This is a genomic window from Pseudomonas sp. 1912-s (assembly GCF_029269205.1).
Lineage (GTDB): Bacteria > Pseudomonadota > Gammaproteobacteria > Pseudomonadales > Pseudomonadaceae > Aquipseudomonas.
This window is the reverse complement of the sequence record NZ_JARIXR010000036.1, coordinates 1-50,562: the sequence shown is the minus strand read 5'-3', so window position 1 is coordinate 50,562 and position 50,562 is coordinate 1. Positions and strand designations below refer to the sequence as shown.

Annotated in this window: 40 protein-coding genes and 2 pseudogenes; 21 read left to right on the top strand and 21 right to left on the bottom strand. The window is 62.0% G+C overall.

The window, feature by feature from the left end:
• Positions 1 to 343: 343 nt before the first annotated feature.
• Entirely contained in the window at positions 344 to 1,210 is an 867-nt protein-coding gene (locus P3C29_RS28900) for a Dyp-type peroxidase (protein WP_010167046.1), read from the bottom strand.
• Positions 1,211 to 1,238: 28 nt separating this feature from the next.
• A complete protein-coding gene (locus tag P3C29_RS28895; RefSeq protein WP_010167044.1) occupies positions 1,239 to 1,466 on the bottom strand; it encodes a hypothetical protein in 228 nt (75 codons plus the stop codon).
• A gap of 2 nt (positions 1,467 to 1,468) precedes the next feature.
• Between P3C29_RS28895 and P3C29_RS28890 the strand changes: the two genes are divergently transcribed.
• The 3 genes from P3C29_RS28890 (at position 1,469) to P3C29_RS28880 (ending at position 4,581) form a co-directional block, all read left to right on the top strand.
• A complete protein-coding gene (locus tag P3C29_RS28890; RefSeq protein ID WP_275966050.1) occupies positions 1,469 to 1,651 on the top strand; it encodes a hypothetical protein in 183 nt (60 codons plus the stop codon).
• Positions 1,652 to 1,729: 78 nt separating this feature from the next.
• The gene (locus tag P3C29_RS28885) at positions 1,730 to 3,355 is read left to right on the top strand and encodes an NADP-dependent glyceraldehyde-3-phosphate dehydrogenase (RefSeq protein ID WP_010167042.1); all 1,626 of its coding nucleotides are present in this window, start codon (positions 1,730 to 1,732) and stop codon (positions 3,353 to 3,355) included.
• Between the two features lie 164 nt (positions 3,356 to 3,519).
• Complete coding sequence (locus P3C29_RS28880) at positions 3,520 to 4,581, top strand: FUSC family protein (RefSeq protein ID WP_169389408.1); 1,062 nt, start codon at positions 3,520 to 3,522, stop codon at positions 4,579 to 4,581.
• Here P3C29_RS28880 and P3C29_RS28875 read toward each other — a convergent pair whose 3' ends face one another.
• Positions 4,582 to 5,445 (bottom strand): LysR family transcriptional regulator, encoded by an 864-nt coding sequence (locus P3C29_RS28875; RefSeq protein ID WP_275966049.1) that lies wholly within the window; start codon positions 5,443 to 5,445, stop codon positions 4,582 to 4,584.
• 105 nt (positions 5,446 to 5,550) lie between these two features.
• Between P3C29_RS28875 and P3C29_RS28870 the strand changes: the two genes are divergently transcribed.
• The gene (locus P3C29_RS28870; protein ID WP_201124794.1) at positions 5,551 to 6,405 is read left to right on the top strand and encodes an alpha/beta hydrolase; all 855 of its coding nucleotides are present in this window, start codon (positions 5,551 to 5,553) and stop codon (positions 6,403 to 6,405) included.
• Positions 6,406 to 6,434: 29 nt separating this feature from the next.
• On the opposite strand, the gene P3C29_RS28865 is transcribed toward P3C29_RS28870, so the two are convergent.
• The gene (locus tag P3C29_RS28865; RefSeq protein ID WP_275966048.1) at positions 6,435 to 10,307 is read right to left on the bottom strand and encodes a hypothetical protein; all 3,873 of its coding nucleotides are present in this window, start codon (positions 10,305 to 10,307) and stop codon (positions 6,435 to 6,437) included.
• Between the two features lie 361 nt (positions 10,308 to 10,668).
• Positions 10,669 to 11,421, bottom strand: coding sequence for a TetR/AcrR family transcriptional regulator (locus P3C29_RS28860; protein ID WP_003211721.1), 753 nt, complete (start codon positions 11,419 to 11,421; stop codon positions 10,669 to 10,671).
• Positions 11,422 to 11,784: 363 nt separating this feature from the next.
• Between P3C29_RS28860 and P3C29_RS28855 the strand changes: the two genes are divergently transcribed.
• From P3C29_RS28855 to P3C29_RS28840, 4 genes are read left to right on the top strand one after another with little or no spacing between them, the layout of a single operon-like run.
• A complete protein-coding gene (locus P3C29_RS28855; protein WP_029615767.1) occupies positions 11,785 to 12,492 on the top strand; it encodes an ABC transporter ATP-binding protein in 708 nt (235 codons plus the stop codon).
• Positions 12,489 to 13,688 (top strand): ABC transporter permease, encoded by a 1,200-nt coding sequence (locus tag P3C29_RS28850; protein ID WP_275966047.1) that lies wholly within the window; start codon positions 12,489 to 12,491, stop codon positions 13,686 to 13,688. Before P3C29_RS28855 ends, P3C29_RS28850 begins: the two co-directional genes overlap by 4 nt.
• A complete protein-coding gene (locus P3C29_RS28845) occupies positions 13,681 to 15,162 on the top strand; it encodes a TolC family protein (RefSeq protein WP_010167030.1) in 1,482 nt (493 codons plus the stop codon). Before P3C29_RS28850 ends, P3C29_RS28845 begins: the two co-directional genes overlap by 8 nt.
• Positions 15,152 to 16,417 carry an HlyD family efflux transporter periplasmic adaptor subunit gene (locus P3C29_RS28840; protein ID WP_201124797.1) on the top strand — a complete coding sequence of 422 codons (1,266 nt, stop codon included), beginning with the start codon at positions 15,152 to 15,154 and terminating at the stop codon, positions 16,415 to 16,417. The genes P3C29_RS28845 and P3C29_RS28840 overlap by 11 nt, the downstream gene beginning before the upstream one ends.
• Positions 16,418 to 16,521: 104 nt before the next feature.
• Here the strand turns inward: P3C29_RS28840 and P3C29_RS28835 are convergent, their stop codons facing one another.
• The 6 genes and pseudogenes from P3C29_RS28835 to P3C29_RS28810 form a co-directional block, all read right to left on the bottom strand.
• Positions 16,522 to 17,940 carry an FAD/NAD(P)-binding protein gene (locus P3C29_RS28835; protein WP_275966046.1) on the bottom strand — a complete coding sequence of 473 codons (1,419 nt, stop codon included), beginning with the start codon at positions 17,938 to 17,940 and terminating at the stop codon, positions 16,522 to 16,524.
• Between the two features lie 120 nt (positions 17,941 to 18,060).
• Positions 18,061 to 18,642: pseudogene (locus P3C29_RS28830) on the bottom strand (AMP-binding protein); the annotation flags it as partial.
• 11 nt (positions 18,643 to 18,653) lie between these two features.
• A pseudogene (locus tag P3C29_RS28825) lies at positions 18,654 to 20,142 on the bottom strand (LLM class flavin-dependent oxidoreductase).
• On the bottom strand, positions 20,142 to 20,468 hold the full coding sequence (locus P3C29_RS28820; protein WP_169389123.1) for an acyl-CoA dehydrogenase: 327 nt from the start codon (positions 20,466 to 20,468) through the stop codon (positions 20,142 to 20,144). The pseudogene P3C29_RS28825 and the gene P3C29_RS28820 overlap by 1 nt, the downstream one beginning before the upstream one ends.
• Positions 20,469 to 20,480: 12 nt before the next feature.
• Positions 20,481 to 21,677 (bottom strand): SfnB family sulfur acquisition oxidoreductase, encoded by a 1,197-nt coding sequence (locus tag P3C29_RS28815; protein WP_275966044.1) that lies wholly within the window; start codon positions 21,675 to 21,677, stop codon positions 20,481 to 20,483.
• A gap of 154 nt (positions 21,678 to 21,831) precedes the next feature.
• The gene (locus tag P3C29_RS28810; RefSeq protein ID WP_201124800.1) at positions 21,832 to 22,395 is read right to left on the bottom strand and encodes an XRE family transcriptional regulator; all 564 of its coding nucleotides are present in this window, start codon (positions 22,393 to 22,395) and stop codon (positions 21,832 to 21,834) included.
• 92 nt (positions 22,396 to 22,487) lie between these two features.
• On the opposite strand from P3C29_RS28810, the gene P3C29_RS28805 reads away from it, so the two are divergent.
• The 9 genes from P3C29_RS28805 to P3C29_RS28765 all read left to right on the top strand — a co-directional run bounded on the left by P3C29_RS28805 (position 22,488) and on the right by P3C29_RS28765 (position 31,660).
• Positions 22,488 to 23,408, top strand: a complete 921-nt coding sequence (locus P3C29_RS28805; RefSeq protein ID WP_201124801.1) for a DMT family transporter — start codon at positions 22,488 to 22,490, stop codon at positions 23,406 to 23,408.
• A 139-nt stretch (positions 23,409 to 23,547) separates the two neighbouring features.
• Positions 23,548 to 26,469 (top strand): monovalent cation/H+ antiporter subunit A, encoded by a 2,922-nt coding sequence (locus tag P3C29_RS28800; RefSeq protein WP_201124802.1) that lies wholly within the window; start codon positions 23,548 to 23,550, stop codon positions 26,467 to 26,469.
• Entirely contained in the window at positions 26,469 to 26,813 is a 345-nt protein-coding gene (locus tag P3C29_RS28795; protein WP_003192163.1) for a Na+/H+ antiporter subunit C, read from the top strand. Before P3C29_RS28800 ends, P3C29_RS28795 begins: the two co-directional genes overlap by 1 nt.
• A complete protein-coding gene (locus P3C29_RS28790) occupies positions 26,810 to 28,492 on the top strand; it encodes a monovalent cation/H+ antiporter subunit D (protein WP_275966043.1) in 1,683 nt (560 codons plus the stop codon). Before P3C29_RS28795 ends, P3C29_RS28790 begins: the two co-directional genes overlap by 4 nt.
• A complete protein-coding gene (locus tag P3C29_RS28785) occupies positions 28,489 to 28,977 on the top strand; it encodes a Na+/H+ antiporter subunit E (protein WP_010167000.1) in 489 nt (162 codons plus the stop codon). Before P3C29_RS28790 ends, P3C29_RS28785 begins: the two co-directional genes overlap by 4 nt.
• A complete protein-coding gene (locus tag P3C29_RS28780) occupies positions 28,974 to 29,252 on the top strand; it encodes a K+/H+ antiporter subunit F (protein ID WP_003211751.1) in 279 nt (92 codons plus the stop codon). The genes P3C29_RS28785 and P3C29_RS28780 overlap by 4 nt, the downstream gene beginning before the upstream one ends.
• Entirely contained in the window at positions 29,249 to 29,617 is a 369-nt protein-coding gene (locus tag P3C29_RS28775) for a Na+/H+ antiporter subunit G (RefSeq protein WP_010166994.1), read from the top strand. The genes P3C29_RS28780 and P3C29_RS28775 overlap by 4 nt, the downstream gene beginning before the upstream one ends.
• A 105-nt stretch (positions 29,618 to 29,722) precedes the next feature.
• Complete coding sequence (locus P3C29_RS28770; RefSeq protein ID WP_275966042.1) at positions 29,723 to 30,661, top strand: alpha/beta hydrolase; 939 nt, start codon at positions 29,723 to 29,725, stop codon at positions 30,659 to 30,661.
• Between the two features lie 75 nt (positions 30,662 to 30,736).
• Positions 30,737 to 31,660 carry a sel1 repeat family protein gene (locus P3C29_RS28765; RefSeq protein WP_201124804.1) on the top strand — a complete coding sequence of 308 codons (924 nt, stop codon included), beginning with the start codon at positions 30,737 to 30,739 and terminating at the stop codon, positions 31,658 to 31,660.
• A 53-nt stretch (positions 31,661 to 31,713) separates the two neighbouring features.
• Here the strand turns inward: P3C29_RS28765 and lepB are convergent, their stop codons facing one another.
• Positions 31,714 to 32,382: a signal peptidase I gene (gene lepB, locus P3C29_RS28760; RefSeq protein WP_201124805.1), complete on the bottom strand. Its 669-nt coding sequence runs from the start codon at positions 32,380 to 32,382 to the stop codon at positions 31,714 to 31,716.
• Between the two features lie 161 nt (positions 32,383 to 32,543).
• On the opposite strand from lepB, the gene P3C29_RS28755 reads away from it, so the two are divergent.
• Entirely contained in the window at positions 32,544 to 33,095 is a 552-nt protein-coding gene (locus P3C29_RS28755) for a dihydrofolate reductase family protein (RefSeq protein ID WP_275966041.1), read from the top strand.
• Positions 33,096 to 33,404: 309 nt separating this feature from the next.
• On the opposite strand, the gene cysS is transcribed toward P3C29_RS28755, so the two are convergent.
• Together cysS and P3C29_RS28745 are read right to left on the bottom strand one after the other, a co-directional pair.
• A complete protein-coding gene (gene cysS, locus P3C29_RS28750; RefSeq protein ID WP_008432427.1) occupies positions 33,405 to 34,793 on the bottom strand; it encodes a cysteine--tRNA ligase in 1,389 nt (462 codons plus the stop codon).
• A gap of 18 nt (positions 34,794 to 34,811) precedes the next feature.
• A complete protein-coding gene (locus tag P3C29_RS28745; RefSeq protein WP_275966040.1) occupies positions 34,812 to 36,512 on the bottom strand; it encodes a glutamine--tRNA ligase/YqeY domain fusion protein in 1,701 nt (566 codons plus the stop codon).
• Between the two features lie 246 nt (positions 36,513 to 36,758).
• Here P3C29_RS28745 and P3C29_RS28740 point away from each other — a divergent pair, with 246 nt between their 5' ends.
• Both P3C29_RS28740 and lpxH read left to right on the top strand, forming a co-directional pair.
• Positions 36,759 to 37,262 (top strand): peptidylprolyl isomerase, encoded by a 504-nt coding sequence (locus P3C29_RS28740; RefSeq protein ID WP_010166979.1) that lies wholly within the window; start codon positions 36,759 to 36,761, stop codon positions 37,260 to 37,262.
• On the top strand, positions 37,259 to 38,008 hold the full coding sequence (gene lpxH / locus P3C29_RS28735; protein WP_201124808.1) for a UDP-2,3-diacylglucosamine diphosphatase: 750 nt from the start codon (positions 37,259 to 37,261) through the stop codon (positions 38,006 to 38,008). Before P3C29_RS28740 ends, lpxH begins: the two co-directional genes overlap by 4 nt.
• Before the next feature lie 133 nt (positions 38,009 to 38,141).
• Here lpxH and P3C29_RS28730 read toward each other — a convergent pair whose 3' ends face one another.
• The 7 genes from P3C29_RS28730 to P3C29_RS28700 form a co-directional block, all read right to left on the bottom strand.
• Positions 38,142 to 39,674, bottom strand: coding sequence for a DHA2 family efflux MFS transporter permease subunit (locus tag P3C29_RS28730; protein WP_010166975.1), 1,533 nt, complete (start codon positions 39,672 to 39,674; stop codon positions 38,142 to 38,144).
• Between the two features lie 64 nt (positions 39,675 to 39,738).
• The gene (locus P3C29_RS28725; RefSeq protein WP_010166973.1) at positions 39,739 to 40,956 is read right to left on the bottom strand and encodes an efflux RND transporter periplasmic adaptor subunit; all 1,218 of its coding nucleotides are present in this window, start codon (positions 40,954 to 40,956) and stop codon (positions 39,739 to 39,741) included.
• A gap of 15 nt (positions 40,957 to 40,971) precedes the next feature.
• The gene (locus tag P3C29_RS28720; RefSeq protein ID WP_010166971.1) at positions 40,972 to 42,435 is read right to left on the bottom strand and encodes an efflux transporter outer membrane subunit; all 1,464 of its coding nucleotides are present in this window, start codon (positions 42,433 to 42,435) and stop codon (positions 40,972 to 40,974) included.
• On the bottom strand, positions 42,432 to 42,905 hold the full coding sequence (locus P3C29_RS28715) for a MarR family transcriptional regulator (RefSeq protein WP_010166969.1): 474 nt from the start codon (positions 42,903 to 42,905) through the stop codon (positions 42,432 to 42,434). The genes P3C29_RS28720 and P3C29_RS28715 overlap by 4 nt, the downstream gene beginning before the upstream one ends.
• A gap of 145 nt (positions 42,906 to 43,050) precedes the next feature.
• Positions 43,051 to 46,734, bottom strand: coding sequence for a translocation/assembly module TamB domain-containing protein (locus P3C29_RS28710; protein ID WP_275966039.1), 3,684 nt, complete (start codon positions 46,732 to 46,734; stop codon positions 43,051 to 43,053).
• Complete coding sequence (locus P3C29_RS28705) at positions 46,734 to 48,461, bottom strand: autotransporter assembly complex family protein (protein ID WP_275966038.1); 1,728 nt, start codon at positions 48,459 to 48,461, stop codon at positions 46,734 to 46,736. Before P3C29_RS28705 ends, P3C29_RS28710 begins: the two co-directional genes overlap by 1 nt.
• 64 nt (positions 48,462 to 48,525) lie before the next feature.
• Positions 48,526 to 49,176 (bottom strand): GNAT family N-acetyltransferase, encoded by a 651-nt coding sequence (locus P3C29_RS28700; RefSeq protein WP_010166963.1) that lies wholly within the window; start codon positions 49,174 to 49,176, stop codon positions 48,526 to 48,528.
• A gap of 179 nt (positions 49,177 to 49,355) precedes the next feature.
• On the opposite strand from P3C29_RS28700, the gene xthA reads away from it, so the two are divergent.
• Entirely contained in the window at positions 49,356 to 50,168 is an 813-nt protein-coding gene (xthA, locus tag P3C29_RS28695; protein ID WP_275966037.1) for an exodeoxyribonuclease III, read from the top strand.
• The last annotated feature ends 394 nt before the right edge of the window (positions 50,169 to 50,562 follow it).

The following is a 50,562-nucleotide window of genomic DNA, read 5'->3' as shown; positions in this document are numbered from 1 at the left end:
TTTCGCTTTGGCTTTTGCTCTGGCTTCTACCACTCAAGCCGGCCTGTAGGCCGCTGTGCTCTTGCTTTTGATCTTGATCTGGCTCTGACTGCCCCAATAAGCCCGAGGCCGAACGCAGGGATTGAGGAGCGGGTAAACCGGCAGGACGCCGGTTTAGCCGCGACGGGGCAGGGACGCCCCGTCGCGGCGGCCCGCGGAGCAATGCCGGAGTGAGGGAACGCCGAGCCATAGCGAGGCGCCGACAGGCGGGGCAGAGCCCTTTGCTTACTTTGGGGCTCTTCCAAAGTGAGTCGCTGTAAGAGCGAAACCATAAGCCGCCGTTACCTAAATAACGGATATGTACTCACCCTGAAAAAACCAAACTCAAATCCAACCGCCCTTCAAGCACCGGCGGACACCAGTAGTACCCCCCAGTCAACGGCGTGCTGATGCGATACAACCCATCAACAATCCCATCCTCAAGCCCACTCATCCGCCGCAACTGCGCTTCAAACGCATCAAACGAATGCCCAAACGCCAGGAACATCAACCCCGCCTGCCCATTCTCGGCCCAAGGCATCGACCGGCGCACCACAAACGCCTCAGGGGTAAAACTCTCCTGAGCCGTACGCTTGGTGTGCGCCGACTCCGGCGCATCCTCCAGCTCCTCGTTATCACCATGGCGGCGACCGATGATGTGATCCCGCTCCAGGGCCGGCAAGGCCGCAAACCCATCCAGGTCATGCTGCCACTGCTGGATCGCCGCAAAGCTCGCCCCACCCTCCGCCACCGCCGCCTCAACCGCCGCATCGTCATGGGGATTCTCAGTGCCATCCTCATAATCGGTCAGATCAAACCCGGTCTTGTAGCGAAAACCCTCGGTCATCTGAACCAAGGCAAACCCCGGCGCCAGGGCCTTCTCAAACGCGCGGCTGCGCAACAGCAACTCACCGCGATCCACACCATGCAGCCAGACCCACAACGCCTGCTGGGTCGACGGATTCTCCGCCCCCGGCCCGCTCACGTGAGGGAACGCCCGCAACCCGTCAACCCGGGCGCCAAGGGCATTGACCAGCGGCTCACCGAAACCGACCACTGCATTCGCGTCTGCCAACTGCACCAGCGCATCCAGTGCGGCAGGTACAGCCTCCAGGGACTCAATGGCAAAAAACAGATGGCGTGCCTGCAACGGCACCGGTGCGGCAAGAATGCCCGGCTGGTACTGACTCATGTGAACTCCTTCAAGAAAGCCGCGCAGTTTAACCGGCCAGTGCCGGGTTGTGCTCAAGGTTTTCCAGGGTTCGCGGGTCGAGGTTCAGTTGCGCCTTGAGTTGCGCCCAGCCTTTGGGTGTGACCAGCACCGCACGGGAGTTTTTCGAGCGGCGCAGCCAGTCGGCCTCGCACAGGGCATTCAGCAGGTGTACGCCCAACGGCCCGGCCAGGTGATGGGTGCGCTCGGTCCAGTCCAGGCACTGTTGCGCCGCCACTGGTGAGCCTGGGCAGCCTGGCCGCCGGGGTGATCACCCACGCCGCCACCAGCGCCTTGATGGGCGCCGTGGACAAGCACCGCGCCGGCATCGCCGCCGGAACCCTCAACGCCGCCCGACAGGTGGGCGCGGCGCTGGGGGTGGCGCTGTTCGGCGGCCTGTTGGCGGGCCATATCTGGACGTAATGCGTCTAGCCCTTGCCACACGGGCGGTTGATGGGTGAATCTCTAGTCACGTTTTGCAACCACTCCAGGGGTAGCGACATGACCACCGACAACCTGCTCGCCCAGCTGTTTCCCACTGCCGCCGAGATTCCCGAGCAATTCCGGCTCGCAGCGCCCATTGAACAACGTGATTACCTGGTAGGCGGCCAGTTGCATGTGTGGCACGGCCCCTTGGCCGAGGTACGCAGCCCGGTGCAATTGCGCGGCGCCGACGGTGACACGCCGGTAATCATCGGCAGCACCCCGCTGCTGGACGCCGACACTGCCCTGACGGCCCTCGACGCCGCCGTGGCCGCTTACGACCGTGGCCAGGGCGCCTGGCCGACCATGCGCGTGGTAGATCGCATCCAGCACGTCGAGGCCTTTTTGCGGCGCATGCGTGAACAGCGCGACGCGGTGGTGAAGCTGTTGATGTGGGAGATCGGCAAGAACCTCAAGGACTCGCAGAAAGAATTCGACCGCACCTGCGACTACATCACCGACACCATCAACGCCCTCAAGGAACTCGATCGCCGCTCCAGCCGCTTCGAGCTGGAACAGGACACCCTCGGGCAAATCCGCCGCGTACCGCTGGGCGTTGCGTTGTGCATGGGCCCTTACAACTACCCGCTGAACGAGACCTTCACCACGCTGATCCCGGCGCTAATCATGGGCAACACCGTGGTATTCAAGCCGGCCAAGCTCGGCGTATTGCTGATTCGCCCGTTGCTGGAGGCGTTCCGCGACAGCTTCCCCGCCGGCGTAATCAACGTGATCTACGGCAGCGGCCGCGAGACCGTCAGCGCGCTGATGGCCAGCGGCAAGATCGATATCTTTGCGTTTATCGGCACCAACAAGGCCGCCAGCGATTTGAAGAAGCTGCACCCAAAACCGCACCGTCTACGCGCGGCGCTGGGCCTGGACGCGAAGAACCCCGGGATCGTGCTGCCACAGGTCGACCTGGACAATGCGGTCAGCGAAGCGGTGACCGGCTCCCTGTCGTTCAACGGCCAGCGTTGTACCGCACTGAAGATCCTGTTTGTGCACGAGGATGTGGTCGACAGTTTTATCGAGAAATTCAACCACAAGCTGGCCACCCTCAAGCCCGGCATGCCGTGGGAAGACGGTGTGTCGCTGACGCCGCTGCCCGAGCAAGGCAAGGTCGACTACCTCGGCGGCCTGGTGACCGACGCGCTGGCTCACGGCGCCAAGGTGGTGAACGAGAATGGCGGCGCCAGCCGTGGCTCGTTCTTCTACCCGGCGGTGCTGTACCCGGTGAACCCGCAGATGCGCGTGTACCACGAAGAGCAATTCGGCCCGGTGGTGCCGATCGTGCCTTACCGCGACCTGGAGACGGTGATCGACTACGTGCTGGAATCGGACTTCGGCCAGCAACTGAGCATCTTCGGCACCAGCCCGGGTGAAGTCGGGCGGCTGGTGGATGCGTTCGCCAACCAGGTGGGCCGGATCAATATCAACGCCCAGTGCCAGCGCGGGCCGGACAGCTTCCCGTTCAACGGGCGCAAGAACTCGGCCGAGGGCACGCTGTCGGTACATGACGCGTTGCGGGTGTTTTCGATCCGTACCCTGGTGGCGACCAAGTTCCAGGCGAGCAACAAGGAACTGGTGAGCGACATTTTGCAGGAGCGGACGTCGAGCTTTTTGACCACTGACTATATTTTCTAAACCCTGAAATAGGTCGCCGAACGCCTGTGGGAGCTGGCTTGCCTGCGATGACGGACTCACCTCCAACAGTGATGTTGGCTGTGACACCGCTATCGCAGGCAAGCCAGCTCCCACCCTGAGTCGACGGCGCCTGTTCGACCGAGGCCACCTTGAGACCGTTTTCATTGCACTTGCCCCTCTTCGCCCGCCGCTTGCTGCGTCCGCTATTGGACCCGTACCGGCGCTACCGTCATGCCAAGTTGATCCACGCGGTACGCGTTTCCATTGGGTTGCTCGCCACGATCCTGCTCACCACCGGCATCAACCTGCCCCACGGTGAATGGGCCTCGGTGACGATGCTGATCGTGATCGGCGGTTTGCAGCACCATGGCAATATCGGCAAGAAAGCCGTCGAGCGTGCCTACGGTACGTTGATCGGGGCCAGCGTCGGCTTGCTGCTGGTGGTGCAGGAGACGTACCTGGGCCAGCCGCTGCTGACCTATCTGCTGATGTCGGTGGTGTGCGGGTTCTTTTCCTATCACGCCATCGGCAAGGGCGGGTACATCGCACTGCTGTCGGCGATCACCGTGTTTATCGTCGCCGGCCATGGTGACAACCCGCTGTCGGATGGGTTGTGGCGCACGGTGGACATCCTGATCGGCATCGTCCTGGCCCTGGCGTTTTCCTTCGCCCTGCCGTTGTATGCGGTGTATTCCTGGCGCTACAACCTGGCCAGTGCCTTGCGCGATTGCGCGGCGATTTACAGCCGGATCATCAGCGGCCAGTCGGTGACCGATGATGAACACCTCAAGCTGCTCAATCGGCTTAACGCCGCCATGCTGCAACTGCGTTCGCTGATGCCGTCGGTGTCCAAGGAAGTGCGGATTTCCATGACCGAGCTGGACATCATCCAGCGGCACCTGCGCATGTGCATCAGCACCCTGGAGATCCTCGGCAACACCCGGCCCGATCCACGGGACAAGGAGGCTCTGGCACGGATGCAGGTGGCGTTGAAGAGCGAGCATCGACAGATACGGGTGCAGTTGATCGGCATGGCGCGGGCCTTGAAGTCTGGAGTGACCGAACGGCTGGAGCGGCCGAGCAACACGACGCCCCACGAGCAGACCTTTGAAGTGCCGGTGGTCAACGCGCTGGACGGTTACCGTTTGTTGACCCTGCAACTGGCCGCCAACATTGATGACATGCGCCAGCGCCTGGCCAAGACTGCCAGCCACTGGAAAATCTGATCAGCCCCGGTGCAGCGCCTGCACCAGCAGTTGCTGCAACGCCTGTAGCCGGGGCTCGGGGCTGTCCTCGGCGAAGCGCAATACATTGGCCACTTCAGGCAGCGCCATCTGCTGCTCGAAAGGCCGATGCACCACCACCCGCTTGTCGAGGTGGTCGCTGCTGAGCAGGCCGACGCCCAGCCCGGCAGCGATGGCCGAGACCACACCCTCCACCGAACCACACTCCACCGCCACCTGCCAGGGAATGCCCAAGGCACTCAGGCGTTCCTGGGCCAGTTGCCGGTAAAAACAGCCAGGCCCGAACGTGATCAGCCGCACGCAATCATCCGGTGCGTGTTGCCAGCCGGGCCGGGTGCACCAATGCACGTTCTCGCTCCACAACAACTGGTCACGCGCTTCGACGCGATGGGTGAAATCCTGGTGCAGCGCCAGGTCCAGCTCGCGGTCGACCAGGGCCTGGCGCAGTACGTGACTCTGTTCCACCACGATCCGCACATCCAGCTGGCGATGCTGTCGTGAGAACTGGCCCAGCAGGTTCGACAGCTCGGCCATCGGCACCTGCTCGGTGGCGCCCAGGCGGATGGTGCCGTGCAGTTGCACCGGGTTGAAATGCGCCAGTGCGGCATCGTGGGCCTCAAGGATGCGCCGGGCGTGGATGAGCAATTGCGCGCCATCGTCGCTGGCCACCAGGCGCTGGCCGTCGCGCTGGATCAACGGTCGCTCCAGCTGTTTCTCCAGGCGCTTGATCTTCCAGCTGACCGCCGACTGGCTGAGGTTAAGGCGCTCGGCCGCCCGGGTGACACTCCCGGTTTCCACTACGGTTTGCAGGGCGCGCAGCACATCGATGGGCAGTCGCTGGTTCATGATCGAGACCTATGACAAAAACTGGATTCTCAGAGAGTAAGTTGTCATTGGTGTCATGACCAGCAGCGCTTTAGGGTAAAGCCTTCATCACCGCGAGGATTTGACATGACTGCCCTGCTGAACGAAGTCGCCTTGATCAACGGTTGGCGCATTGCCACAGGCCGGCATGGCGATGGGCTGCCGGTGCTGTTGCTGCACGGCACACCCGCCCACTCCATCATCTGGCGTAATGTGGTGCCGCGCCTGACGGCCGCCGGAATGCAGGTGCACCTGTTTGACCTGTTGGGTTTTGGCGCTTCGGAGCGCCCGCACCACGCGGACACTTCCGTCGCGGCGCAAAGCCAGCTGATCGGTGAATTACTCGATCACTGGGAGCTTGAGGGCGTGCACCTGGTCGGCCATGACATTGGTGGCGTCATCGCGTTGCTGTTTGCCCTGGAGCATCCACAACGGGTGCGCTCATTGACGATCGCCGACGCGCCCAGCTACGACTCGTGGCCATCGCCCACCTGGCGCGGGATTCACCAGCGGTTCAGCGACCATGCGCGCATGGCACCCGACGAACACCGGGCACTGATGATCCGCCAACTGGCCATGGCCGTGTACGACAAACGCGTGATGCAAGGTGAGTTGCTGGAGGCGTACCTGGCGCCGATCAGCGGCGTGGTCGGCCAGCCGGCGTTCTACCAGCATCAGGTGGCGCATTACGATTCACGGTACACCGCTGATTTTTCCGAGCGCCTGCCGGGCATGGATTTGCCGGTGCAGATTCTGTGGGGCGCCGAAGATGAGTGGCAGCCGCTGGCTTATGCACATCGGCTACAAGCGGATATTCCGGGAGCGGTGCTGCAGGTGGTGGAAAATGCCGGGCACTTTTTGATGGAGGATGCGCCGGCACCGGTGAGTGAACATCTATTGGCCTTTATCAGCCGGAAACAAAAAGGGGCAGCCTGCGGTTAAACAGGCTGCCCCGACAGGGCCGGGAAAGGCTATCCGTAGACGATCCCTAAGCCATAGAGGGCAGGTGTACCCCAGAAGTCTTTGACAGTCTGCTCATTGCCGTTGGCGATGTTCTTTGTATAAGCGTAGAAACCTGTAATGATATTGCCTCCTGCACCTGTGCTGGACCAATATTGTCCATTGCCTGTTGGCCAGCGACTTCCGTAAGCCGCATTGACCTCCCGCAACTCACCAATATCAGCAAAGCGCTGGCCCCGACTCGCTGCCCGGTTGAGCAGTTCAGCCGGGTTGCCCGATCCCAATTCATAAACCCGTACCACACCGGTGAACTGGATCGTATAACTGCGTGTCTGCGCAGGTACGGACGAATCACGCACCGTGATAGTCACCGTTCCGTTATTCCGCACGGTGGCAAGCCCAGTGGAGTCGACGACGGCAATTGCTGTGTTGCTGGAAGTGTAAAAGTAGGGTGGTGTACCGCCTGTCGGCACCCGTCGATACGAGTTATGGGCACCAAAGGTGGGCAAGAGGTTTGGGTAACCCGGCGCAATGACAGTACGCCCACGCCCAGCCAGACTGACACCGCTCTGGTCGAAAACCAGCGGGCTGGTCAGGCTGATCGTGTATTCGGTGGTGGGGAACTCCACCGCATCAAACTCATCTTCACTGCGATTGAACGTCACGCTCCATTGCACCTTGATTCGTGCATTGTTGGGCTGTCTCAACAGCCAGTCACGACTGATCTGAATGTTCGCCAAACCGTTGGCTGCTTGCTGCGCGTTGATCGGTTCGTTCGTGCGGACCACCAGCGGTTCAACGCCGGGACTGTTGGTGGTGAGTCTCAGCCAATATCGCTGCCCTGGCAGACTCAGGCGCCATCTCGGGCTGGTAGCGACAGCATTGCCGGTCAGCCCGGGAGGGTTCAGGCTGCCGCCATTGGCCACGCCATTGATCAGTACACGGACCAGATTGGCTGGCAGGATGGTTCCCACGTTGACCGTCTGCTCCTCGGAAACACGAGTGGTACCGTCCCTGCCCAGGACCACCGAGTACTGCAGGTGAATCGTGCTGTTGACACTGGCGGCGAGGACATCGTTGCTGATGTTGTACGTCACCGTGCCACCGTCCAGCCCGTCCTGCGTCCCGATATCCTCGACGGTCCCGTGCGAATAGATCCAGTGCAGAGTGATCTTGTCGGGGCCGCCCTGGTTCATGTTCGGGTAACTCACCAGCACCTGGCACTTGTTTTCCACTACCACCGGGTCGATGGAAACCTCCTGCACATCCGCAGGATCCGAATCCTTGATTTGCGGGTACGGGAAGGTGGCGGCCTGCACCTCGATGACATGGTGCCTGATCTCAAACGGTACCGCGTCGTTGACGTCACCACTGTGGTTGAACGTGACCAGGAAGGGGATCGTCAATGCCGTCCACTCCTCCAGGTTGCGCAACGCCAGCACGGGCGTTTCGCTGCTGACACCGTTGAGGGCCTCTGCGGCACTGACCGGCCGTGCCCGGAAGACCTCGTTTTCATAAGGCACCCCCGTATTGCGGGTACCGTGATAGCGTTTCCACATTCGCTGCCCTTCCCTTCCATAGGGCCAGGCAGGTACACGGGTTTCGTCGAAGTCGTCAAGCAGGGGTATCGGAAGCACTGCGGCGTCGCCAATGCTGTCGATCTGCGCGCCCGGCACACCGTGCAAGGTAAGCAGATGTAGCGTCAGCACAGGCGAGTCGGTAGAGAAGCCGTTCCGAGTCACCACAAAGGACACCCTGATATCCCGCCCATGGGGGTGGAGGTTGTAGCCGATCGGATCGGTAGGGATCGTGAAGTCGATGTAATCCCCACTCTGGTTATCCTTGACCTCGTAGTGGGAGCCTTCGCCGGGCAACCCCTCCCATCTGACCTCGATGTCGTCGCGGGGCTTAATTTCGTCATACCGCACCCGCACGGTTGCACCACCCGGCCAGACTACCAGCGGATCAAGCTCATCAGGCCCAGTGGTTGCCTCCAACACCTCGGGCAGAAACAACTCACCCAACGCGGTGCCGACGGTCACCACCAGCTCTTCGGAATACCGATAAACCCCGAAACGATCAATCAGGTAACTGACGGTGAGGGTGCCGTCGATATTGTCGAGGAACAGCTGCCTAGGTATATCCAAATACAACGGGTTGGCATCCAGGAACAACGTATATTCCTCCTGCACAACACCACTGGACGAGCCGGTGTAGCGGATGATAACGATATCGCCTTGTCTGAATGGCGCACGCAACTCAAGGGTACCGACACTGCCGAGCGTACTGGGGTCGACGTTGCCATCAAGCGCCTCCCAGATCACCGGTGCAGGCAGATCCCGAGGCGGACGGCCGACTTGCACCCACCGGCGCTCCGACTCACGGGTCCCCACTACCCCGGGGCTGATCAGCCCGGTGACAATGTAGTGCACGTTGGCGTCTCTCAACCCTTCCAGGCGCATGTAGTCGGCCGTCGGGAAATCACGGGTGCGTGGCGGGTTGCCGGCCAGCCGCGAGGAGGACACCCGCTCGGAGCTGTTATCCACACGTAAGCCCTGGAGGACAACCTCCAGGTTATCCCCCGTGGTGCCGGGTGGCTGGTAATCGGGCATCTCCACGGTAATGCGTGGCAGGTCCGGCTCAATGAAGGGACCGTGGGCCTCCCTGACGTTGGGCCTGGGCAAATCGTAACGACGACCGACAACGGCGACCGCCACCCTTCTGGAGGGCGCATCGTCGAGCCCTGCCCTTTGTCTCACGTAAGAGACCGTCATAGAGCTCAGCAAAAGGGATCTGACCAGCTCGTTGCGGATGGGAAATTCGAGAAATTCAGGAACCCGGGTCACGTCCAGCGACAGCGACTCATAGACAAATACACCATCAGGCGTCGTACCCTGCACCGTCAGCAAAACGGTATCGCCCACCAGAAACGGGCCGCCGCGCCGAATCTCCACCTCGGCATGTGCCGGTTCTCTGCCCAATGCATCGGCATCCAGTATTGTCTGGCTATTGTCTGCCTCAATGATGAAAGGCTCATCAAGCAGCGTCACGCTCAGGTTCACCTCTAGAGGCACTGGCTTACACCAAGGCTGTACCGGACCCGAGCTGTTCAGTACCTCATCATAGAGAAAGAACGCCGCAGCATGGTGGCCGCTGCCAAGCGCTGCAAAAAAGTCCGCGCCAATAACCACTACCAGGTCCTGACCTATCTGTGCAGCGGTGACCAGGGGCACCTCAAAACGCAAGCGTCCAAAATAGAGCATCGGCGCGTCGTTCTCACGCATGTGCTCCCAGGCCTTGATGGTTGCAGTAAGGCTTTGCCCGGCACCAATCACCGTGTCCGAAAGGATCAGTTCAAGCTTGGAGTGCCAGGTCTCGAAGGGCCGGTCGTCCTCTCCGCCGGGGTGGGTTTCCTTGACCAGTACGGTCTGGGGTGGCGAATTGCTGGGAGTGCCCGAGCCGACCCTCACAACCTCACCGTATACGTCTGGAATGAACGCAAAGCCTATGGCCGGGTCCACGTTCAAGCTGGCGTAAGGAAAATCGAAGAAAAATCGTTGGGCGGTCACCTCGCCCGCCTGGACGACGTTCGGAGAGGGCGTGACGCCACCCATCGATACCCGATACTCGTCCCCCTCACGGAGCCCGGTCCAACGCTCAAACCCGAAGGTGATAAATTTCTCGCCAGTCGTTCCCAAAGCAGGAAAATGGCGAACCCCAAGTCCGTAATCCGCGCCTTCTACCGGTGTTGCCTGCTGTGGAGACGTATAGGGAGGATCCAAATCGTCCATGATCATCACACCCGGCCGAGTAGGAGATGGCTTGGGCGTGGCAGGTTGCTTGGTGACGGGAGTAGGTCTGGGAGCGGCAGGCTTGGTCGACATGGTTGTTCTCCAGATTAAACAGCGTGCAGACAGAACACGCGACTGAAGAAATCAAACACCCGGCCCTTCCTAGCGTCTACCTGTCAGAATTGACAGTGGCGACGAATGGCGGAAGTCGATGAGCTATTTCAGAGAAAGCGCAGTCAATACAAACCCCGCACATTCACACTTTTTCTTACATATTTTTCACGTTTTATTCACATCCGGAGACGTAGGGTAAAGCCTCATCCGTTACAAACGTTGCACTTAAAAACCCGCCGCCCCAGCGGGTTTTTTTTGCCCGGGATTTGAGTGTTCGCAAGGTTGTTTGTATAGAGGGTGCAGAGGCAGACCGGCTCATTGCAAGCCGGTCTTGAAGGGTTCAGCGAGCCACCTTGTTGACAGGCGACGCGGCCTGCTCGCGGATAGCACGTTGCGTATCCAGCACCCGCGCCAGCGCCGTTTCGGCTTCCGGGCTTTGCTGTGGCACGCGAATCGCCGCAGACACCAGGGTAATCAGCTTGGCCATCACCTCGGCATCAGTGGCCGGGCGTCCCAGGCTCATGGAGTTCATCAGCAAGCGCAGCTCGGTGCCGGCCATCACCCCGGAAATCGCCTTGAGAGCAAATTGCAGGCGCACCCCCAATTCGTTGCGTGGCAAGTCCGGCAGCGCCAGGGCGAACGCTTCAAAGAAACGCTGGAAGACCGGCTGATAATGCACCTTGAGGTATTCCTGGATAAACGGCGAGGTGTCGCTGTAGACCCGACCCAGGAAACGGATGAATGAACGCCCTTCCCCACTCGCCGGGTCGCTGCGCTCCAGGCCCATGGCCGGGGCGAACAGCACGCCGAGCAAGGTGTCGCAGTCCAGCGGGCCGTCGGATTCGGCTTCGCACCTGGCGAGCAATTCCAGGCGCTGCTCGTTGAGCGGCTCCAGGCGCTGCATCAGCAGGGTTTTCATCAGGGAATCCTTGTCCCCGAAGTGATAATTCACCGCAGCGAGATTGACCTGAGCCCTCTCGGTTATCTGCCGCAACAAAACGGCGTCATAGCCGTATTTGATGAAAAGAGCCTCTGTCGCATCCAGCAATCGGGTCTTGGTAACGTTTGGAGCGCTGAGTTTCTTCGCGACCATAGGGGTTGGGGTTCCACTGCGGAAATATTGTTTTAAAAATTAATTTGATTTTTTATACCGGGGCCGCTGCCCGAAAGCAAGTAGTGACACTGCGCCATACTATTCAAAGCCAGCAGCGACGGGCTCGTTGAGGGTAGCTGATGGATTTTTCCCGCGCCTGAAACGCCCCTTTAAAGAATCGTTTCAAAGGGTAAAACCGCTCTATATCCATGGCTGGCGGAACGGCTGGATCGCGGTTAGTATTCAAACAATATTTTAAAAACAAGAAATAAAACCAGTCCGTGACGTGTGCCAGGCAGCTCCTGAACTTGTTACAAGGATTTTCAGGGGAAGCACGGTACTGTCGAGACTGCAGGCGTAGTCATGATGACAGATACCCCCGCGCACCCAGGCTTTATCTCCCTGCAAGGCATCGGCAAAAGCTATCAGCTGGCCGGTCAGCACCTGTCGATTCTCAATGATGTATGCCTGGCCATCGAAACCGGTGACAGCTGCGGCATTCTCGGCGCGTCCGGTTCCGGCAAAAGTACCCTGCTCAATATTCTCGGCCTGCTCGACCTGCCCGACTGCGGCCACTACCGGTTTGCCGGCCATGACGTCTTCAGCGCCAGCCCCGATCAACTGGCGGCGATCCGCAATCAACAAATCGGTTTCGTCTTTCAAAGCTTCAACCTGCTGCCGCGCCTCAGTGCCCTGGACAACGTCGCCCTGCCCCTGAGCTACCGTGGTGTGTCGCGGCATGCCTCGGTGGAACAGGCCCTGCGCATGCTCGACCAGGTGGGCCTGGCCGAACGCGCCCACCATCGCCCGGCCGACCTGTCCGGCGGCCAGCGCCAACGGGTTGCCATCGCCCGCGCGCTGGTGGGCAACCCCTCGGTGATCCTCGCCGACGAGCCCACCGGCAACCTCGACAGCAGCACCGCCCAGGAGATCATGGACCTGCTGCTGGCGCTCAATCGCGAGCAGCAGGTGACGCTGATTATCGTCACCCACGACCCGCACATTGCCGAGCGCCTGAACCGCAAGATCCTGGTGCGCAATGGTGTGGTGCAAGAGGCCGGCCGCCTATGAGCCTGCGGGTCGAACAAAGCCTGAGCCAATTGCTGCACGAGGCGTTTGTCAGCCTGCGCACCCTGGGCAAGCGCTCGATCCTGGCCCTTTTGGGCATCGTCATCGGCAGCTCTTCGGTGGTGGCGCTGATCAATATCGGGCACAACGCCGCCGAAGACGCGGCGATGATATTCAAGGACATGGGCACCGACACCCTGGTGGTGCAGTTCCCGCCCAAGGGCACCAGCATTGCCCCCATGCCTGCCAGCCTGGACCTGGAAGCGGTGCGCCGCAGCGTGCCCGGCATCGCCCATATTGGCGCGATTTCGATGTTCAGCGGTCCGGTGGTGTTCCATGGCCGCACCTTCAATGCGAGCTTCGTCGGCAGTACGCCAGACCTCAAGGACGCCATGCGCCTGTCGGTGCGCGACGGGCGTTTCCTGTCGAACTTCGATGCGGGCGAAACCTACGCGGTCGTCGGCGAACAGGTGGTCCAGGCCTTGAGTGCCCCCGGCGACCCGCTGCAACTGGGCGACCGGGTGCGCATCAACGATTACCTCTACCTGGTGGTGGGCATTCTTCACAACCAGCCCCGGGCAATGCTGATCCCCGTACAGGCCAACGAATCGCTGTTCGTCCCCGCCCCGGGCATGCGCCGGATCTACTTCAGCCCGCAAATCGGCAATGTGATTATCCGCGCCACTCCCGGCCAGGACATGGACCGTGTCGCCCGGGACGCCGCGGCGGCGCTGCAAAACCAGATCACCGACCACAATGTCGACATTCAGGTGCCCCAGCAAATGATCGATGGCATGACCCGGCAGAGCCGCACCTTCGCTTACCTGCTGCTGGCCCTGGGCGCGATTTCCCTGGTGGGCGGCGGCGTCGGCGTGATGAACGTGATGCTGATGAACGTCTCGGAGCGGCGCCGGGAAATCGGGATTCGCATGGCCCTCGGTGCGCGCCAGCGGGACATTCGCAACCTGTTCCTGCTGGAGGCCGTCACCCTGACCGCTGTCGGTGCCTTATGCGGCGCGGTGCTGGGCATGACCGCCGCCTATCTGTATGCCTGGCTGTCCGGCTGGCAGTTTTCCCTGGCGGTCGCCGCACTGCCCCTCGGGGTGGGCAGCACGTTGCTGGTGGGGCTGTTTTTCGGGATCTATCCGGCAGTGTCGGCCTCACGGCTGCAGCCGGTGGAGGCCCTGCGCGATGAATAAACGGCTGCTGTTATCGCTGGCCCTGGTGAGCCTGCACAGCATGGCCGCCGATGTGGTGATTCGCCCCTCGGCGCCCAGCACCACTCGCAGTGGTTATGAACGCAGCGTGTCGCTGAATGCCCAGTCCACCACCCTGACCCTGGGTGACGCGGTGTACCTGGGCCTGCGCAACAACCCGGCGATTCGCAGCGCGTACCTGCAACGGGTGGCGCAGAAATTCGACCTGCGGGTGGCCGAAGACACCTTCAACCCCAAGCTGACCCTGAACAGCTATTACCGCGCGACCAAAGGCACCGACGACAGCGCCCGCAACGCCAACCTGGCCCCCAACGCCACCTTGCTCGGCGAGTACGGCACGCGGCTGAGCATGAACTGGACCCAGCAACTGAACAACGCCGACCGCGCCGGACGCTTCCGCAGCGACGGGCTCGACCTGTCGGTGATCCAGCCCCTGATGCGCGGTGCCGGCTGGGACGCCACCACCGCCCCGCTGCGCCTGTCACGCCTGTCGGAACAGGCCAACCGCCTGAACCTCAAGGCCAATGTGGCGCAGACCATCAGCAACATCATCACCACCTACCGCGAGTTGCTGCGGGCCCAGGAACAGTTGAGCATCGTGCAGGACGCGCTCAAGCGCTCCGACACCTTGCTGGAAGTGAACAAGGCGCTGATCAGTGCCGGGCGCATGGCCGAATTCGAGATTGTGCAGACTGAAGCCGATATCGCCACCCAGCAACTGGGAGTCGAAGAAGCCCAGAACCAACTGGACACCAGCCGCCTGGCCCTGCTGCGCCTGCTGGCCCTCGACCTGTCGACGCCGATCCGCGCCACCGAGGCCCTTGAAGCCAAGCGCATGGACATCGACAAGCACCAGGCTTTCGTCCTCGCGCAGAACCAGCAACCGGGATACCTCGCCACCCTGCTCGGCAGCCAGCAGGCCGACCTCAACCTTGTGATCGCCAAGGACTCCGGGCGCTGGCAGGTGGACCTGGTGGCCGGCGCGAACCAGATCCGGGCCGCCACCAACGACGATAACGGCTACAACAGCAACCGGCGCTGGGACAGCTACGCCGGCGTGCAGGTGCAGATTCCCATCGGCGATATCAGCACCCGCCAGGCCGAGGTGCATGCGCGGGTCGACGTGGAAAACCAGGAAATCATCATTGCCGACGCCCGCCAGCAACTGGAGCGCGACGTCAACGATGTGGTACGCGACCTGGGCACCCGTTGGCGTCAGTATGAAATCTCGCAGCGGGCGGTGGAGCTGTCCAGGCGCAAAATCGAAATCGAACGGGAAAAACTCAGCGCCGGGCGCTCCACCAACTTCCAGGTATTGAGTTTCGAAAACGACCTGCGCAACGCCGAGAACTCACGGCTCAATGCGTTGATTGCCTATTTGAACGCCCAGACTCAGTTCGACCTGACCCTGGGCATGACGCTGGAAAGTTGGGAAATCGCCCTCAATGACTACTAATAAAAAGCGCCTGCTGGGTGCCGTGTTGATTGTGCTGGTGGCCGGTGTCGGCATCACGCTGCTCAGCCATCAAAGCCCGGCCGCCAATCAGCCCGGCAATGCCGAGCAATGGCTGGAGGTAAAAGTCGACCCACTGGTGCACCAGATCGGCCTGGTGGGCAAGATCGAGCCCGACACCACCATCACCCTCACGGCGCCCTTCGACGGCAATGTGCAGGCCAACCTGGTGGAACAGGGCCAGCGGGTCGAGGCCGGCCAGGTGCTGCTGCGCATGGACCCGGCCACCCTCGAAGTGCAACTGCGCGAAGCCCTCTCCGCGCAGCTCAAGGCCCGGCGCACCGTTCAGGAAATGCAGGACTGGGACAGCGGCCAACAAGTCGGCCGTGCCCGTCGCAGCCTGCGCACCGCCGAAATGACCGCCAGCAACACCCAGCGCAAACTCACCGAAAGTGAAAACCTGTTCAAGCGCGGCATCATCCCCCGCAACGAACTCGACGACCTGAAACAGCAGACCGCCCAGCAACAACTCGACCTGGTGGCCGCCCGCGGCGAACTGCAACAGGCGATCGAACAAGGCAAAGGCGAATACCGGCAGATCGCCGATATGGAGCTGACCAATGCCACGGTGAAATATGACGCCCTGCACACCCTGCTCGATGGCAAGGAGGTCAAGGCACCGTTCTCCGGCATCGTGGTGCCGGCGCCGGGCAGTAATTCGTCAGGCCCGGGCGGCGGCAACAACAACGCGCCGGTCCAGGCCGGGAGCAAGGTCAGCCAGGGCCAGGTGCTGTTTGGGCTGGCGAATATCGAGAAGCTGAAAATCGTCACCAGGGTGTCGGAGCTGGACATCAACCAGTTGCACCAAGGGCAGGCGGTGGAGGTGCTGGGTGACGGGTTTGACGGCGAGCGGCTGACGGGTTCGGTCAGTGTGGTCAGTGGCTTGGCGATTGCCAGCGACAGCCAGGGCAGCGCGCAGTTTCCGGTCACCCTGTCGATCCCCAAGCTGACCCCGCAACAGCTGCAACGGGTGCGGCTGGGGATGAGTGCGCGGTTGACCATTGTGACCTACAACAATGACCAGGCGATTGTGGTGCCGGCCCAGGCGATCAGTCGCGGGGACGGGGTCATGACGGTGGAATATCGGGCAGCGATGGATAAACCGGTGGAGCGGGTCACGGTGACGACCGGGCAGTCGACGGCGCAGGGGGTTGAAGTGTTCGGGTTGAAGCCGGGGTTTGTGAAGGTCGGGCCATGACCCCCCACCTGTAGGAGCTGGCTTGCCTGCGATCGCAACCTATCAGTTGATAAAGATGGAGCTGACCCACCGCTATCGCAGGCAAGCCAGCTCCCACATTAGATTTAGAGGTGCGCCAACCTGGCGGCCAGCGCCTTGGCCTGAATCGCCACGTCCGTGACCGCGGTACTTTCCCACCACATCCCCCGCAACGGCGGGCCCATGGCAAACAGCCGCTGGCTGACCTGCCCGTGGGCATCCAGCACCGCCCCCGACACATCCGCCGCAATCCCCAGCGCCAACGGCCCGGGCTGGATCAACCCGCGTTTGAGCAACTGCCGGGGCAACGGCCGGGCCACGCGCCGCCAGTCGTATTCAATCCCGCTGGAGTTGATCAGCGCCGCCCCCGATACCTGCACCACGTCCTGTTCACCACGACGACGCAGGCGAATCGTGACATCACCGTCTGAAGGCACCAGCCCCTTGTACGATGCCGCCTGAATCCGCAACCGCCCCTCCCCATGCAGCCGCGCCACCAACTCGGCACTCAAGGGCGGCGAGCGGTGGTGATGGCTTTCCCACCAGGGCCGAACATGCCGCACGAACTGGCGTTTCTCGCCCTCGCTGGCCTGGCTCCACAAACGCCCGATGTGGGCACGCACGGTGTCCAGCGGGGCTTGCCAGTCGATCCCCTGGTCCAGCGCAAGCCGGCATTGGCGCCGCACTTCCCGCAGCAATTGCCGAGGGCTGCGCAGGTGGTGGTCTTCGCCCAGGAAGTCGACCCAGGCCGGCGGCTGCCGGCGCACATGGGGCAACAGGCCGTGACGCGAAAAAATCTCGATGGGCCCACGATGACCGGCCTGTTCCAGGGACACCACGGCGTCCACCATGGTCAGCCCGGAACCGATGATCAACACGGTGGATTGCGGGTCCAGTTGGGTCATGGCCTGCACGTCCCACGGGTCGACCGCGGCCGCGTTCAAGCCGCTGGATTCGGTCTGGGGCGTGCGGGCCGCCGGGAACATGCCGGTGGCCAATACCGCAACGGCACCGCGCAGTTGCTGGCCGTCACTCAAGGTCAGCAACGTGGCGTGTTCGTCCACCTCAAGGTCTGTCACCTCGGCGCGGACATGCTCGACGGTCGAGGCGGACCGCGCCTTGGCTTCAGCCAGCCGTTGTTGCGCGTACAAGCCAAAAATCCCGCGGGGCGGAAACAGTTCGCTGATGGGCACGTGTTGCTGGTCTGACTCCGGCCAGCCGCCGTCGGCGATGTAGGCGGTGAGCCACTGGGTCAGGTCATCGGCGTTGTCCGGGTCGACGCTCATGCGTGCGGCGTTGCCGTTCAAGGTGTGGCCCAGTTCCACCGCGCTGTAGGCCTCGCCGCGCCCCAGTTCCTGGCGCGGTTCGATCACCAGGATCTGCCGCTTGCCCGGCAGGCGCAGCAACTGCACCGCCAGCATCGTCCCGCTCAGGCCGCCGCCGACAATCAGCACATCAGCGTTGCGAATGGCGCTCGTCGCCTGTCCGCGTTCGGTTTCACTCATGAAATTGCGCCCTTACTGTCTGCCTGAATGGTTGTGGTAAAAATCGCCCCGTGCAGTATCCAGCACATCGACCCGGGGCGCCTAGCTTGGCCCGCATAGCCCGGCCTGCATAGCTCAGCCCGACTGCGGGAACCCCAGGCTCTGGCCGCTGTTCAGCCATTGCGCCAGCACCGCCGCCAAGCCGCCTTGCCCGTGGGTGCTCTCCTCGCTCCACAGTTCGGTCTTGCCGGAAGGCTGCCACCAGCGGCAGAGCCGTTGTGATGTGTCCACGGGGTCGACCCGTTGCACAACGCCCACCGGCTGCACCCCCTGGATATAAGCGTGGGTAGGCCGAATGCGCCACAGCTGTTGCTGCAAGGCGGCAGGCTCCAGGTCGTCAGCCAAGGTCAGGATTTGGCCACCGATGACCTGGGCGGCCAGGGCCAGCAGCAATAAATGAGGCTCGAAAGCCCCGCTGAGGGCCAGCCGCGAATCGTCGGTAAAGCCCTGCTGACGCAAACCATCGGCCTGACGCTCGACATCGCGCAGTGCATCAATCCAGCGCCAGGAATACCACTGGCCGTCACGCTTGTGGCGCAGGGCACTGTGCAACGGCGTTACCTGCGCCCAGTGGTGCAACTGCACCAACGCCCTGGGCAACACCGTGACCCGTTCAGCGGGCCATTCCAACTCCAGCGGAAGCTCAAGTTCATGCACGCTCATAGGTAATGCTCCTATTGGTGAAACAAGCATGCGGTGGTCCGCTGGCCGAAGTCGTTGGCTTGATGAAGATCACCTGTGGGAGCTGGCAAGCCAGCTCCCACATTGATGTGGTTTCTCCCGTCAGATCGCTGTGGCTTTAAGGTCGCGATAGCTGGCACCCGGGTGGTTGTCCGGCAAACGTGCGCCTTCGCCGAACAATTTCTCCCTCAGCGTGCCCTGGGCATATTCAGTCTTGTACACCCCGCGCTTCTGCAGCTCCGGCACCAGCCAGTCGACCGCGTCGATAAAGGTCTCGTGGGTCAGCGCATAGGCGAGGTTGAAACCATCCACATCGGTCTCTTCCACCCACTCCTGCAACAGGTCGGCCACGGTTTCCGGGCCGCCGACGAACAACGGGCCGAAGCCGCCGATGCCGACCCAGTCCGCCAGTTCGTTGGGGGTCCAGACCTTGTTCGGGTCGGCCGTGGAGAACGCTTCCACCGCCGATTGAATGGCGTTGGTGTGCACATGCTTGAGGGGCTCATCGGGCTTGAACTGACTGAAGTCGATACCGGTCCAGCCGGAGATCAGGGCCATCGCGCCTTCGTAGCTGACGTAGGATTTGTACTCCTCGAACTTGGCCTTGGCCTTGGCGTCGGTTTCGCCAACGATCACCGTCTGCAAGTTGAAGATCAGGATTTTCTTCGGATCACGGCCGGCTTCTGCCGCACGCCGGCGGATATCGGCGACGGTTTTCTTCAGCAGCACTTTCGACGGCGCGGCCACGAATACGCACTCGGCCTGCTCGGCGGCGAACTGTTTGCCCCGGCTGGAGGCACCCGCCTGGTACAGCACGGGCGTGCGTTGTGGCGAAGGCTCGCAGAGGTGAATGCCAGGCACCTGGAAGTGTTTACCGACGTGGCGGATCTCGTGGATCTTGCTTGGGTCACTGAAAATCCGTCGCTCGCGGTCGCGCAGAACCGCGCCTTCCTCCCAACTGCCTTCCCAGAGTTTGTAGCAGACCTCCAGGTACTCCTCGGCGTAGTCGTAGCGCGCATCGTGTTCGGTCTGGGCTTTCTGGCCGAGGTTCTTCGCGCCGCTTTCCAGGTACGAGGTGACGATGTTCCAGCCCACGCGGCCCTTGGTCAGGTGGTCGAGGGTGGAAAGGCGCCGGGCGAACGGATACGGGTGTTCAAAGGACAGCGAAGCCGTCAGGCCAAAACCCAAATGCTCGGTGACGAGTGCCATGGGTGCGATCAGCGACAACGGGTCGTTGACCGGCACCTGGGCCGCCTGGCGAATCGCCGCATCGCCGTTGCCGTTATAGACGTCGTAGATGCCCAGCACGTCGGCGATGAACAGGCCGTCGAACTTGCCACGCTCAAGGATTTTCGCCAGGTCGGTCCAGTATTCCAGGTCCTTGTACTGCCACGAGCGGTCTCGCGGGTGAGCCCACAAACCGGGGGATTGGTGGCCAACGCAGTTCATGTCGAAGGCATTCAAGCGGATTTCACGGGACATCAAAGCACTCCGTTGAGGTGGTAGTTGCCGACAATCTGGTATTTCCAGCGCAACGGGTCATCGAGGGTCGGTGGCAATGCGGTGCGTTGGCCGGTGAGTTCGAATTCGGCATTGCTCGCGGCGATGAGGGCTTCGGCAGCCGCGATCTGCGCTTCGGTGAGGGCCACCGGGCTCGGGTGGGTTTCGGCACGCTCAAACAGAGCGGCCGCGACGTCCACGCGAATCTGCAAATCACCGAAGCGGCTGATCACGTAGGGGTCATCACTTTTCTCGACAAAGCGCCGGGTGCTTTCCAGCAGTTGGCGCGCCTGATTCAGTGCGGTCATGGATAAAGCTCCTCAGTTCCAGGCATGGCGTGCAGGCTTGACGCCGTTGAGCACAAAGTTGCCGATCAGGTGGTATTTCCAGCGGGCCGGGTCGTGCAGGGTGTGGGTGCGCGCATTGCGCCAGAAGCGGTCAAGGTTGTGCTTGCCGGACACCGAGCGGGTGCCGGCCAACTCGAAGAGTTTGCTGCTGGCAAGCAACGCGGTTTCCGTCGACAGCACTTTGGCTTGAGCGACGACCAGGGAGGCGTTGGCCACCGTGTCTTCATTGGGGTTGGCCAGGGCCTGGTCGACGGCAACGCCTGCCTTGGCGAGGATCGCTTCGGTGCCGTGGACCCGCCATTCCAGATCGCCGATGGCGGCGATGGTGAACGGGTCTTGCCAGCCGTGATCCTGCTGGCTGTCGATCCAGGGCCGGGCCTGGCGTGCAAAGATCTTGGCTTGTTCCAGGGCGCCAAGGGCGATGCCGGTGTCGACGGCCGCCTGGATGATTTGCGAAATGGGGCCGTTGGCAGTGGGCTGGTCGAAGGCCTGGTGGGCAGGGACCACCGCACTCAACGGCACCTTCACGCCGTCGAGGGTCACGCCGCCGCTGGCGGTGGTGCGTTGGCCGAAGCCGTCCCAGCTGTCGATCACTTGCAGGCCGGGAGCATCCCGTTCGACAAAGGCGATGAACGCCTGGTCATTTTCGTTGACCCCCACCGCCGGCACGATATGGGCGAACAGCGCGCCGGTGCAGTAGAACTTCTCGCCGTTGATGTACGCGCTGTCGCCGTCGAAGCGCACCTGGGTGTCAAACGTGCCGGCGTTTTTGCTCTTGGCTTCGGAGAAGGCGTTGCCAAAACGGTAGCCCTGCAAGACCTTGGCGAAGTAATGCTGCTTTTGTTCCTCGCTGGCGGTTTGCAGGAGGATGTCCACCACACCCAGGTGGTTCTGCGGGATTTGCCCCAGGGACGGGTCGGCGGCAGAGATCAGCTTGATCACCTCGGCCACCGTCACATAGGAAACCCCGGCGCCGCCGTAGGCCTTGGGAATGGTGATGCCCCACAGGCCACTGGCGGAGAATTCGTCCAGCTCGGCCAACGGCAGGCGCCGCTCGCGATCGCGTACGCCCGCTTCCACGGCAAAACGCTTGGCCAACTCGGTGGCAACGGCGATGGCCTCGGCGTCCGAGCGGATGATGTGGGCAGGGTGTTGGGGTTGGGCTGACATGGGCCGACTCCAGGCTCCAGAGAGATACTGGAGTAATTGCAGGAGTCGTGCCTGAATCCAATGACCAATAAAATCAGCAGGTTGCCGGCAATTCAGCGGTATAGCGGGCGGTTCAAAACAGCAAAGTGTCCAACCACTGTTGCGCTGCCAACAGTTAGATCACCACGTTGCGCACAAAGCGCACTGCCACGTCACCATCATTGCGATAGGCGTGAAGCTGGCGGCTGGCGAACATCAGGAACTCACCGGTGGCGACATGTTTTTCCTCGCCATCCAGCACCAGCGTCAGCACACCTTCGAACACAAACAACTGCACGCTCCAGCCCTCGGGGTCCGGTTCGGGCATATACCGATCACCCGGCTCCAGGCGCATCTCCCACAGTTCAACCTCGCGGCGAGCGGTGGCCTTGGCCAGCAGCACGGCCTTGCTGCCGAGGATTTCACCGGCCCAGGCCAGTTCGTTGATGCGGCTGTGATCGGGAGCATCCGGGGCCTGGATCAGGTCGCTGAAGGCTACGTCCAGGGCTTCGGCCACCCGGTCGAGGGTCGACAGGCTGACATTTTTCTCCCCCGCCTCGATCGCCACCAGCATGCGCCGGCTGACGCCGGACTTTTCGGACAGGGTCGTCTGGCTCAACTCTGCCGCATGGCGCAGGCGCCGGACGTTCTGGCTGACGTGTTGCAGGACCGAAGCCCGTTGCGGATTTTCTTTGTGCACTATATTGCTCACAGGGTGGGGTTGCGCAGTATACTGCCCAGCTTGCGGCGCATTGTGCGGTCCGCGCCCCTCCTGTGCAAGACCGAGCCGCCATGACCACCTCCTCGTTGTTTTCCCGTTTCAGCAGAGCCGAATGTGTATTGGTGGTGATCACCATGATTTGGGGCGGCACCTTTTTGTTGGTGCAGCACGCCATGGCGGTGAGCGGCCCGATGTTTTTTGTCGGCCTGCGGTTTGCGGCGGCGGCGCTTATCGTCGGGGCGTTCTCCCTGCGTAGCCTGCGGGGCCTGACCCTGTTTGAGCTGAAGGCCGGGTGCTTTATCGGCGTGGCGATCATGTTCGGCTACGGGTTGCAGACCATTGGCTTGCAGACGATCCTGAGCAGCCAGTCGGCGTTTATTACCGCGTTGTATGTGCCCTTCGTGCCGCTGCTGCAATGGCTGGTGCTGGGACGGCGGCCGGGGTTGATGCCCACCATCGGCATCATGCTGGCGTTTACCGGGTTGATGCTGTTGACCGGCCCGGCGGGCGCCTCGCTGAACTTCAGTCCCGGTGAAATCGCCACGTTGATCGGTGCAGTGGCGATTGCCGCCGAGATCATCATGATCAGCGCTTTTGCCGGGCAGGTGGATGTGCGCCGGGTGACGGTGGTGCAACTGGCCACGGCGTCGGTGCTGTCGTTCCTGATGGTGGTGCCGATGGGCGAGGCGCTGCCGGGGTTTTCCTGGTTGCTGTTGTTCAGCGCGGTGGGCCTGGGGCTGACCAGCGCGGTGATTCAGGTGGCAATGAACTGGGCGCAGAAAAGCGTCTCGCCGACGCGGGCTACCCTGATTTATGCCGGTGAGCCGGTGTGGGCCGGTGTGGTCGGGCGGATTGCCGGCGAGCGCTTCCCGCCGATTGCCATGGTGGGGGCGGCGTTGATTGTGGCCGCGGTGATTGTCAGCGAGATGAAGACGCGGGGGCAGAAGGCTGTCGAGTTGGCAGAAGAGATGGAACAGGAGCGTCAGGGTTAAGGTCTGTGCTTGGGACATCTGAAACAATGCCAAACAGCCTTTTTCAGCCTACCTTGTAGGATCCTGCCACATCTTGCCGTTTGGTGATCAAGAATCCGGCACGTATGATGCATCCCAAACTCCCGCAGATTAGAAGCCTATGTCCCTGATAGTTCTACTGCTTCTGCCTTTTATCGGCAGCTGTCTGGCGGCCTTGCTGCCGCACAACGCACGTAACACAGAGTCCCTGTTGGCCGGCCTTGTGGCCCTGGTCGGGACGGTTCAAGTCGCCCTGCTCTACCCCCAGATCGCCCACGGTGGCGTGATTCGCGAAGAATTCATGTGGTTGCCCAGCCTCGGGCTGAACTTCGTGCTGCGCATGGACGGTTTTGCCTGGTTGTTCTCGATGCTGGTGCTGGGCATCGGGACCCTGGTGTCGCTGTACGCCCGTTATTACATGTCGCCAGAAGACCCGGTGCCGCGCTTCTTCGCGTTTTTCCTGGCCTTCATGGGCGCCATGCTCGGCCTGGTGATCTCCGGCAACCTGATCCAGATCGTGTTTTTCTGGGAACTCACCAGCCTGTTCTCCTTCCTGTTGATCGGCTATTGGCACCACCGCGCCGATGCCCGGCGTGGCGCCTATATGGCGCTGATGGTCACCGGCGCAGGCGGTTTGTGCCTGCTGGCGGGGGTGATGCTGCTCGGGCATATCGTCGGCAGCTACGACCTGGACCAGGTCCTGGCTGCCGGTGACCAGATCCGTGCCCACTCGCTCTACCCCATCATGCTCGCGCTGGTACTGATCGGCGCCCTGAGCAAAAGCGCGCAATTCCCCTTCCACTTCTGGCTGCCCCACGCCATGGCTGCACCGACACCGGTGTCGGCCTACCTGCACTCGGCGACGATGGTGAAGGCCGGCGTGTTCCTGCTGGCCCGCCTGTGGCCGTCGCTGTCCGGCAGCGAAGAGTGGTTCTGGATTGTCGGCGGTGCCGGCGCCATTACCCTGCTGCTCGGCGCTTATTGCGCCATGTTCCAGAACGATCTCAAGGGCCTGCTGGCCTACTCGACCATCAGCCACCTCGGGCTGATCACCCTGCTGCTGGGCCTCAACAGCCCGCTGGCCGCCGTCGCCGCGGTGTTTCATATTCTCAACCACGCCACCTTCAAGGCGTCGCTGTTCATGGCGGCAGGGATCATCGACCACGAAAGCGGCACCCGTGACATCCGCAAGCTCAGCGGCCTGTTCAAGCTGATTCCGTTTACCGCCACCCTGGCGATGGTCGCGAGTGCGTCCATGGCGGGCGTGCCGCTGCTCAACGGTTTCCTGTCCAAGGAAATGTTCTTCGCCGAAACCGTATTCATCTCGGCCACCGCCTGGGTGGAAATCGCCCTGCCGGTGATCGCCACCATCGCCGGCACCTTCAGCGTGGCCTATGCCCTGCGCTTTACCGTGGATGTGTTCTTCGGCCCCAAGGCCACCAACCTGCCCCACACCCCGCACGAGCCGCCGCGCTGGATGCGCGCGCCGGTGGAATTGCTGGTGTTTACCTGCCTGCTGGTGGGGATTTTCCCGGCCCAGGTGGTCGGTTCGATCCTCGCTGCAGCCGCCCTGCCGGTGGTCGGCGGCGAACTGCCGGAATACAGCCTCGCCATCTGGCACGGCTGGAACGCCCCGATGATCATGAGCCTGGTGGCCATGTCCGGCGGCGTGGTGCTCTACCTGCTGCTGCGCAAGCAACTCAAGCTGGGCCGTTTCAAATACCCGCCGATCATCAGCTACTTCAACGGCAAGCGCGGCTTCGAGCGCTGCCTGGTGGTGATGATGCGCGGGGTGCGCAAGATCGAAAAACGCATCAGCACCAAGCGCCTGCAAACCCAGCTGTTCCTACTGGTGCTGGCAGCGGTGATCGCCGGGTTGATCCCGATGCTGCACAGCGGCATCAGTTGGGGTGACCGGCCGAAAATCCCGGGTTCCATCGTGTTCGTCACCCTGTGGCTGCTGGCAATCGCCTGTGCCCTGGGCGCCGCGTGGCAAGCCAAGTACCACCGGCTGGCAGCCCTGACCATGGTCAGCGTGTGCGGCCTGATGACCTGCGTGACCTTCGTCTGGTTCTCCGCGCCGGACCTGGCGCTGACCCAACTGGTGGTCGAAGTGGTCACCACCGTGCTGATCCTGCTGGGCCTGCGCTGGCTGCCACGGCGGATCGAAGAAGTCTCGCCACTCCCCAGTTCGCTGCGCAAGGCACGCATCCGCCGCCTGCGGGACTTGCTCCTGTCCACCGTGGTCGGCGGCGGCATGGCGCTGCTCTCCTACGCGATGCTGACGCGCCAGACGCCCAACGATATCTCCTCGTTCTACCTCAGCCGCGCCCTGCCCGAAGGCGGTGGCAGCAATGTGGTGAACGTGATGCTGGTGGACTTCCGGGGCTTCGACACCCTGGGGGAAATCACCGTGCTCGGCGCAGTGGCGCTGACCGTCTACGCGCTGCTGCGCCGCTTCCGCCCTTCCAAAGAGAGCATGGAATTGCCCGCGCAACAGCGCCAGCTGGCACCCGACGTGGCCACCGACCTGGTCAACCCGCGCCAGGCCAGCGACACCGCCCTGGGCTTCATGATGGTCCCGGCCGTGCTGGTGCGCCTGCTGTTGCCGATTGCCCTGGTCGTCTCGTTCTACCTGTTCATGCGCGGCCACAACCAACCGGGCGGCGGTTTTGTCGCCGGGCTGGTGATGTCGGTGGCGTTCATCCTGCAATACATGGTCGCCGGCACCCAGTGGGTCGAGGCGCAAATGAGCCTGCGGCCGATGCGCTGGATGGGCTTTGGCTTGCTGTCCGCAACGCTGACCGGGCTGGGCGCCCTGCTCGCGGGCTACCCGTTCCTGACCACCCACACCTGGCACTTCAGCCTGCCGGTGCTGGGGGATATCCACGTCGCCAGCGCGTTGTTCTTCGACGTCGGCGTGTACGCCATGGTGGTCGGCTCGACCCTGCTGATGCTCACCGCCCTGGGCCACCAATCGGTGCGCGCCCATAAACCCAGCAACCAGGCCAAAGCCGTTGCCAGCCAAGGAGGAGCCGCCTGATGGAAGAAGTCATCGCAATTGCCATTGGGGTGCTGGCAGCCTCCGGCGTCTGGCTGATCCTGCGACCACGGACGTTCCAGGTGGTGATGGGCCTGTGCCTGCTCTCCTACGGGGTCAACCTGTTCATCTTCAGCATGGGCAGCCTGTTTATCGGCAAGGAGCCGATCATCAAGGACGGCGTGCCGCAGGACCTGCTCAACTACACCGACCCGCTGCCCCAGGCGCTGGTGCTGACGGCGATCGTGATCAGCTTCGCCATGACCGCGCTGTTCCTGGTGGTGCTGCTGGCGTCCCGGGGCCTGACCGGCACTGACCATGTGGACGGCCGGGAGCCCAAGGAATGAGCTGGATGAATCAACTGATCATCGCGCCGATCCTGCTGCCATTGCTGACCGCCGCGCTGATGCTGATGCTCGGCGAGAAACACCGCCCGCTCAAGGCGCGGATCAACCTGTTCTCCAGCATGGTGGGCCTGGGCATCGCCGTGCTGTTGCTGTACTGGACCCAGAAAGGCGGCCCCGGCTCCATCGGCGTGTACCTGCCGGGCAACTGGCAAGTGCCGTTCGGCATCGTGCTGGTGGTGGACCAACTGTCGGCCATGATGCTGGTGCTCACCGGGATCATCGGCGTCAGCGCCCTGCTGTTCGCCATGGCCCGCTGGGACCGCGCCGGCACCAGCTTCCATGCGCTGTTCCAGATTCAGTTGATGGGCCTGTATGGCGCCTTCCTCACGGCTGATCTGTTCAACCTGTTCGTGTTTTTCGAGGTGCTGCTGGCGGCGTCCTACGGCCTGATGCTCCACGGTTCCGGCCGGGCGCGGGTGTCGTCGGGGCTGCATTACATCGCGATCAACCTGCTGGCCTCGACCTTGTTCCTGATTGGCGCGGCGTTGATCTACGGCGTCACCGGCACCCTGAACTTTGCCGACCTGGCGCTGAAAATCCCCCTGGTGCCGGAAGCCGATCGTGGCTTGCTGCACGCCGGTGCGGCGATCCTCGCCGTTGCGTTCCTGGCCAAGGCCGGCATGTGGCCGCTGAACTTCTGGCTCGCGCCCGCCTACTCCTCGGCCAGTGCGCCGGTGGCGGCGATGTTCGCGATCATGACCAAGGTTGGCGTGTACACCGTGCTGCGCCTGTGGACGTTGCTGTTCTCCGGCCAGGCCGGTGCCTCCGCGCTGTTCGGTGGCGACTGGCTGATCTACGGCGGCATGGCCACCATCGTTTGCGCGGCGCTGGCGATGATCGCCGCGCAACGCCTGGAACGCATGGCCAGCCTGAGCATCCTGGTGTCCGCCGGGATCCTGCTGTCGGCGGTGGGTTTTGCCCAGCCAAGCCTGACCGCCGGCGCGCTGTTTTACCTGGTCAGCTCCACCCTGGCGTTGAGCGCGCTGTTCCTGCTGGCCGAATTGATCGAGCGTTCACGCTCGGCCAACGACGTGCCGCTGGACGATGAAATCGAAGCCCTGCCCAAGGCCATGGAATCCCTGCATCCACCGCCCGGCACCAACCTCGACGACGAACAAAAAGCCGTGGTCGGCCAGGTGATTCCCTGGACCGTCGCCTTTCTCGGCCTGAGTTTCATTGCCTGCGCCCTGCTGATCATCGGCATGCCGCCGCTGTCGGGGTTTATCGGCAAGCTCAGCCTGCTCAGCGCCTTGATCAACCCGATGGGCCTGGGCAATGCCATCGACGAGCCCGTCCGCCCGGCCGCCTGGGGTTTGGTGGCGCTGTTGATCTTCTCCGGTCTGGCCTCGCTGATCGCCTTCGCCCGCCTCGGCATCCAGCGCTTCTGGACCCCGGAAGAGCGTCCGTCGCCACTGCTGCGCCGCTTCGAATGCGTGCCGATCTTCTTCCTGCTGGGCCTGAGCATCGCCCTGACGTTCAAGGCCGAGCCGCTGATGCGCTACACCCAGGCCGCCGCCGAAAGCCTGAACAACCCGGAACACTACGTGATGGCGGTCATGGCAACACGCCCGGTGCCGAGCCCTGAAGCCAAGGCCGCCGTCGTGGAGGTGCAGCCATGAAACGCCTGTTCCCTGCCCCGTGGCTGTCATTGGCGCTGTGGTTGTTGTGGCTGGTGCTGAACCTGTCCGTGAGCCCCGGCAACCTGCTGCTGGGGGCGATCCTCGGCGTTGCCGCGCCACTGATGATGGCGCCGCTGCGCCCGCTGCCGATCCGCATCCGCCGGCCGGGCGTGATGATCCGCCTGTTCTTCCTGGTGGGCCGCGACGTGATCGTCTCCAACTTCGCCGTAGCGTGGGGCATCCTGGTCTGCGGCTCGCGGCCACCGCGTTCGCGCTTTATCAAGGTCCCCCTGGACCTGCGAGACGCCAACGGCCTGGCCGTACTGTCGATGATCACCAGCGTGACGCCCGGCACCGTGTGGTCGGAACTGGCCCTGGACCGCAGCATCCTGCTGATCCACGTGTTCGACCTGGATGACGAAGCGCAGTTTATCGAGCACTTCAAACACGCCTACGAACGGCCCCTGATGGAGATCTTCGAATGAGCGCCCTGCTCTCCAATGCGATCCTGTTCAGCCTGTTCCTGTTTTCCCTGGCCATGGTGCTGACGCTGGTTCGCCTGTTCAAAGGCCCCTCGGCCCAGGACCGGGTTCTGGCGCTGGATTACCTGTACATCCTGGCCATGCTGATGATGCTGGTGCTGGGCATCCGGTATGCCAGTGACACGTATTTTGAAGCGGCGCTGCTGATCGCGCTGTTTGGTTTTGTGGGGTCGTTTGCCCTGGCGAAATTCCTGCTGCGCGGTGAGGTGATCGAATGATCAATGTCGATGTGTTGCCGCTGTGGGTTGAAGTGATCGTCGCGGTTTTGCTGGTGACGAGCAGCGTGTTTGCGCTGATCGGGGCGATCGGGTTGTTGCGGATGAAGGACTTCTTCCAGCGCATGCACCCGCCGGCACTGGCCTCGACGCTAGGCGCCTGGTGTGTGGCGCTGGCGTCGATTGTCTACTTCTCGGCGCTCAAATCCGGGCCGGTGCTGCACGGTTGGTTGATTCCGATTCTGCTGTCGATCACGGTGCCGGTGACTACGTTGCTGCTGGCACGGACTGCGTTGTTCCGCAAGCGTATGGCCGGGGATGATGTGCCGGCTGAAGTCAGCAGCCGCCGCACTGACAGCGGCAGTTGATCCCGCCAGGCGCTTCAGTGGTGAAATTCGTTCTCCAATAGAATCCATAAAATAGAACCTCAATCGCTAATCCCGGTATCGGGATCACTTTATGAGGTTCTTTCCATGGCATTCACTCCCCTTGTCCAGGCCCGTCTCGATGCCTGGGTTGCATCCGCCGCTGACTTCGGGCCGTTTCTCACCGGCCAGACAACCACCCTCACCCTCGATGAGCAGCGCAAGGCTTACGAGCAGGTGCTGTGCGCTCATCCGATTCCCGCCGGTGTGCGCTTTCAAGAGGTCGACATGGGCGGTGTGCCGGGCATGGTGATGGTGCCTGACGGGCTTGAGGGTGATCGGGTGTTGCTGTACATCCACGGCGGTGGTTATGTCGGCGGCAGCCCACGGGGTTACCTGAGCCTTGCCGGCCACTTCGCCAAACTGCTGGGCGCAAAGGTCTACCTGCCGGATTACCGCCTGGCGCCCGAGCATCCGTTTCCACTGCCCATCGATGACACATTGCGGGCCTATCGCTGGTTGCTCGACCAGGGTAACGACCCCAGGTCCATCGTGTTCTCGGGGGACTCGGCCGGCGGCGCAATGGTCGTGTCAGTGATGGTCAAGGCCCGCAACGCAGGCCTGCCGTTGCCCGCCGGCGGCGCCGCGTTGTCGCCGTGGGCCAACCTGGAACACACCGGCGCCTCCCTCGACAGCCGTGACGGCCTCGACCCGCAAGCCTCCCGCGCGGGGCTGACACTGCTCGCCAAGGCGTTTCTCAATGGCGTGCTGCCGAATAACCCCGACGCATCGCCGGTCTTTGCCGACGTAAGAGGATTGCCGCCGATCCTGGTACAGATCGGCGAGAACGAAGTGATGCTCAGCGATGCCATGCGCCTGGCCACCCACCTGGGGGAAAACCGGGTGCGTGTGTCGCTGGAGGTGTGGCCCGGCATGTTCCATGTCTGGCATCTGTTTGCGGGGATTTTGCCCGAGGGCATGCAGGCGCTGGAGAACGCCGCCCTGTTCCTGGACCAGGCGATACGGGGCCGCCACTCCCCCCAATAACTATCTGCCACCGCTGCATCAGGAGGCCCGCTTACCTTGACCGGATAACGCTCCTCCTACTTGCAGGTAATGACCATGTATTCGCATTCCGATGCACTGACCAAACTGTTTGATCTGCTCAAATCCTTGAGCGCACTGATTTCCCAATTGAACGTCCAGCAGCGGGCGGCGAAGCGCAAGGGCCTCGAACTGTATCAACTCGGCGAATTCGTAGAGTGCGAAACGCACTTGACCATCCCCGCCTCCGCTGGGGATGCCCAATCCCAATTCATCTTGGGCGACGCTATAAGGCGCCGGGAGGGCACTGACAGCTCCAACGCTCAGGCATGGTATCGCCTGGCCGCTGCGCAGGAGCATGTATACGCGCTGATGCGCCTGGGCGACGATAGCTCGCTGGCCACCGCCAGGCTCCTTGCCCAAGCGGCGGCCGATGCTGGTGACGGCGACGCGATGCTACAGATGTATGAGCTGACCCAGGATCAATCGTGGCTCAGAAAAGCAGGCGATGCCGGCTGCGCAGAGGCTTATTACATCGCAGCGCTGTTACTCGACAAGACACCGGACTCAGACCGCCAGCGCGATTCAATGTTGAGGCAATCAGCTTCGAAAGGCTTTCCGCCTGCGATGTACTGGCTTGGCAACATGCCCGCTTATTACCGCAACTTTGCATACCAGCGCACCTACCTGGAAAAAAGGCTGGCGGCCAGCCAACTCAACAGCGTGATGACCTATGCGGCCGCACTGGCGGGTGGCGCTGACCCAAGCCTCAGCCGCTATGACTACCCCGTCAACCTCACTCACGCCTATGGCCTGTATTGGCTGGTGATGGATAGCACCCGGCAAAACCCGCGGCACACTGAAGCCGCCACTCGACTGCGGGAACTGGCCAGCACGTTAAGTCCTGAACAAATAGAAGCGGCCAAGGCATTTGGCCGCGAATGGAGGGCCAGCCACCCTGCCCTGTCAGAGTTCAGATTGACGTACAGTGAATTGAAATGAGTCAGCGCCGGTCCATTAAAGATTGATAAAAGGCACAAGCACTGATCACCCCGCTACAAAATCGGCGCGCCAAATCGGCCCAGTCGTGGCATCCAGTGATCCAGGATCTGCGCTGACGCCAGGATATGGTGGGCATGCCCGATCAACAGCCGACGCGGCACAAACCCGATATAGCGGGAGTCATCGCTGTTGTCACGGTTGTCACCCAACATGAAATAACTGTCGGCCGGCACCACCACCGGGCCGAAATTGCGCAGCGCCCGTACTGTCGGCATGAACTGCACCGTGCGCTGGCTGCTGTTCGCACGCTCCGTCACCTTGATCCCCGGAACTGTTTGGCCAGGCGCGATAGGCTCGCGGATGTCCTGCCCATTGCTGTAGATGGCCGGCGTGCCGTTGACCCACAGCACCTCATCGCGCATTTCCAGGGTGTCGCCGGGAATGCCGACGATACGCTTGATCAAACGGATGCCGTCCTTGGGTGAGGAGAACGTCACCACGTCGCCCCGCCGGGGGTTATCCAGCTTGGCCAGTGAAATATCAGTGAGGGGCAGCTTGAGGTCGTACGCCACGCGATTGACCAGTACTACATCGCCCTCAAGCAACGTGGGGCGCATGGAACCGGACGGGATCGGGTTCCAGTCGGCCAGGGACGTACGGAAAACGCCGAAGCACAGCCAGAAAATGATTGCGTAACGGTAGCGGATTAACCAACGGCGCATACATCCTCGCATCACAAAAAAGGGCATCGGCACAGGCCGGGCAGCCCGTGGTTATTTTTGGCAATGGTCGCTTATTACACCGGAAGATTAAATTAACATTAGCGTTGCCGGACAATGGCAGCCGTTGTTTTCAAGCCCACAGAAAAGGAGTGTCACCCCCCATGGATATCAAATGCTCGGTCTTTATTGCAGCCAGCGTCGACGGTTTTATTGCCCGGCCAGACGGTGATATTGAGTGGCTTCATCGGACAGAGTACGAAGGCGCCGAACTGAACGGCGTGACCTATGAAGCCTTCATCGCCACGGTGGATGCGCTGGTGATGGGACGCAAGACCCTGGAAAAAGTGTTGTCCTTTCCTGAGTGGCCCTATGAGGGCACGCCGGTCATCGCGCTCTCTCATCAAACGGTTGAGCTGCCTGCGCAGTTGAAGGGCAAGGTTGAGGTGGTGAGCCAGGATGTAACCCGCCTCGTGGCCAAGTTAGCCGAGCGCGGGATGAAACACCTGTACATCGACGGAGGCCAGACGATTCAAGCGTTTCTTGAGGCGGGCTTGATCAACGAGCTGATCATCACGCGTATCCCCGTTGTGCTGGGCCAGGGAATTCCCTTGTTCAGCCAGGTGGGTGGCGAGCATGGTCTTCGGCATATCGCCACGTTTGCGTCGGGGAACGGGTTTGTTCAAAGCCGGTATGAGGTCAGTGGCAAGCGCTGATGGTAGAAGCAACGGCAAACACGGTCGAAATGTGGGAGCGGGCTTGCTCGCGAAGGTCGTTAACGATAACGCCTGTTTCGTGGATGAACGCGGCGCCCTCAGGTTCTTCGCGAGCAAGCCCGCTCCCACATTATGCAGCTCTGCGTTTGATCCTGAGCGGGTTTGCCCGCCCCTGCATGTGTCAACCATGTCCCCGCACAGCGGCCCCGTCCGGGACACGCTGTAAGCGCCGCTACCTGAATAACGGGTAGGCAGGCGAAAAAAAACGCCCCGAACCAGTCGGGGCGTTTTTAATTCAGCAATTACCGATCAAGCCTGATCAGCCAACCGCCACGTCGTCCCGCCCTTCCCGTCTTCCAACACCACACCCATCGCGGTCAGTTGGTCACGGATACGGTCAGACTCCGCCCAGTCCTTGTTGGCCCGGGCAGTCAAACGTGCCTGGATCAGTGCATCCACTTCAGCCGCATCCACACGCCCTTCAGCGCCCGCTTGCAGGAAGTCATCGGCTTCCATCTGCAACACGCCCAGCACGCTCGCCAGCTCTTTCAAACGTGCGGCAAGCCCCGCCGCCGCGTCGAGATCGCTCTCGCGCAGGCGGTTGATCTCGCGCACCATCTCAAACAGCACCGCGCAGGCTTCCGGCGTGCCGAAGTCGTCGTTCATCACTTCGGTAAACCGTGCAACAAACGCTTCGCCGCCCGCAGGCGCCACGGAGGGCAGGCCTTTCAACGCGTGGTAGAAACGCTCCAGGGCGCCCTTGGCGTCCTTGAGGTTGTCTTCCGAGTAGTTGATCGCGCTGCGGTAGTGGCTCGACACCAACAGGTACCGCACCACTTCCGGGTGGTATTTCTCCAGCACGTCACGAATGGTGAAGAAGTTGTTCAAGGACTTGGACATCTTCTCGCCATTGATGCGGATCATGCCGCAGTGCATCCAGGCGTTGGCGTAGGTCTTGCCGGTGGCCGCTTCGCTTTGGGCGATTTCGTTTTCGTGGTGCGGGAACTCAAGGTCGCTGCCGCCGCCATGAATGTCGAAGGTTTCGCCCAGGCAGCAGGTGGACATCACCGAGCATTCGATGTGCCAGCCCGGACGCCCGGCGCCCCACGGCGATTCCCAGCTCGGCTCGCCCGGCTTGGTGCCTTTCCATAGCACGAAGTCGAGTGGGTCTTGCTTGGCTTCGTCGACTTCGATCCGCGCACCGATGCGCAGGTCTTCGATTTTCTTGCGCGACAGCTTGCCGTAGCCCATGAACTTGGCGACGCGGTAGTACACGTCACCATTGCCCGGGGCGTAGGCGTAACCCTTGTCGATCAAGGTCTGGATCATCGCGTGCATGCCAGGGATATGGTCTGTGGCACGCGGCTCCATGTCCGGCTTGAGGATGTTGAGGCGGGCCTCGTCCTCGTGCATCGCAGCGATCATGCGCTCGGTCAGCGCGTCGAACGACTCGCCGTTTTCGTTGGCGCGATTGATGATCTTGTCGTCGATGTCGGTGATGTTGCGCACGTAGGTCAGGTCATAACCACTGAAGCGCAACCAGCGGGTCACCAGGTCGAAGGCAACCATGCTGCGGCCGTGGCCGATGTGGCAGTAGTCGTACACGGTCATGCCGCACACGTACATGCGCACCTTGTTGCCATCCAGCGGCTTGAAGACTTCTTTGGTCTTGCTGAGTGTGTTGTAGATCGTTAGCACAACAGTTTCCTTAAAGAATCACTGGCCCCACGAATCACGCAAGGTCACGGTACGGTTGAATACCGGAGCACCTGGTTTCGAGTCCTTGATATCCGCGCAGAAGTAACCTTCGCGCTCGAACTGGAAACGGTCTTCCGGCTGTGCGTCGCCAAGCGATGGCTCGGCACGACAACCTGTGAGAACTTGCAGCGAGTCAGGGTTGATGTTGTCCAGGAAACTGGCGCTGTCTTCGGCCTTCTCGGGATTCGGCGAGCGGAACAGACGATCGTACAGGCGCACTTCGCACTCGACGCTGGCCGCAGCCGGCACCCAGTGCACCACACCTTTGACCTTGCGGCCTTCCGGGTTCTTGCCCAGGGTGTCCGGGTCGTAGGAGCAACGCAGTTCGACGATGTTGCCATCGGCGTCCTTGATGGCTTCGTCGGCACGGATCACGTAGCTGCCGCGCAGGCGCACTTCGCCGTTCGGCTCCAGGCGCTTGTAGCCTTTTGGCGGCTCTTCCATGAAGTCATCGCGGTCGATGTAGATTTCACGGGCGAACGGCAGCTTGCGCACGCCGAGTTCTTCTTTCTGCGGATGACGCGGCAGTTCGAGGTTCTCGACCTGGTCTTCCGGATAATTGGTGATCACGACTTTCAACGGACGCAGCACGCACATGGCGCGCGGGGCGTTCGCGTCGAGGTCCTGGCGGATGCTGAATTCGAGCATGCCGAAATCCACCACGCCGTCGGAGCGGTTGGTGCCGACCATGTCGCAGAAGTTGCGGATCGACGCCGGGGTGTAGCCGCGACGGCGGAAGCCCGACAGTGTCGACATGCGTGGGTCGTCCCAGCCAAATACGTGCTTTTCATCGACCAGTTGCTTGAGCTTGCGCTTGCTGGTGATGGTGTAGTTCAGGTTCAGGCGGCTGAACTCGTACTGACGCGGGTGCGCCGGTACCGGCAGGCTGTCGAGGAACCATTCGTACAGCGGACGGTGGCTTTCGAACTCCAGGGTGCAGATGGAGTGGGTGATGCCTTCGATGGCGTCCGACTGGCCGTGGGTAAAGTCGTAGTTCGGGTAGATGCACCACTTGTCACCGGTCTGGTGGTGATGGGCGTGGCGGATGCGGTACATGATCGGGTCGCGCAGGTTCATGTTCGGCGAGGCCATGTCGATCTTGGCACGCAGTACACGGGCGCCGTCCGGGAACTCACCGGCGCGCATGCGGGCGAACCAGTCCAGGTTCTCTTCCACCGAACGGTCGCGGAACGGGCTGTTCTTGCCAGGCTCGGTCAGGGTACCGCGGTATTCCTTGGCCTGTTCCGGGCTCAGGTCGTCGACGTAGGCCTTGCCGGCCTTGATCAGCTCGACAGCCCAGTCGAACAACTGGTCGAAATACTTGGAGGCATAGCGCACTTCGCCGGACCATTCGAAGCCCAGCCACTTGATGTCGCTTTCGATGGCGTCGATGTATTCCTGGTCTTCCTTGGCCGGGTTGGTGTCGTCGAAACGCAGGTGCGTGACGCCACCGAACTCCAGGGCCAGGCCGAAGTTCACACAGATCGACTTGGCGTGGCCGATGTGCAGGTAACCGTTGGGCTCAGGCGGGAAGCGGGTGACGATCTGCGTGTGCTTGCCCGAATCCAGGTCCGCCTGGATGATCGGGCGCAGGAAATTGACCGGGACGGCAGGTCCGGCCTTGGAATTCGAGGTAGGGTCGACAGTGGGCTTGCTCATAGGATCCTTGAACAGACGAAGTACTTGGCCGGGTGAGGCCGACAAACAAAGGGCTTATCATAGCCGATGCTGTCAAGCCCCTGACAGAGCGTGGCCAAAAACTGCTGCATTTATTGCATGGGCGGTAAAAAACCACCTCGAAATTCCCGCAGGTCACGCTAAACTGCGCGCCTTGGTTGCGGTTTTTGCCAAGCAGGTAAGGCGCAAAACGCCCAAACCCACGAATTCCTTGAAAGAGTAGTGAACATGACTCAAGTCAAACTGACCACCAACCACGGTGACATCGTCATCGAGCTGAACGCCGAGAAAGCGCCGATCACCGTCGCCAACTTCATCGAGTACGTTAAAGCCGGCCACTACGAAAACACTGTTTTCCACCGTGTCATCGGCAACTTCATGGTCCAGGGCGGCGGTTTCGAGCCTGGCATGAAAGAAAAGAAAGACAAGCGTCCAAGCATCCAGAACGAAGCGGACAACGGCCTTTCCAACGACAAGTACACCGTCGCCATGGCCCGTACCATGGAGCCGCACTCGGCCTCCGCGCAGTTCTTCATCAACGTCGCCGACAACGCCTTCCTGAACCACAGCGGCAAGAACGTGCAGGGTTGGGGCTACGCGGTATTCGGTAAAGTCACCGAAGGCCAGGACGTTGTCGACAAGATCAAAGGTGTGCAAACCACCGGCAAGGCAGGTCACCAGGACGTACCGGTAGAAGACGTTATCGTCGAGAAAGCCGAGATCGTTGAGTGATATTGCTGATTTCAGATTTGCATCTGGAAGAGGAGCGCCCGGACATCACCCGGGCGTTTCTGGATTTACTGAACGGCCGCGCCCGTTCCGCCCAAGCGTTGTACATTCTGGGGGACTTCTTTGAAGCCTGGATTGGCGACGATGGGATGACGCCCTTCCAGCGTTCGATTTGCCTGGCTCTGCGCGAGCTGAGCGACAGTGGCACCCAGATTTTCATCATGCATGGCAACCGGGATTTCCTGATCGGCAAGGCGTTCTGCAAAGCGGCAGGCGCCACCTTGCTCAAGGACCCGAGTGTGGTGCAGCTCGCAGGCGAACCCGTGCTGTTGATGCACGGCGACAGCCTGTGTACCCGCGACGTCGGCTATATGAAGCTGCGCCGCATCCTGCGTAACCCCATCACTTTGTTCATCCTGCGGCACCTGCCCTTGCGCACGCGGCACAAGCTGGCGCGCAAGCTGCGCAGTGAAAGCAGCGCCCAGGTGCGGATGAAGGCCAACGATATTGTCGATGTGACGCCCGAGGAAGTGCCGAGGGTGATGCAGCAGTTCGGCGTGCGCACCCTGGTGCATGGGCACACCCATCGCCCGGCGATTCACAAGTTGCAGATTGGCGAGCAGGCGGCCAAGCGCATTGTGCTGGGGGATTGGGACAAGCAAGGGTGGGCGTTGCAGGTGGATGAGCAAGGGTTTCAGTTGGCAGCCTTTGATTTCGTCAATCCACAATTGGCACTGCCCGGCGCCTGACTCGCAGACACAACACCGATCAAATGTGGGAGCTGGCTTGCCTGCGATAGCATCACCTCGGTGTACCTGATGTACCGAGGTGTCTGCATCGCAGGCAAGCCAGCTCCCACATTGACCGAGCTCGGCCTTTCGATCAGTGGCCCGAAGCCTCCGGCCCCGCCTTCGCCGCAAACGGCGGTTTCGCCAGCCACACAATCACGATCAAGGCCATGAACATCCACCCCAGCAGCGTGAAGTAATCCACGGTGGACATCATATACGCCTGGCTGGTGAGGATCTGGTCCAGTTGCGCATACGCCTTGTGCCCTGCCCCGCCCAGCGCCTGCAAGGCATCCCGGGTGGCCGAGTCGTAGGTGGTCATGTTCTCGCTCATGTAGGCATGGTGCTGGTCCGCCCGGCGAATCCAGATCCAGGTGGTCAACGATGCCGCAAAGCTGCCGCCCAGGGTCCGCAGGAACGTGGCCAGGCCCGCACCGTCGGCGATTTGTGCCGGCGGCAGGTCGGACATCAGGATGCTCAAGGTCGGCATGAAGAACAACGCCACGCCGATGCCCATGAACAGCTGCACCAGGGCGATGTGGGTGAAGTCGACTTCATTGGTGAAGCCCGCCCGCATAAAGCAACTCAAGCCAATCGCGAGGAACGCCAGCCCGGCCAGCAGGCGCAGGTCGAACTTGTGCGCGTACTTGCCCACAAATGGCGACATCAGCACCGGCAGAATCCCGATCGGCGCCACCGCCAGGCCCGCCCAGGTAGCGGTATAGCCCATCTGGGTTTGCAGCCATTGCGGCAGGATCAGGTTGATCCCGAAGAAGCCCGCATACCCCAGCACCAACACAATCGTACCGATACGGAAGTTGCGGTAGGCGAACAGCCGCAGGTTGACCACCGGGTGCTCGTCGGTCATTTCCCAGATCACGAACACCGCCAGGGCGATGGCCGAGATCACCGCGCCAATGATGATGAAGTTCGACTCGAACCAGTCCAGGTCGTTGCCCTTGTCGAGGATGATCTGCAAGGCACCGACGCCGACGATCAGGCTCAACAAGCCGACGTAGTCCATCGGCTGGTAGCTGGTGACCACCGGGCGTTTCTTCAGTTGGGAACGCACCACCATCACCGCAAAAATGCCGATGGGCACGTTGATAAAGAAGATCCACGGCCAGCTGTAGCTGTCGGTAATCCAGCCGCCGAGGATCGGCCCGGCAATCGGCGCCACCACCGTGACCATCGCCAGCAACGCCAGGGCCATGCCGCGCCTGGCGGGGGGATAGACCGCGATCAGCAGCGTCTGGGTCATCGGGTACAACGGGCCGGCGACCAGGCCTTGCAGCACTCGGAAGCCGATCAGTTCGGGCATCGAGGTGGAAATACCGCAGAGAAACGAGGCCAGCACAAACAGGATGGTGGCCCACAAAAACAGCTTCACCTCGCCGAAGCGACGGCTCAGCCAGCCGGTCAGCGGCAGCGCAATCGCGTTGCTCACGGCAAACGAGGTGATCACCCAGGTGCCCTGCTCCGAACTCACGCCGAGGTTGCCGGAAATCGTCGGCAACGCCACGTTGGCGATGGTGGTGTCGAGCACCTGCATGAAGGTCGCCAGGGACAGGCCGATGGTGGCCATCAGCAAGCTGGGCGGCGTGAAGGAGGCGTTAGCGTTACTCATCGCGAATCCTGTGCAACATGATGGGCGCTACGGCCGCCGGGGCCGCAGCTGATGGATTGGCGAATCAGCGCTGGGCAGCCTTGGGAGCGGCAACGCTGTTGTCATGGATCAGTTGGGTGATCATGGCGTCGGCTTCAGCCAACTGGCGGTCGTACACGTTGGTGGTGAACGAGGCCTTTTGCGGCGCCTGCTGGGCCAGTACCGGGCCGCTCTGGTCATGCAGGTCGACGTTGACCACGGTGGACAAGCCCACCCGCAGCGGGTGCTTGGCCAACTCTTCGGCGTTCACATGAATGCGCACCGGCACCCGTTGCACGATCTTGATCCAGTTACCGGTGGCGTTCTGCGCCGGCAGCAAGGCAAACGCGCTGCCGGTACCCGCGCCAAGGCTGTCGACGGTGCCGCTGAATTTCACGTCGCTGCCGTAGATGTCAGACTCGATATCCACCGGCTGGCCGATACGCATATCCCGCAGTTGGGTTTCCTTGAAGTTGGCGTCGATCCACAGTTGATCCAGCGGGATTACCGCCATCAGCGCGGTGCCCGGCTGAACCCGCTGGCCCAGTTGCACGGTACGCTTGGCCACATAACCGGTGACCGGTGCGATCAGGGTGCTGCGGGCGTTGGTCAGGTAAGCCTGGCGCAACTGCGCGGCGGCGGCCTGCACGTCCGGGTGGGACGAAATCACCGTGTCATCCACCAGGGCGCTGGTGGTCTTGAACTGTTGTTGCACGTTGGCCAAGGCATTCTGCGCCGAGGTCAGGTCGTCGCGGGCGTGGGACAGTTCTTCCTGGGAAATCGCCCCGCCGGCGGCGAGGTTTTTACGGCGGTTGTAGTTGTCCTGAGCCTTTTGCACGTTGGCTTGTTGCGCCAGCACCTGGGCTTTCATGCCATCGACGTTGCTGTACAAACCCCGCACCTGGCGCACGGTGCGGGCCAGGTTGGCCTGGGCACTTTGCAGGCCCACGGCCGCATCGTTCGGGTCGAAGTTGATCAGCACCTGGCCTTCATGGACCAGGTCGCCGTCGTCGGCGCCGATGCTCACCACGGTGCCCGTCACCAGCGGGGTGATTTCCACCACGTTGCCGTTGACGTAGGCGTCGTCGGTGCTTTCGCTGAAGCGGCCATAGAATTCGTACCAACCCCACACGCCCACGGCGCCGAGGATGACGATCAGCGCCAGGACAAACAGCATGACTTTGCGTTTGCGCGGGTTGCTGGTGTTGGGTTGTTCACCCTTGTTTGTTTCAGGAGCGTTGTTGCTGGTTTCGGCAGTGGCCATGACAAGTACCTTGAATTATTCAGTGCGCGTGGCTGGGGTGGTCGAGGCCACGTTATCGGCGTGGAAACCGCCGCCCAGGGCCTGCATCAATTGAATCGAAAGATCGATTTGCTCGGCATTCAGGGTGGCCAACTGGCGTTGGGCCTGGAGAAGTTGTTGTTCGATGCTGAGCACGTCCAGGTAATTCCCGATACCTGAGCTGTAACGCTGGACCCCGGTGTCGTAGGACTGCTGGGCAATGTCCGCAGCGTGTTGCTGGGCCTGGATCTGCCGGCCGGTCTCGCGCAACTGCACGAGGGTGTTGCCGATGTCGCCCAAGGCTTGCACCAGGGTTTTGTTGTATTGGGCCACGGCCAGGTCGTAGTCCGCGTCGCGGGCATCGAGGTCGGCGCGCAGGCGACCGCCATCGAAGATCGGCAGCGAGATCGTCGGCGCAATGCTGAAGAAGCGGCTGGCCGAACCGAACATCGCATCCCCCAGCAACGACTCGGCCCCGGCACTCGCGCTCAGGTTGAGGTTGGGGTAGAAACGGGTCTTGCTGGCCGCGACATTCTTGCTCGCCGCCTCCACACGCCAGCGCGCGGCGATCAGGTCCGGACGACGGCCCACCAACTCGGCAGGCAACACCGACGGCACGGCAACGGCGCTCGGCTTGAGCACGTTGGGGCGTACCAGTTCGCTGCCGCGGTCCGGGCCTTTGCCGAGCAACACGGCGAGGGCGATTTTGGCGCTCTGCAGTTGTTTTTCCGCATCGATCAGTTGCGACTGGGAGCTGGCTTCCAGGCTTTCGGTTTGCTGGTACTGGTACTGACTGTCGATCCCGGAGTTCAGGCGACGCTGGCCCAGGTCGAGCATTTGCCGGGTGCGCTTGAGGTCATCATTGGCCAGGTCACGCACGATATGGGCCTGGCCCAGGTCGCTGTAGGCCTTGGCGACGTTGGCCGCCAGGGTCAGGCGCGCAGCCTGTTGGTCGACTTCGGCGGCGCGGGCCTGGCCCAGGGCCGCTTCCCAGGCAGCGCGCTGGCCACCCCACAGGTCGAAGTTGTAATTGAAGCTGGCACCGATGTTGCGCACGGTGGCATAGGCATCGCCCTGGCCCAATGGGTCCTGGTCCTTGGCCAGGCGCGAACGGCTGACACCGGCGCTGGCATCCAGGGTCGGCATGCGCTCGGCGTCGGCAGCATAGGCGGCGGCTTCGGCCTGGTGGGCACGGGCACTGGCCACTTGCATGTCGGGGCTGTTTTGCAGGGCTTCCTGGATCAGGCCGTCGAGTTGTGGGTCGCCGAGGCTTTTCCACCAGTCGGCGGTGGGCCAGGCGGCGCTCGACAACGTCACACCGCTGAGGGATTTGCCGGTTTGCAGGTTATTGGCTTCGAGGCGTTTGCCTTCTGTGTTCAAGCCGCTGAAATTGGCACAACCGGCCATAGTCATGGCCACCAGCACGAGGCTGAGGCCGGCACGCAAGGAGCGATTGTTCATGCACTACCTACCCGCTGAATGGTGATGGGGTCACCCGCAGCTATCAGAATTTTCTTCAAGATTTTTTCCAGGGTTTGCAATTCACCCGGTTCCAGCGCGCCCGCCAATTGGTTCAGGGCCTGGGCGCCGATCTCCGGCAGCATGTCGGCCACGCGCTGGCCTTCCGGGGTCAGCACCAACTGCACCTGGCGCCGGTCTTGCTCGGAACGCTTGCGCGCCAGCAGGTCCTTTTGTTCCAGGCGGTCGAGCATGCGGGTCATGGAGCCGCTGTCCAACGACAGGTTGCGGCACAGCTCGGCGGGGGTGTCGACGCCGTACTGGGCCATGATGATCAACACTTTGAACTGTGCGGCGGTGATGCCGTGGGGTTCCATGTGGGTGTCGATGATCTTGTCTTTGAGCAGCGCAGCACGGCCCAGCAGCAGGCCGAGGTGGCAATTGTGGAAGTTTTCGGGGGTGAAGTGCTTCATCGTGACCAACCTATTAACTGCCTAAGCAGTGAATGTATGTCACGATGTTACTGCCTAGGCAGCGAATGTCAAACGAATAGTTAGGTTGCTTGCTAATTAGCGGATAAATGGTGGGAGCCGGGCTCCCACCTTTAATGTGTACGGATCAGAAATCCCGCTTGTAGAAAATATCCAGGGAGCTGGCCACGCCGCTGGCCACTTCCAGGTACACCTTCTTGCTCAGCAGGTAACGCAAGGCAATGGTGTTGGCCGGTTCGAACACCCCCACGCCATACCGCAGGCTGAGCTTCTCGGAAATCTTGCCGCTGGCCACCACGGCGGTGTTGGTGCCGCTGCCCTGGGTGTCGAGTTCGAAGTCCTGGAGCCCCAGGTTCTTGGCAATGTCCGAGGTCACCCCGGCGCTGCCCATTAGCCCAAGGCCTAGCGCTGCTTCAGCGAGCATGTTGTTGTCCTCGCCGGTGGTGGTACGTGAACGCCCCAACACCAGATACGACAACGCATCCTCTTGGGCCATGGCCGGCTCCGAGAAAATTTGCGTCGTCGGCTGCTCGGCACTGCCGCTCAGACGAATACCGGCGGTGACTGTCCGGGACGGCTCGGTGGTTATCCGCACGGCCTCGATATCCAGGTACGGCTGGTCAATCGGCCCGGCGAACAGCAACCGCGCGCGGCGCACCGTAAGGCGCTGGCCGTAGGCACGATAGCGGCCGTCGTTGAGCCACAGTTCGCCACGGGTGTCCATGTTGTCGCCGATGTGCACGTGGCCTTGCAGGTTGGCGGTGAGGCCGAAGCCGGCGAAGCTCAACCTGTCCTTGCCCACCTCCACATCGATGTCCATCGCCATGGCCATCGGCGGCTTGCCCTCTTCGGTCTGGCTGCCGACGATCACCGTGTCATCCGAGACCTTGACCGTCGACGGCGGCAGTTCGCGCACGGTGATCTCGCCCTTGGGGATCTGCACCTTGCCGGAGATCGCCAGCTTGTCGTTTTTCATGCTGATTTTCAGGTCGGGCGCCACTTCCAGGGCCGCGTACGGTTCTACGGTGACCGGCAGTTGCGTGCCTTGCAGCGCGATGTCCACCGCCAGGGCCTGGCCCCAATCGATCTGGCCCTTGATAGTGCCCTGCCCGGCTTTGCCGCTGCGCCAGCCACCATTGAGCTGCACGCTTTCGCCGGCAATCAGCGCCTGGATATTCAGGCCTTCGAAGCTGGTGGGCAGTTCCGGACCGGAGATTTCGCCGCCCACCAGGTTGATGCTGCCGTTGACCTGAGGCGCCAGCAGGCCGCCGCCGATGCGCCCGTTACCGTTGAGCTTGCCGTTGAGCTTCTCGACCATCGGCACAAACGGCCGGGCCACGGCGAGGTCGAGGCCGGTCAGGGTGAAATTGCCGGTGATCGGTTTGTTCTTCGGCAGCGGATTGATCTGCGCCTGCAACCGCAACTCGCCAAGCTTGCCACCCCGGAAGTTGAGCTGGGTATCGATGCGCGTGGGGTTGAGGGTGGTTTCCAGCTTCAGGGTGTCGTAGGGGAAGTCCAGCCACTGGTCCTTGTCCTTGACCCGCAAGGTGCCGCCGCTGGCATCCACCGACACCACGCCTTTGGGGCCGCTGGCCGGCAGGTCGAGTTGCACGTCGGCATTGAGCTTGCCCTGCCAGGCAAAGTCTTTCGGCAAAAACGCCGCCAGGCTGTCGATGGGGAACTGCTTGAGGTGATAACGCAGCTTGGGCTCGGGCATCAGGCGCTGGTCTTCGCCACACAGGCTCGCCGAGCCGGATACCCAGCAGTGGGCAGCAAAGGTCAGCTTGCCATCGGCCAGGCGCTCGATTTTAGCCGGGGCTTGCAGCTTCCAGTCCTGGCCACCCGCCTGCACATCGCCGCTGGCAAGGCGCCCGCGCCAGTTGCCTTTGTCGAGGTTGCCGTCCAGGGCCAGGGCCAGCTTGAGCAGCGGGCCGGCGAGGTCGAGCTGGACTTTCTGGCTTTTGATATCGCCCTGGGCGCTGGCGGTGAAGGTGCCGACCTGGGTTTCACCGGCCTGGATGCCACTGCCTTTAAGGTCGATTTTGGCGCGCTGGGCGTTATCGAGGTTTGCGTCCAGGGTCAGGTTTTGCAGGCGATTGTCTTCAAACGCCAGTTGTTGGCCAACCAGGCTGAGCTTGCCTTGCGGCGCTTTCAGGGTACCGGCGACGTCGAGGCGCCCGTTCATTTGCCCGCGCAGTTGCGGCCAGAGTTGGGCGAGGCGCGTCAGCTTGATGTCGATCTGGCCCGCCAGCCGCTGTTGCAGGCTACCGCTGCCGTAGATGCGGTTGTCGCCGAGGCGGATGTCCAGCGTACCAAGAGTCCACTGCTCGCCTGCGCCTTCGGCCTTGGCCTGGAGCACGGCAGGTTGGCCGCGCAGGCGGCCCTTGAGGTCGAGGTCGGCGTTGAGCTTGAGCTGCTCGTTTTTCATTTCACCCTTGCTGCGCAGCGGGCCAGCGAGGGTGCCGGGCAGCTCGGCAACCCAGTACGCCGGGTTGATGGCCGACAGGTCGAGTGCCGTGTCCCAGGCAATACCGTCGGCAAATTGCAGGTTCAGGTGGCCCTCGGCCTTGCCCTGGCCGGCGGCGAGTTTCAGCTCGGGGAGGAACACTTGCTTGAGGTCGCCACTGAACGGGCTGGCCAGGCTGAACTTGCCTGCCGGCCCGTCGAGGTCGGCCTTGAAGTTGCCCAGGTAGTTGCCGTCCTTGTAGGAAACTTCGCCATTGAAGGTACGCAAGGCTACTTGAGGTTCATCGATGACCGGGTACAGGCGATGCCAGGGGAAATCCAGCCAGTCGATTTTTGCGTCGGCGCTGAAGCCTTGCTGCCAGTCCAGATTGGCACTGAGCTTGAGGCTCTGCTGGTCACCGGCATTCAAGTCCAACCCGGCGATCTGCGCGCCCTTGGCGTCGACCTTGCCTTGCAGCAGCAAGTCCACCGGGCCTTTCTCCGCCGGCAGTACGGCTTTGCCCAGCAACTGGTAACCGTTGCTCAGGTCGCCCTTGGCCGTCAGGTCCAACTGATTGAGTTGCAGGGTATCGGGCAAGTCGGCGCTGGGTTTGAAGCCATCGGCGGTGATGTGCAACTGCGCCGGCAGGTTTTCCACCAGGGGTTGCAACTCGCCGCTGAGCTTGGCCGGCAGGTAGCCGCTGCTGTCGGCGTCGAGCTTGAGGGTTTTGAGCAAATCGCCATCGACCTTGAGCGCCAACGTCCAGGGCGCACCGTCCGGTGCATAAGGCAGGCTCAGGTTACCGGCAGCGGTCAGTGGCCAGTTGCCGGTGGGCTGCAGCAGGCCGGATAGATCCAGCACCAGGCCGTCCCGCTGCAGGTGCACCGAGTCAATCTGCATGCCGGCAGCGGTCCAGTGCGCCGCCAGTTGCAGGCCCTGGAGTTCTTCGCTGCCGTTAAACAGCAGGCTGCCGACGCGGATGTCACCCAACTGAAGGGCGACCGGCAATTTCAGGTCCGGCAGGGTGATCGGGCCGCTGCTGTCTTCCGCGCTGGGTGGAAATTGCAGGCTCACCTGCTCCACATCCAGTTGGTTGATGCACACCGTCATGCGCATCAGGCACGCCGGCGCCCAATCGAACTTCGGCGTCTGAAGCTCTACGCGGCTGCTGTCTTGTTGCCATAACAGATGGTCGGCACTCCACTGCCCGCCCAGGCGACCCTGGAAATTTTCCACGGTCAACCCCGGCACCTGGCCCAGCACCCAACGGCTGCCGACTTGGGTACCCAGCACCGTCCAAAGCGCCAGCACTATCAGCGCGAGGACCGCCACCACGGCCAGCCCCGCTATTTTCAAACCACGCATCACAGCTCAGGCCCCATGGAAAAGTGCAAACGAATGCCGCCCGGATCTTCGAGGGCATGGGCCAGGTCGAGGCGGATCGGGCCGACCGGCGACACCCAGCGCACGCCCACACCCACACCGGTTTTCAGGCTCGGCATTTCCAGGGTGTTGAACGAGTTGCCTTGGTCGATAAAGGTCGCGATCCGCCATTTTTCGGCGATGGAATATTGATACTCGGCGCTCAGGGCCACCATGTAGCGGCCACCGATGCGGTCGCCACGGTCATTCTCCGGCGACAGGGTCTGGTACTCGTAACCGCGCACGCTCTGGTCGCCACCGGCAAAAAACCGCAACGACGGCGGCACGGATTTGTAGCCGTTGGTGGCACTGCCACCAAACTGCGCCCGCGCCAGGAAGCGGTGGTTGTCCCACAACGTGGTCAAGCCCTTGATGGTCGCCGTGCCGTAAAGCAGGTTGGTGTCGGAACCCAGCCCTTCCTTGGCGACCTTGGCGTCGAACAACAGGCGATAGCCGTTGTGCGGGTCGATGCGGTTGTCACTGCGCAGGTAGGAGTAACTGATGCCCGGCATCAGCAGCGTGCTCAGGCCCGAGTCATTGCCCAGGCGATATTCTTCGCGCTGCCACTTGAGCGAGATCACCCGCGTCCAGCCGCTGGGCAACTTGCTGTGCCACTCGGGCCCGAGGGTGAGCAGTTTACTCAGGGTGTCGGTGTTGGCGATTTCTTCATTCTGGTAGCCGCCGGCGAAACGCAGTTTGTCGGTCAGGGGCGGGTCCAGGGGAATGTCGTACCACAGCCCGACGTTCTGCCGGGGCGCCGACAGCTCGGCTTCCCAACCATAACTGTGGCCCTGGGGGTTGACCCAATGGCGCGTCCAGTTGGCCTTGCCACGCGGCCCGACGTCGGTCGAGTAACCCAGGCCCAGGCCCATGGTGCGGGGCTTGCGGGTCTCAAGTTGCACGGCCACCGGAATCACGTCGTTCGTCGACGCAGCAGGTGCGGCGTCCACGCGTACGCCTTCAAAAAAGCCACTGCCTTGCAGGTTCTGGTTGAGTTCGGCGATCAGTTCGGAGTCGTAGGGTGCGCCGCTCTTGAACGGCACCATGCGTTGCAGCAGGTCTTCATCAAACGGCGTATCGCCGGCAAAGCTGACCTTGCCCAAGGTGTAGCGTGAGCCACTGTCATAAATGAGTTCGATATCGGCCACACCCGCCTTGGGGTCGACCGAGAGTTTCTGGCTGGTAAAGCGCCCGCTGAAAAAGCCGTAGCGTGACGCCTGGTTCTGGATGACGCGCTTGGCGTCTTCGTAGTTGCCGTGGTTGAGCACGGCACCGGGTTTGAGTTCGTCGCTGGCGGGCACGCGAAAGGCTTTGAGGTCGGCCGCCTGGCCATCGACCCGAATGGTCACATTGCGCAAATGCACCGGTTCGCCGGGGTCGATGGTGAGGATCAGGCGCGGGTTCTTGCCGCCCTTCACATCGCTGGCGATCTGCGGCTGGTAGAAACCCAACGCCTGGGCAGCCTTGCGGGCCTGCTCCTCGGCGCCACGGCTGAACCGTTGCAGGGCTTCTTCGTCACGATCGCCGACCCCGCCGATATAGCCTTCGATGTTGGCTTTCAACGCGTCGTTTGAAGGTTTGATGCGCACATCCAATTCGCTTTGCGCCAAGGCGCCGCAGCTCGTGAACAGCAGAATCAAGCCGCTGGTAAATCTTCCTGGAAACTTCATAGGCCGGGATGCTACACGAGCTTGGGAGCGGGTTAGAACCCGGATTTGTCTGAATAATTCTGTCTTAAACCGTTGCAGCCTGTAACACCTGCGGATTTGCGTGAAAGAACACGTGTTCCAGGACAGGTCCTACAGCCACCTCGCCGATCTCTTCATAGCCCTGGCGTTTATAGAACTCCAGGTAGCGAGAATTCCCCGTGTCCAACACCACGCCGGAAGAATGCGGGTCTTCGGCGCACCAGTTGTGAACCGCTTCGAGCAATTGCTCGCCGTAGTGTTTGCCCTGGAATTGCGGGTGAATCCCCAGCAGCGGCAGCACATGCACCGAGTCCGAGGGCAGGCACGCCAACACGGCCTGGTGATATTCCAGGTAGCGCCGGGTACCGCGAACCCCGGTGCTCAGCCACATGCGCAATTGCCAGGCCCAGCTTTCGGTAATGCCCAGGCGTCGCGTGGGCGGCGCGATCAGGGCGATGCCGATCAACCGGTCGTTGACCAGCAGGCCAATGGCCGGCAGGTTCTGGAAAAAGTGCTGCTTGACCAGCTCACGCACCGTGGCGCGCACCCGCTGTTCGTAGCCGGGACGTTCGGCTTCGAAGATGTAGGCGAACGTCGGCTCATGGCGATAGGCCTGGTACAGCAGGGAACGGGCTTCGCGGGAATAGCCGCTGTCGAGCATGTGAATCTGGGCGATGGCAGTCGAGGTGTCCGGCATGGCAGTGAATCTCCCCTGGGCGCTGACTCAAAAAGGTTGCGCTCTTGTTAGTACGAGCCCACAGCAACCGACTCGTTCCCTCCTTTCAGACCTTAGCAGTGCCCAACTCCTACCGCCACGCTGGCCCCCGTCCGACTTGTCGGCTAGCATCGCCCTTTTGCCAGACTGGACTGCCGACCATGAAAATCGTCTCTTTCAATATCAACGGGCTGCGCGCCCGCCCTCATCAGCTGGCGGCACTGATCGAGAAACACCAGCCGGACGTGATCGGCCTGCAGGAAACCAAGGTCCACGACGACCAGTTCCCGCTGGATGAGATCAAGGCCCTGGGCTATCACGTGTATTACCACGGGCAGAAAGGCCACTACGGTGTCGCCCTGCTCTCGCGCCAGGAACCGCTGGCACTGCATAAAGGCTTTGCCAGTGACGAGGACGACGCCCAGCGCCGGTTTATCTGGGGCACCTTCGCCGATGCCAACGGCAACCCGATTACCATCATGAACGGCTATTTCCCACAGGGCGAAAGCCGCGACCACCCTACCAAGTTCCCGGCCAAGCAACGTTTCTACGAAGACCTGCAAACCTTGCTGGAGTCGCAGTTCAGCAATGACCAGGCCGTGGTGGTGATGGGCGATGTGAATATTTCCCCGGAAGACTGCGACATCGGCATCGGTGCCGACAATGCCAAGCGCTGGCTGAAGACCGGCAAGTGCAGCTTCCTGCCGGAAGAGCGCGAGTGGATGGCCCGCCTGAAGAACTGGGGCCTGGTGGACAGCTTCCGTCACCTCAACCCGGACGTCGCCGACCGCTTCAGCTGGTTCGATTACCGCAGCCGCGGCTTTGAAGACGAGCCCAAGCGCGGGTTGCGGATCGACGTGATCATGGCCTCCCAAGGCCTGTTGCCGCGGGTGAAGGACGCCGGTGTGGACTACGACCTGCGCGGCATGGAAAAACCCTCCGATCATGCGCCGATCTGGCTGGAACTGAGCTGATTTCTTAACAGCAGCGCCGTTAAATCTGGGAGCGGGCTTGCTCGCGAATACGGTGTGTCGGTCACCGGATACGTCGACTGACACACCGTATTCGCGAGCAAGCCCGCTTGTATGCTAGGACTTGAAGGGAGGAGGAGGGACAAAGCCCGATTCTGACTGTTGGCGCAGTACAGACCGTGGGAGATTTCGCCCCTCCTCCTTTCACCCAAGCGCCGATAAAGAATGCATCTGGCTATGACCGACGATAGGAACAAGCCTGCGCCTCTGGGTGAGCCCTTCAAGTGCTCAAAACCATAGCCCGGAGGAAGTCCCATGGCAATGCCAGTTCCTGTCTCAAAGCCGATCATTGGCGTCGATGTTGCTAAAAATGAGCTGGTGATTTACCACGCACGCC

Coding starts and splice junctions, on each gene's coding strand:
- P3C29_RS28900 (WP_010167046.1), bottom strand. CDS start 1,210: ATGAGTCAGTACCAGCCGGGCATTCTTGCCGCACCGGTGCCGTTGCAG.
- P3C29_RS28885 (WP_010167042.1), top strand. CDS start 1,730: ATGACCACCGACAACCTGCTCGCCCAGCTGTTTCCCACTGCCGCCGAG.
- P3C29_RS28875 (WP_275966049.1), bottom strand. CDS start 5,445: ATGAACCAGCGACTGCCCATCGATGTGCTGCGCGCCCTGCAAACCGTA.
- P3C29_RS28870 (WP_201124794.1), top strand. CDS start 5,551: ATGACTGCCCTGCTGAACGAAGTCGCCTTGATCAACGGTTGGCGCATT.
- P3C29_RS28865 (WP_275966048.1), bottom strand. CDS start 10,307: ATGTCGACCAAGCCTGCCGCTCCCAGACCTACTCCCGTCACCAAGCAA.
- P3C29_RS28860 (WP_003211721.1), bottom strand. CDS start 11,421: ATGGTCGCGAAGAAACTCAGCGCTCCAAACGTTACCAAGACCCGATTG.
- P3C29_RS28855 (WP_029615767.1), top strand. CDS start 11,785: ATGATGACAGATACCCCCGCGCACCCAGGCTTTATCTCCCTGCAAGGC.
- P3C29_RS28850 (WP_275966047.1), top strand. CDS start 12,489: ATGAGCCTGCGGGTCGAACAAAGCCTGAGCCAATTGCTGCACGAGGCG.
- P3C29_RS28845 (WP_010167030.1), top strand. CDS start 13,681: ATGAATAAACGGCTGCTGTTATCGCTGGCCCTGGTGAGCCTGCACAGC.
- P3C29_RS28840 (WP_201124797.1), top strand. CDS start 15,152: ATGACTACTAATAAAAAGCGCCTGCTGGGTGCCGTGTTGATTGTGCTG.
- P3C29_RS28835 (WP_275966046.1), bottom strand. CDS start 17,940: ATGAGTGAAACCGAACGCGGACAGGCGACGAGCGCCATTCGCAACGCT.
- P3C29_RS28820 (WP_169389123.1), bottom strand. CDS start 20,468: ATGACCGCACTGAATCAGGCGCGCCAACTGCTGGAAAGCACCCGGCGC.
- P3C29_RS28815 (WP_275966044.1), bottom strand. CDS start 21,677: ATGTCAGCCCAACCCCAACACCCTGCCCACATCATCCGCTCGGACGCC.
- P3C29_RS28805 (WP_201124801.1), top strand. CDS start 22,488: ATGACCACCTCCTCGTTGTTTTCCCGTTTCAGCAGAGCCGAATGTGTA.
- P3C29_RS28800 (WP_201124802.1), top strand. CDS start 23,548: ATGTCCCTGATAGTTCTACTGCTTCTGCCTTTTATCGGCAGCTGTCTG.
- P3C29_RS28795 (WP_003192163.1), top strand. CDS start 26,469: ATGGAAGAAGTCATCGCAATTGCCATTGGGGTGCTGGCAGCCTCCGGC.
- P3C29_RS28790 (WP_275966043.1), top strand. CDS start 26,810: ATGAGCTGGATGAATCAACTGATCATCGCGCCGATCCTGCTGCCATTG.
- P3C29_RS28785 (WP_010167000.1), top strand. CDS start 28,489: ATGAAACGCCTGTTCCCTGCCCCGTGGCTGTCATTGGCGCTGTGGTTG.
- P3C29_RS28780 (WP_003211751.1), top strand. CDS start 28,974: ATGAGCGCCCTGCTCTCCAATGCGATCCTGTTCAGCCTGTTCCTGTTT.
- P3C29_RS28775 (WP_010166994.1), top strand. CDS start 29,249: ATGATCAATGTCGATGTGTTGCCGCTGTGGGTTGAAGTGATCGTCGCG.
- P3C29_RS28770 (WP_275966042.1), top strand. CDS start 29,723: ATGGCATTCACTCCCCTTGTCCAGGCCCGTCTCGATGCCTGGGTTGCA.
- P3C29_RS28765 (WP_201124804.1), top strand. CDS start 30,737: ATGTATTCGCATTCCGATGCACTGACCAAACTGTTTGATCTGCTCAAA.
- lepB (WP_201124805.1), bottom strand. CDS start 32,382: ATGCGCCGTTGGTTAATCCGCTACCGTTACGCAATCATTTTCTGGCTG.
- P3C29_RS28755 (WP_275966041.1), top strand. CDS start 32,544: ATGGATATCAAATGCTCGGTCTTTATTGCAGCCAGCGTCGACGGTTTT.
- P3C29_RS28745 (WP_275966040.1), bottom strand. CDS start 36,512: ATGAGCAAGCCCACTGTCGACCCTACCTCGAATTCCAAGGCCGGACCT.
- P3C29_RS28740 (WP_010166979.1), top strand. CDS start 36,759: ATGACTCAAGTCAAACTGACCACCAACCACGGTGACATCGTCATCGAG.
- P3C29_RS28730 (WP_010166975.1), bottom strand. CDS start 39,674: ATGAGTAACGCTAACGCCTCCTTCACGCCGCCCAGCTTGCTGATGGCC.
- P3C29_RS28725 (WP_010166973.1), bottom strand. CDS start 40,956: ATGGCCACTGCCGAAACCAGCAACAACGCTCCTGAAACAAACAAGGGT.
- P3C29_RS28720 (WP_010166971.1), bottom strand. CDS start 42,435: ATGAACAATCGCTCCTTGCGTGCCGGCCTCAGCCTCGTGCTGGTGGCC.
- P3C29_RS28715 (WP_010166969.1), bottom strand. CDS start 42,905: ATGAAGCACTTCACCCCCGAAAACTTCCACAATTGCCACCTCGGCCTG.
- P3C29_RS28710 (WP_275966039.1), bottom strand. CDS start 46,734: ATGCGTGGTTTGAAAATAGCGGGGCTGGCCGTGGTGGCGGTCCTCGCG.
- P3C29_RS28705 (WP_275966038.1), bottom strand. CDS start 48,461: ATGAAGTTTCCAGGAAGATTTACCAGCGGCTTGATTCTGCTGTTCACG.
- P3C29_RS28700 (WP_010166963.1), bottom strand. CDS start 49,176: ATGCCGGACACCTCGACTGCCATCGCCCAGATTCACATGCTCGACAGC.
- xthA (WP_275966037.1), top strand. CDS start 49,356: ATGAAAATCGTCTCTTTCAATATCAACGGGCTGCGCGCCCGCCCTCAT.